Raw genomic sequence first — 57,671 nt, forward strand, 5'->3', positions numbered from 1 at the left:
ACATTGATCATAAACTTGTCGATCACCCAGTCGCGACTCATGTTCTGAACCGCACCAAGAGACCCGAACGGCACGGTGAAGACCGGACCGCGATGATGCCGCAGCTTCACCGAGCGTATGCTGAAGGATTCCACCGTCCCCTTGTAGCTGCCGCTTTGAATGTACTCGCCAATGCGGAAAGCGTCATCCATCATGTAGAAGATCCCGCTGATCACATCCTTGACCAGGGTTTGAGAACCAAAGCCGATGGCGACGCCAAAAACGCCGGCGCCGGCAATCAGCGGGCCGATCTGAACGCCAAGGCCGGAAAGCACCATCAGCAGCGCCACCACGAGGATGAAGGCCGCAAGGAAATTGCGCAGGATCGGCATCAGCGTCAGCAAGCGGGTGTTGCGTGCGCGTTCGGAGGGGTCAGTCGTTTCGACGGTAGCGTGCTTGACGCGCAGGCTGATCAGGCTCTTCGTCAACTGCCATATCAAGTCAGCCGCGAGCAGAATGACGACACCGGCAAGCGCACCACGGAAAATCCGATTGAAAACGTCGTCCTGGACCATCATCGCTGCGTTGACGCGGAAGACAAGCGCGAGCCATCCGGCCGCCAAGGCAATGATCGCCAATCTGGCGCCGCGTTCGATCAGCACATTGCGCATGACGCGCATATCGTCGTCCGCCGATACATCCAGCATCGTGCGGGCAAAGGCACTGGTGAAGCGCAGGAGCGGCGGCAAGCCGATGAAGTAAAGGCCGATCCAGAACAGAACCCTCATGTCGGCCACCCACAGCACCCAAAGCAGCACCAGGAAGGAGACCAGCAGAATGTTGCCGACCACACGGCGCGATCCTGTGGTTGCGGCTGGTCTCCTCAGCACGGTGAGGATTGCAAGTGCAAGCACGATAAGACCGAGCGCGGCAGCCACAAGGTTGCGAACGTCGGGGGCGACAGAAAGGGCCTGCATGGCGTCGCCGATACCCCAGATGGCGGCGGCGGCACAAATGATTGCCACTGACGAGCGGTACCAAAAACGCGCATCCTCAGCCGTCAGCGAGAGATAGCCGGCTCGACCGGATGGATCGGTCGCATCGACCGCTCCACCAGACATTACTGCGGCCCCATTGGTGATCAGCAAGCGGGCTCCGATCCAGGCAACCAGGAGCGGCGCGATGGTTTCTTCAAGCCGCGATGGCCACTCAGCGACGGCGAGCACGGCGGTCGTGGCAATAGCGAACACCAGGAGCGGCAGCACCTTGACCAGAATCGTGCGCGCCGCCCCGGTCAAGGCCGCCGAACGCAACGTCCGCCTCAAAAGATAGCGTAGCGCGTATTCGGCGCCGTACCCGACCAGCAAAATCAAGAGGAATCCCTTGAGGATCGGGGCGGAGCCATGGTTTTCCATGTCTCCAGCGAGGCGGATGCGCGCCGCGTCGAACTCGGGGCCAATGCGCGGCACGGCGTTGGTGATGCCGGTCAGATGGTGGCGGATCTCAGCCGTCCAGCGGGCCGCAAATCCGGGCTCCGGCTTGGCATCGGCCGATGTCGTTGCCGCCGGCGCGGTCGCACCGGGCGCCGCCGGCTGCTTGGTGGCCAACCATTGCCGCACTTCCGGATCATCGAGCAGCTCGATCAGTTGCTGAACCTTGGCCGGCTCCGCAGCGGACGTGGAGCCTTGGCTCTGCGCGTGGCTTGCGGACGCAAGTCCTAGGAACACCATCAAGAAAGCGAGAACGCGGGCCATCGGCCCCCAGAATCCACGCAACGAACTGACACCGACCATGCTGACCATACCCCCAACGACCGGCGAGAGCCGATCGATTCCTGTTCTCATTTGCACAAACGCTAACACAGTCCCCGACGTTTATACCAACTTCCGTTTTCGGTGCACATTTCTGCGGTCAACGGCGCCGGAAACCACCACCACCGTGGAAGCCACCACCTCCGTGAAAACCACCGCCGCCGGAGAATCCGCCGCCGCCGCCGTGGAAGCCACCGCCACCAAATCCGCCGCCACCACCGCCAAATCCGCCGGGGCGATCGAACCCGCCCCCTCCGAAGCCGCCGCCGCTCGGGAAATTCAACGGCCGCTGGTCGAAGGACTGATGTTCGAATGAACGCTGATTGCCGATCTGGCGGCCCGCACGGTCGATTGCCAGATGGTCGGGTGCACGGTCACCAATCGCGCTGCCGTCGCCGATCTGACCGCGATTGTCTATGCGCTTGTTCAGGTTCTGCGCCGCATCCGGGTGCTGGGTCGCGAACTGCTGGCCGGCTTTCTTCGCATCCTGAATCGATGGCTTTTGAACCGGTTGCCATCCGTCGGGCGTATGCTTCTGCCATTGGCCATCGTCGCGGCGATAGACATTGCCGTCGCGTCCGGCATAGACGTCGCCGCCCTTGCCTCCTGCGACAAATCCGTGGTTGCCATCGGACGTGCGCCAATGCGCACCGGCGCCGCCAGCGGTCGACCCGCCGCTGATACGGGCGAAGTCCGAGCCATGCTTGACGGCGGCCGTCCCCCAGCTGCCGTAAACATTGTTCCCGCCGCGCGCGATTGCAGCGTTGCCGGTACGGGGATTATAGGCTGCGACAAAGCCGCGTTCACCCGCAGGTCCATAGCCTGCCGCACCGCGGATATAGGTGCCGGTGCGTGGATTGTAGGCAGCGCCGGCAGCGATGCCGCGATAGGGGCCATAGGCGTAGCCGTAACGACCGAATGTGCCTACCGCCGGATTGTAGAATGCGCCGACGCCATAGGTTACCGGGCGCGGATAATATGGCCAATAGCCGCCACCGGCCCAGCCGTAGTCCCAGTAGTCGTCATAGTACCAGCCGGTGCCGTAGACGAACGTGTCCCAGGCAAGATACGCGCCGAGATACCCCATGGTATATCCGAACCAGACTGCGTCCGGCTCGGTCTCGTAGATCCGGACATAGGTGGCATTGTAGACAGGCGACGACGGCGGGATCGTGTAGACTTCGTCCGGAACGGCCTTCGCAACGGTGAACGGCCCGGTCGGCGTATCGCCGACAAACCACACTCCATCCTTCAACACGAAATACTTGTCGGCAACCTTGATGACCGTCTCATTGGTGTTGACGGCGTAGGTGAGCGACGTTCCGTCGATTTTCTCGAATTTCGGGTCTCCGCTATAGGCGACGTCAACCTTGACCGAGCCGTCCAACGAAACGCGAGCCTTTTCGGGGATGCTCGCCTTCAGTCGCGCTTCCGCATTCTCCGAGGTGCCGGGAACCGAAGAGCGGACCGTATAATAGGAGGCATCCTCCGGAATATTCTGGAAATCCTGTGGAAGGTTAGGCGTGGCGAAGGTCCAGGGACCATCAAGCGACGCGGCAGAGAACCAGCGGCCGGAGACAAGAACGTACCAGTTCGAATCCGCGGGCAGATAGAAGACATCGCTCTCGGTGTTCGTCGCGATCTTCAGGCCGGTCCCGGGCACCGCCTCGAGCTTCGGTTCACCGTTGAAGACGAGCAATTCTGACGGCTTGTCGGAATAGATGACCTTTGGCGTCACGCCCTCACCGGTGGCAAGCGGGATTGCCGCCCTGGCGTCCTTCCAGTTGTCATCATCCGGCAACTTGCCGAAGATATTCGGCAGCGACGTTGCGGCCTGCCAGCCGCTCGACAGGTCTTTCGACTGCAACCACGCCTTTTCGTTGCGAAGGTAGTAGGTGCTGTCGGCGTCGAGCTTGAACAAGTCCCAATTGGTATTGACGGCGAAGGAAAGACCCTCGACGCCCTTGACCGGCGCAAACACCGCCTTGCCGTCGGTCTGGACAAGCACCGCCGGCTCCTTGCTGACATAGATCGGCGGTGGATCTGCTTTCAGCCCTTCGACATTGCCGAGCCGCTCATAGTCGGCAAGGCTCGCGGTCAGCTTGTCCTCCGACAGCGTTATCGTGCCTACAGGCATCAACTTGCCGACTTCCAGTGCCAGGTCGGCGAGTTCCGGACGATCGAGAACCGAGAAGTTGATCTCGTTGACCTTGATATCGGAGACGACGACCTCGTCCGAGCCGCTGTCCGTCACGGTCTTGCCGGTGACGCCGATGACGCCGAAAATCGGCTTGGCATCGTCGGACTGCTTGTATTCGGCGGCGATCAGGGCGTCGAGATCGACGAAATTCTTCCAGGCGTTCACCTGTGGCTGGTAGAGTGTGATCGTCGCTCCCTTGTCGGTCTTGTAGGCGCGTGGCCAGCCAAGGGCTTTCGGATCGGCAGCGTTCAGATACTTGCCGCTGACGAAACCGTCCTTCCCCTCAAAGCTGACGGCGCACCAGGTGCCGGAATCGTCACATTCCTTGACGTCGACCTGTCCGCCCTCATCTATCTTCCCCATGCTGTCGAAGCCGGTGCCGGGGCCTGCCCGAAAATTGACCGATGCAGTCGTCGTGGCCGGACCAGCCAACGCCGGCGCAGCGGCTATGGAAAGTAGCGTCAAGGTCAAGGTTATTCCGCGCATCTCGCATCTCCGACGTTGCCGAAATGGACTTCGTTGCAGGCGGGCATGGCCCACATTGCTCAACAGCAACCCGCTGCCCCGGCCGGGCGCAAGTACGTAACAGTAACAACGGCCGTAACGCCTGCCATCCAATGGGGAATGAGTCGTGCCATACAGCGCAATTATCCGTGTTTTGGCGCGTAGTGATTGCATCGAGTCATTTATTCGAGCAAACTCATATGTATGATTTGGTCACGCCTACATGCGGAGGAAACACACGTGAACACAAAAGCACCCAGCCAGATTGATGTCTTTGTCGGTTCCCGCGTCAGGATGCGTCGGTTGATGGCCGGGTTGAGCCAGGAAAAGCTCGCAGACGGCCTCGGAATTACGTTCCAGCAGGTCCAGAAGTACGAAAAGGGCACGAATCGCATCGGTGCCAGCCGGCTGCAAGCCATCGCCGACGTTCTCGGCGTTAATCCGAGCTTCTTCTTCCAGGAAGGCGAAGAGGGTGCATCCCCGAGGGCAGGCCTCGGCGATGTCCGCGAGCCGAACGAGATCTCGTCCTTCGTCTCGTCAAAGGAGGGCATTGCGCTCAATCGGGCCTTCCTGAAGATTACCGATCCGGTCCTGCGCAAGAAAATCATCTCGCTGGTGGCTGCCGTCGCACAGACACCCGAGGCGGAAACAGTCGCAGCCCACGGCAGCACTGCGCCCGCCCCAGACCTGCATGGATAGCCGCCACCGGTTGCCGATGAGATAGCCAGATGAAATTTAGATTGCAGACCCTCGGGCGATTACGTCTCGTTGACGAAGACGACTGCGATGTCGCTTTCCCTGAGAAGGGTCTGCTGATTCTCGCTCAGGCGATCGCCGGCGGCCATCGCGAGCAATCCCGAAACGATGTCGCCAAGCTCTTGTGGAACGAAGTCGTTCCGAGCCAGGCCTTGGTCAATCTGCGCAAGACAATCTCCCGCATCACGTCGCGTCAGGAAGAACTCGGCCACACGTTCCTCAGTTTTTCGCCATCGACTGTTCGGATGCAGCCGGATTCGATTGCGAGCGACCTCGACGACATCGGCCGGAACGCCGAGCAGGACGCGCTATCGCGCTTCCAATGGGCCGGGGAGAAATTCCGTGACGATTTTCTCAAGGATTTGAAGTCGCAGGGCCGAGCGCTTCACGAATGGATCGAGCAACGGCGCGCCGATCACGCAGCCCTGCTGCGCGAGTGCCTGATCAATGCGGCCGAGATTGCGACCGGCCCGGATCGAAAGCTCGTCAGGTCCGCTGCCGTCAAGCTTCTGGAGAAGAACCCCGACGACGACGAGGTTCGCAAAATCCTCAAGACCGTCCTGACGCTGGAGGGCCGGCACTATGACACGCGCCTTCTTTCGGGCGGCGGACTGGTGGCCGCAACCGCCAAGGCGGCACCACCGTCTAGCTTGACCAACATCCAGCTGCTGGAGACCACGGGCGAAACCCGTCCGCCGCGTGTGGTACTGCTGCCGCCGGGTGCCGGCAATGCCGACGCTGCTGCCACGCTGTTTGCTCACTCCCTGATCGAGGACGTGACCATCGGCCTTTGCGCGCTCCGCTCGGTTTCGGTGATAGCGCCCTACACGGCAGCGCAGATCAGCCTGCAGGCGGACAAGGCCAGCACCTACGAACAACACGCCATCAGCTATATCCTCGATACGCGCCTGACGAACGAAGGCAGCCGACAGACACTGTTTACGCAGCTGATCTTCTTCGCCAACGACGAAGTGATCTGGGCCGATCGTTTCACGCTCGATGACGATGGCTTGATGAGGTCACGCCAGGAGATTGCGCGACAGATCGCGTTTGCCATTGCCAGCCAGGTCGAGCGCAACGAGACCATGCGCAAGACCTATGAAAGCAACGGGAGTTCCTATCGCAGTTACCTGCTCGGCCAGCGCTATCTCAAGCAACTCAACCTGCCCGAGGTCCGTCGCGCCCGGAAGAGCTTCCGCGAGGCGCTCAGCCAGAATGCCGATCTGGCTCCGGCGATGAGTGGACTTGCGCGAAGCTATTTCGTCGAGTGGCTTTTGACCGCCCGCGGCGACAGCGAACTTCTGGCGCTTGCCGAACAGCACGCCCGTGATGCGATCGCCATCGACGATACGCTTGCGGCGGGCTACCGCGAGCTCGGTGTCGTCAAACTCTACAGCCGGCAATTCGACGAAAGCATCGAATTCCATGAGAGGGCCGAAGCGCTCAGCCCGCAGCATGCCAATGTGATTGCCAGCTACGCCGATACGCTTGTACAGGCCTCGCGCCCGGATGGCGGCCTGCGCAAGATCGAAGCGGCAATCAATCTCAACCCGATGGCTCCGGACGAATATTTCTGGACCGCCGCCGGCGCCTGCTACTCACTTTCGCAATATGATCAAGCACTTGACTATATCGAGCGGATGCGCGATCCCACCCCGGCCGATCGTCTCGCCGCGGCGAGCTGGGGTATGCTCGGCAATCGCAAGAAGGCTGGCCAATACGTGCGCAAGACGTTTGAGGTCCACCCGGACTTCAACCTGGACAAATGGATTGCGATCGTTCCGTTCCGCGAGGAATGGCAGCGAACCCATTACTGCGAAGGCCTGCGCAAGGCCGGATTCTAAGTATCATCACCACATGAGGGACAAGGGGAAAGATGATGACGACGACTCAGGTAGTTGTATTTGGCGTTGAGGGCGACGATGGCCTGTGGCTGGCCGATCTCGGGACGGGAACTGTCACACGCATTGTAGATCCGCTCACGGGCGCCCTGGCTTCGGCCAATGAGCACAGGAACGCAGGCGCAACGGTGGTCAAGGGTGTCAACTTGGCCGTGCGTGCAAACTCCGCGGGCTCCGTGTCCGGCGGGTTCATGGACGGCTAAGTCTCGGCGCGCTTGCGCATGGCTTCGGACACACATTCAGATCGGGCGAGCGAAAGCCGCCCGATTTCGGACAATCCTTACATTGCAGATCATTACTCCGACCGTGTCTGCGCGCCCGAAGAGACCTTCGCGCGCGTCGCTCCTCTGTTGCCCTCACTCGGCATCAGCAGGCTTGCCCGTCTGACCGGGCTCGATAGCATCGGCATACCCGTCTGGAACGCGGTTTCGCCGAATGCGAAGTCGATCGTCATCAACCAGGGTAAAGGGATCACCGATATCGACGCGAAGGTATCGGCGGCGATGGAAGCGCTGGAGCGCGCGGTCGCCTGCAACCCGTCAGCACCAACAACGCACGCGACGCGGCGTGCATTGCTGGAAAAGGGCGAAAGGGCGCTCACCCTTCCGGGCCTTGTAGCGGCCGGCGAAGCCGATCTTGACGATGACGAAGCAACGGCGTGGCTGCGCGGCTTCGACCTTCTCGATCAACAGGCGACCTTCGTTCCACTTCAGGCGGTACTGCTCGATCGCACGCTCGAGCGCTGCCGCTACTGGCAGTCGTCGGACGGGCTTGCCTCCGGCAACACCGAAAGCGAGGCAGTTCTGCACGGCCTGCTGGAGCGGATCGAACGCGATGCCGAGACCCTGTGGCGGCTGCTGTCCCTGACGGCGCGACTGCGCACCTGCATCGACGCCGATCTGCTCGACGATCCCATCATTAACGACATGACGCGCCGCATTGCTGCAGCGGGCCTGACGTTCCGCCTGTTCGACATGACCAGTGACATCGGCATCCCCTGCCTCACCGCCGTTATCGCGGATGCGGGCATTCTGGCGGCGAAAGAGCCGCGTTACCATGACGTCACCATCGGCCATGGCGCCCATCCCGATCCGCGACGCGCCGCAATCCGCGCCATCACCGAGGCGGCGCAATCGCGTCTCACCTATATTAGTGGCGCACGCGACGATGTTTTTCCGGAAACCTTCACACGCAGGCTGCCGCGCGAGACGCAGCAACTGTTCGAGGCAGCGCCGGGCGCACGCAACCCCCTCGCCTCGGTCGCTGGCAACGGAGCCAACTCGCTGCTCAAGCACGTGCTCGAAGCGTTGAAGCACGCCGGTATCGGGACTGTCGTTGCGGTTCCACTACTCGCCGCGCCGCTACCGTTCTCCGTGATAAAAATCTTCGTACCGGAACTCGAAAATCCCGATGGAGCACGCAAGCGCCGTTTTGGCGCAAGGGCACTGTCGCGCGCGCTGGAGGTCGCATGAAGATCCTCTTTGCCGGCCCGACCTTACCGGACGCGCAAGCGCTCATCGGCACCGACATCGTGTTGCGCCCGCCAGCCGTACAGGGCGACATCCTGCGCGCCACGCAGGACGGCGCCACTGTCATCGGGCTCGTCGACGGTCACTTCGAACAGGTCGCACCCGTGTGGCACAAGGAGATCCTGTTCGCGTTATCCGAAGGTGTGCGCATCTACGGCGCCGCCAGTATGGGCGCGCTTCGCGCCGCCGAATGCGCGACCTTCGGCATGATCGGCGTCGGCAGGATCTATCAGCAATATGCGACGGGCGAGCTTGAAGACGATGCCGATGTCGCCCTTCTCCATGGCCCGGCGGAACTGGGCTATCTGCCCTTGACCCTGCCGCTGGTCAATGTCGTGGCGACGCTTGAGGATTTGCGCGCGCGCCAACAGATCGACGCAGCGTCTGCGGAGCAACTGCGGATGGCGTCCGCCGAGATCTTTTACAAGCACCGCAACTGGTCGGCGATCGTGGCGCGTGCCAACCTTCCATCCACCACGGATGTGAAACGGATAGAGGCGCTTCTCACAACCGGCTCGGTAGACCGGAAGCGCCTCGATGCCCTCGATCTGCTCGACATCATGCGCTCCGCCCCCGCCCAAAAGACGAAGGTCCCGGGAGGCTGGGCATTCAATTCTACAAGCCTTTGGAAGCGGTTGCTCAATCAACTTGTCGCTTCATCCTAAGAATGCAGATTTCCCATGCAACGTGTGTCACGCTGATGTCACGCGCATCAATAAAAAGTCACGCTATGATTTGCCATGTTGAAGCGGATCGGGCCGATCCGTAGGGAACTGGGGAAAATCATGCAATCTTCGATCGCCATGTCCTTTGAACCTGAAGACAAGGAGAAGGAGCTGCTCGCGCTGGCCCGCCTTGTCACCTACGCGCGCGATTCTTCGCGCACACTGAATGTCGAAGGCGTTCAATATTGCCTCGAGCTGGCGCTCGCCGCGCTGCTTAAGGAAGTCGAGGAATGCGGCGACAAGACCGCACTGCTGACCAACGAACTCATGAGCCGCGCCAGCCTGGGAAACTGCTGAGCAGACGAGGTCGACTTCAATTTCGCTGGTGGCACAGAAAAAGGCCCTGCTTCGCGCTCCCGCAAAGCAGGGCTTTTCATTTTAATCGGCCTGGCAATCCCACCAGAAACGCGAGAAGTTCAGGTCCCAGCTCTGCATCGGGATATAGGCGTAACCTTGCAGGCATTTGCTTGCTGCATAACGCTGAGACTCCACCGTCAGGAATACATCGGCCTGTGCATCGGCGACCTTGCGCTGAATCTCCTTATAAAGATCGTTTTGCGCGGCGGGATCCAGCGTCTCGCGTGACTTGTCAATCAGGGCGTCGACCTCAGGATCCTGCAGCCATTCCATCGAGGCCCAGGTGCCTTTCGCCTTGGAGTGGTACTGCACATAGAAGACGCTGTCGGGTGACGGATAGGTCGGGCCATAGAAGACCTGCGTGGTCGCTGGCGTCGTCTCGACCTTGGCCGCCAGTTCGGTGATGCGGTTCCACGGTTCCGGCTTGATGTCGAGTTCGATGCCGATCTGCTCCAGATTGGCCTGCATCAAGAGCGCCATATCTTCTTCGAAGGCCAAGCCCGTGACATAGGTATGGCTGAGCTTGATCGGCCCCTTGCCGGCATATTTCGACTTGGCGAGTTCTTCCTTCGCCTTCTCCAGGTTGTACTCCGGGGCAGGAAGGTCGTTGAGATAGGCGTCCTTGAACACGGATGCCAGCGGTCCGTTCATCGGTTCGCCGGGATGAATGACGTTGCGCACCGTTTCATAGTCGGTTGCGAGCGCAATCGCACGCCTGACGTGAATATCATCCGTCGGCGGCACCTTGGTGTTCATCTTGATGTAGAAGCCGGTTGCCGTCGTGCCGCGCAGGATCTTGTAGCCCGGCATCTTCTCGATCGCCTCGAAGGTCTCGTTTGCCTGGGCGCGCGCCGACATCCCGAGTTCGCCCTTGGCCGCGAGCGCCTTCACCGTTGCTTCGTCATGGGTGATGACGAAACGGATCTCGTCGATCGGCTTACCCTTGCTCCAGCCGCCGTGATAGCCCTCGTAGCGATTGACGACCATCTGCGACGAACGCTGCCAGGATGAGAGCATGTAAGGCCCGGCGCCGGCCGGGTGATCGGCCAGATAACCCGTCCCCCACTCTTCCTTGCTGTTTTCCCTGATCAGCTTTTCGTTGAGAACAAGGATCAGCGGCGTGTTGCTGATGAACGGCGCGTAGACTTTCTTCAGCCCGATCTCGACGGTCCGGTCGTCGACGACCTTCAGCTTGGCCGGGTCGACGATATCGGTGAAAAGGTAGGACGGGCCTTCGTTGATCGCCAGCAGGCGCTTGACGGTGTAGACGACATCGGAGGCCTTGACCGGCGTGCCATCCTGGAATGTCGCACCTTCCTTCAGCTTGAAGGTATAGGTCTTGTCGTCGTCTGAAACGCTCCAGCTTTCGGCAAGCTCCGGCACCACGGAGCCATCAGGGTTGACTGTCGTCAGGCCCGAATAGAGGTTCACGGCGGCCATGTATTCCGTGTAGTCGTTGATCTTGCCGGGATCGATGGTGCCGAATTCCTGCGTCGCATTGACGACGATCGACACCTTCTCCTGAGCCGCGGCCGGGGCGGTGAGTGCCGTTGTCTGCACCAGCCCCAGAAGCAGCCCTGTGATCAGTGTTCTCTTCATGTCTCAGTTCCCTTTTCGTTGATTGTCGTTGTTTTTCGGATCGGCCGCCTTCAGGCGGCCGGATTGAGCGCCTCGACCGGCTCGTAGGCATGGTCGTAGCCAAAGTAGCCGGGGCCGGCGAGTTCGAGCCCCTTGGCCGTCCGCCACTGGCGATCGCAGGGAAGTCCGGTGAACTCGACCGTCAGGCCGTAGCGCAACTGCTCGGTGGTGACCGGCAGCCCGCCATCGGCGTCGAGCGCGCAGATGAGGTCCGGCGTCGAGGCGATGACCTGTCCCCCATCGCCGCGGGCAACCAGGAACTCGTTCTGGAACGCGACTTCGAAGATGCGGCCGACAAAACCGTCGATGCCCTTGAGCACGGCCCTCCCCCGCGCAAATCCGCCGGTCGTCGCCCGGTCGACATCGACGACGCGGCCGGTAAACAGATGCCGACCGTCGAACTGCTCACGAAGCGCGATGCCGGGATGGCGCTTGGCGGCACGCTCGGCGGCGATCGTCTCGCCAATACCCTTGATGAGACTGAGCGTGCCGCGCAGGATCCCGGCCTTCATCTGCGCGCCGGTCATCGGATAGGCGGCGACAAGGCTGGCGCCGCCCATCTGGATCGCCTGGACGCGGGCCAGCCGTTCGGTCCACAGGTTCGAGACCGCATTGATGATCGAGCTGTTGCCCTTGTCATCGGCATGAACCAGCGGCGTGGCGCTGATGTCATGCATGGTAAAACTCACCATCTGCAGCTCGGGAAAGGCGCGACCCATGCCGTCCCCGTCGATCAGCGGCAAGCCGGTTGCAGCGGCCACGGCAAACGGGATGGTCGAGTTCAACCCGCCGGCTTCCACGCAGATCAGGGCATCGGCCTTGCGTCCGAGAAACCTTTCGAGCTGGCGCAGCGCCTCCAGCGCCTCGTCGCCGCGTGGCAGTTTTTCCACCATTACCGTCGGCGCGCCCATCATGAAGACGGGGACGCAGAGCGCATCATCGGCGATGGCATCGGGCTGAACCACGCGGACCGGACCGTTCGCCTCGATTGCAGTTCGGGCCATCAGCTTGCCGATATAGGGATCGCCGCCGCCGCCGGTGCCGAGATAGGCACCGCCGATGGCGATCGCTTCCATGTCGGCAGCGGTAATGAGCCGCTCGCTCATGGCTGCATCTCCTCGATCGGCTTGAAGGTGATGTCGTCGAAGCCGAAGGCTTTCGGGCCGACCACCTCAAGCGCTGCAGCCGACCGCAGCAGCGAATGGCAGGGCAATGCCACGATCGCGACGCGCTGGCCGTAGCGCAGCATTTCGGTGGTGATCGCGTTGCCGCTGTCGACATCCAGAACGATGATCAGATCCGGCACCGACACTTCGACTTCGCCGTTGCGGCTGAAAACGAGGTTTTCATTCTGGATCATCACCGAGGCGGTGTCGCCGTTGAAGGCATCGATGCCGGCAAGCTTGGCTTCACCGATGACGAAACCGCCACGCAGGTGGCGTTCGAGATCGACGATCTTGCCGGAGAAAACCTGTCGGCCGTTTTCCTGGGCGCAGATGGCCGCCACCGGATCGGCGTGCTCGCGCCGCGCCTTCAGCACTGCCCGCCCGAGCGAGACCGCCTGGGTGTAGGAATGCGGGATCGAGTACTTCTTAAGGAAGGAACCCGTCATCGGTGCCGAGGCGAGTGTCGATGCGCCCCCTTGCGAAACGACGCAGGCGCGCGCCATTCGCTCGTGCCAGAGTTCGGATGCCGCGTGCTGGAACAGGACGACATTGCCGTGCAGGTCGCACATGACGCTCGGGGTCGAGCGATGACCGTAGATCGAGAAGGTGGTCATCTGCATTTCCGGGAAGGCGCGCCCCATGCCGTCGCAATCAACGACCGGCAGGCCGGCAAAGGCGGCCGCGATCAGCGGCTCCATCGAATTGGCTCCGCCGATCTCTTCGCAGACGATCGCGTCGATGGCGATACCGAGATGCTCTTCGAGTGCGCGAACACACCGCAGGCCTTCGCGTCCTTCCTTCAGGCGCTCATAGGCAACGACCGGTGCACCGATCCCGCCGAGCGAGATGCAGCGCGCATCGTCCGCCAGCCGGTCGAGCGGCAGGATCGACAGGTTGTAGCCGCTGCGCATCGCAAGCCGCGCTCGCAGCTTGCCGATATAGGGGTTGCCGCCGCCGCCGGTGCCGAGAATGCCGGCACCGATTTCCAGCGCCTCCAGGTCCTCTTCGTCGAGCACCCAGAGATCGGACGGATCGTAGTTCAGGGCCTTCAGTGCACGCTCAGCCATGGAAGCCTCCCATTTCGCCGACAACCTTGACGTGGATGCGGGTGGCATTGCCCGGCAGATAGGCGAGCGGCACGTCCTCCCGCTCGATGACCTGGATCGTTTCGGCGATGGCGCCGGCCGAAAGCGCACGTTCCGTCGCTTCCTGCTCCGCCTGCTTCAGGCAGATTTCGCGCGTCAAACCCTTTTCGAGCGCAAAGACGCGATCGACTTCGCCGCTGATCTGGGCGATGGCCGCACCGACCGCATTGGCGACGGCGAAATTCTCAGGTCGGATGACCTCCAGATCCCCAAGCCTGTCCGGCATCAGGATCGAACCGCCGCCAACCGCGATGACCGGGATCGGATCGGACGAGACGCGGCTGCGCTCCACCGAGTTTTCCAGCATCGACACGATCCGGGCATGAGCCTTTTCGGCGAGTGCCCGGTCGAGATGCGCGACCTTGGACGCATCACCGATATCGGCCTTGCCGAGGGCGACGGCGATATCCGTCGTCGTCAGGGTCTGGCCGCCGAAGACCAGCGCCTCCTTGGCGATGCGATAACCGACCGATTGCGGGCCGACCGTAACCTCGCCATTGGCAAGTTCGCGCACCAGCGAGCCGCCGCCAAGCCCGATCGAGAACACATCGGGCATGCGGAAGTTGGTGCGCACGCCGCCGACGTCGACAATTGTCGCCGCCTGGCGCGGGAAGCCGTGGTGCAACGCGCCGACGTCGGAGGTCGTGCCGCCAATGTCGACGACGATCGCCTCCTTGCGGCCGGTCAGGAAGGCTGCGCCGCGCATCGAATTGGTCGGGCCGGAGGCGAAGGTCAGAACCGGGAAGCTTCTGACCGTGGCAGCCGCCATCAGCGTGCCGTCGTTCTGGGTGATGAAGAACGGGCAGGAAAGCCCGGCATCCTTCAGCGCCTTGGCGAAGGCGTCCACCGTCTTGGCCGCAAGCGACAACAGACTCGCGTTCATGATGGCGGCGCTTTCACGCTCGAGGAGCCCGATGCGGCCGATGTCGCCGGAGACGACGATCGGAAGGCCAGGGCAATGTTTTTCGATGACAGCCTTGGCCCGCTGCTCCATCTCGGCGTTGATGGGGCTGAAGACGCAGGTGATGGCAGCGGCCTTGACGTTCTTGAGGCGAATGTCGGCGGCGATGCGGATCAGTTCTTCTTCGTCGAGCGGCGCGATGGCACGGCCGTCGAATTCATAGCCGCCGCGCACGAGATAGGTGTGATGGCCAACGGCCTCGGCGAGATCGTTCGGCCAGTCGACCATCGGCGGCAGGCAGGCGGTTGCCGGGAGGCCGAGCCGGATGGCGGCGACATGGTTGATGTGCTTGCGCTCGATCACCGCATTGGTGAAATGCGTCGTGCCGATCATCACGGTGCTGATCTTCGACCGATCGATGCCGGCCTTGGCGATCGCACCTTCCAGCGCTTCGATGACGCCTGTCGTCACGTCTTCCGTCGTCGACGCCTTGACGCCCGACAGCACACTCCGTCCTTCCATGATGACGGCGTCGGTGTTCGTACCCCCGACATCTATTCCCAATCGATACACGGACAGTCTCCTTGTTGGCGGGCCTTCGGCCCTGTTTCCTCGTTCGGCCTCATGCCGTTGATCTCACCAGGAAGCGCGCTCTCTCCTCGACGCTTACCGTTGGTTTCAATGCTTCCTCCTCGTCGCTCATCACCGGGATCGCCGAGATGAGCGCGCGGGTGTAGGGATGCTTGGGGTCGGCAAAGACATCCGCCGTGCGCCCCTCCTCGACGATCTCGCCCTTCAGCATGATGGCGATGCGGCTGCAGAAATTGCGCATCAGCGAAAGGTCATGGGAGATGAAGAAATACGTCAGCCCAAGCTCGTCCCTGAGGCGTTGCAGCAGCGCGATGACCTGCTTCTGCACCGAGACGTCGAGCGCCGACGTCGGTTCGTCGAGAACGATGATCTTCGGCTCGGCCGCAAGCGCCCGGGCGATCGCCACGCGCTGCTTCTGCCCGCCCGAAAGCTCGTGCGGATACTTCGAGAGGTAGGCGGACGGCAGATTGACCAGCGCCATCAGTTCCTCCATCCGCACTGTCGCTGCCTTGCCGCGAAGACCGACATGGCTGAGCGGTACGGCCAAGGTCTGCGTCACCGTTCGTTTGGGGTTTAAGGACGTGCCGGGATTCTGATAGACGATCTGGGTCAGCCGTTGCGACGCGCTTGCCTGCGCAGGCAAGCCAACGCTGATCGTGCCGGAACTCGGCGCAATCAGCCCCATCACCATGCGGGCAATGGTGGTCTTGCCGGAACCGGATTCGCCGGCGAGGCCAAAGATCTCGCCCTCGGGCACCGACAGCGTCACCGGCTTGACCGCCTCGTGGCGCTTCATGCGGCCAAGGAAGGGCTTTTCGACATAGATCTTCCCGGCCCCTTCGAGCGTGATGATCGGCGCATTCGATGAAACCGGCTGATCGACCACTTTCGGCCCGTAAAGCGGCGGGATCGCATCGATCAGATCGATCGTGTAGCGCTGCCGCGGCGCCTGGAAGATCTGGCGCAGATTGCCGCTTTCGACGATCTCGCCATGGCGCATGACGAAGACGCGATCCGCCGTTTGCCGGACCACGCCGAGATTGTGCGTGATCATCAGCAGGGAAAGGCCCTCGCTGTCGACCAGCCGGTTGATCAGCTTCAGGATTTCGTCCTGGGTGGTCACATCAAGTGCCGTGCCGGGTTCATCGGCAATCAGCAGTTGCGGTTGATGCAGGAGCGCAAGGCCGATCAGCACGCGCTGGCGCATGCCGCCGGAAAGCTGCGAGGGATAGGCGTCGAAGACCCGTTCCGGATCCTGGAGCTGCACGCGACGAAGGACCTCGAAAATGCGCTGCTTGCGGTCCTTCGCCGAGCTTCGGACGCCATCGCGCCGATCGGCGTAATACATGACGTCGTCGAGGTGCCGGCCGATCCGGAACACCGGATTGAACGAAGACAACGGGTCCTGCATGATGATCGAGAACGCCGTGCCCTTCAACGCTTCGCGCTCGCGGCCGGACATATCGAGCACCCGTCTGCCGTCATATTCGATGTTGCCGCTTTCGATGCGGGCATTGTCCGGAAGCGTACCGAGGATCGCCTTTGAGGTGACCGACTTGCCCGAACCGGTCTCGCCGATCAGCGCCACGCGCTCGCCCCGGCCGATCTCGAAGGAAACATCCTTCAGGATATGCTGGCGGCGGCCATAGGTGGTGAAGGCGATATTGAGGTCTTCGACCTTGAGGAGAGGAGTGCTCATCGTCTCAGGCCTCCACATCGAACATGTCGCGCAGCCCGTCGCCGAGCAGGTTGAAGCCGAGCGTGGCGTAGAAGATCGCAAAGCCCGGGGCCAGAACCTCCCACCACTTCTCCGGCAGGAACTGCCGGCCGTCGGCAACCATCGAGCCGAGGTCCGGTGTCGGCGGTTTCACGCCGAGGCCGAGGAAGGAGAGCGTCGCGCCGAAGAGGATGACGAAGGCAGCATCAAGCGTCGTCTTCACCGAGATGACCGAGATGCAGTTCGGCAGGATCTCCTTGGCGAGGATGTGCAGGTGGCTGGCGCCGGCGAGCCGCGCTGCCTCGATATAGTCTTCCGCCGCGATCGACTTCGTGACGCGATAGACAAGGCGGGCATGCCAGGTCCACCAGAGCAGGGTGATCGCCAGCATGGCATTGACCAGATTGGGCTCAAGCACGTTGCCGATCGCCAGGGCCATCACCAGCGGAGGGATCGCCAGCATGATATCGGTAAAGCCGGTTAAGAGCCGCTCCGTCAGGCCGCCGGCATAACCGGCGATCATGCCCAGCGCCGAGCCGATCGGCACTGCCACGCCAAGCACGCCGATGACGAGCAGCAGCGACACCCGGAAGCCGAAGACCGTGCGCGAGAAGATGTCGCGACCGGCCTTGTCGGTGCCGAACCAGTTGTCGACATCCGGCGGCATATGACGGTTGCGGAAGTCGACGACGGCGCCGACATGTTCGGGAAAGCGCGCAATCAGCGGCGCGAATATGGCCATGGCGATGACCGAGAGCACGATCAGCGCGCCGATCACGGCGGCCGGATTTCGGCTGAACCGGTACCAGGTCATGTAGCCGGCGGACAGGCGGGTTGTATCCTGCATCAGCGGGCCTCCTTGAAGCGAAGCCGCGGATCAAGGATGCTGATGATCAGGTCGATGACGAGATTGGCGGCGATGAAGAAAATACCCGAGACGAGGACCACCGCCATGACGGCGTTGAGGTCTTTCTGCAGGATGGCGTCGAGACCGTAGGAGGCAAAGCCGCCCCAGGAGAAGACCATTTCGACGACGAAGGCGTTGCCGATCAGCGAGGCAAATTCGAGCCCCATGATCGTCAATGGCGCGATCGACGAAAGCTTCAGCAGATAGCGAAACACGATGACGCGGTCCGGCACGCCGAAGGACTTCAGCGTCAGCACATGATCGCGACGCTGATGATCGATCATGGCCGAGCGGGTGATGCGGGTGATCTGCCCGATACCGGCCATTGCCAGAGCCAGCGCTGGGAAGACCAGATGCTGAAGCGCGCTCAGAAACACATCCGGGCGTCCGGCAAGCAGGCTGTCGACCAACAGGAAGCCTGTCGGGCCACCGGGCGCGCCGAGCTGGAAATCGACCCGGCCGAGTGTGGGCCAGGAAGGGAAATGATCCGCGGCAATGATCTGCAGGGTAACCGCGAAGAGAAAGCTCGGAATGGTGACGCCGATGAGCGAGAAGAAGCGGCCGCTATTGTCGATCCAGCTGTTTCTGTAGCGCGCCGTCAATACGCCAAGTGGCACGGCCACTGCGAAGATGATGACGATGGTGGCGATCACAAGCTCCAGCGTCGCCGGCAGGAAGGTGGCGATATCGGCGCTGACTTCCCGATCGGATACGATCGAGCGTCCGAGATCGCCGGTCACCGCATGGCTGACATAGCTCACATACTGGGTGACCAGTGGCTCATCGAGCCCCATGCGCTGCCGGAGCTGGTCGACCTGCTCCTGGGTTGCGCTCGGACCGAGCGCCATGCGCGCCGGATCGCCCGGCACGATGCGGGCGAGGACGAAAATCATCAGCGACAACACGAACAGCACCATGAGGAAGCCGACCGCGCGCCGCGCAAACAATGCGACGTAATAATTGCCCATTGGCAACCCTTTCCCCTCGGCCGGTTATCGCCCGGCCTGTCTGCCGCTTTTTGCGGTCGAGGGCAGTTTCAAGCCGAAAGGGTCGTTTGCACAACGGCTTGAAAGGATAGGTTTTGACAAGAAAGGTATAGGTTTTGATCTGGCCCACACGAAGGAGTGGCGCATATCATGCCGGCTGCAACCTGGTCAGGAAATGACGCCGAGTGCCTTTGCCGCGGTAATCGCTTCGCGCCGACGACCGCAGCCAAGCTTGCGATAGAGATTGCCGAGATGGAATTTCACCGTCGCTTCGCTCAAGCCCAAAGCATGGGCGATGAACTTGTTCGACGCTCCCTCCGCAATCATCAGCAGCAGACGCGTCTCGCGTCGAGTCAGGCCATTCTTTTCGCCGAGCGTCGTGTTGGGCAGGCCGGTATCGCGCAGGCGCCGCATGATCTGCTGCGCGGTGGGCGTCGTCTGCAGGAAATCGCTGATGCGCCGGTCGCCCGTCAGCTCGCGCAGGAATTGGCGCTCCTCCGAGAGTGGCGCGATGGTGCCGAGCCGGGCTGCATTCTCGAAGGTCTTCTGCAGGATGGAGCGCGCACTTGTCAGATTGCGCCGGCGGCGGGCGACATAGGCCTGCCAGACTTCGATGCACAATCGCTGACGGCCGGTCAGGTTGAGATTGCTGGCCATAGCGGAGAGCTGTCGGTCGAGATGGACGCGACCCGGCATTTCGAAGACGATGTGGCGCAGCCAGACGACGGCCAGCGCGATCTCGTCGCGGTCCTGCAGGCGGGTCAGTTCGTCGACGGCCGCCTCCACCCAGGTTCTGTTGATGCGAGCCTGCACGGAAGCGAGCTTTTCCGCAGCCTCCTGCCAGCGGTTGCCGTTTTGAAGAATGACGGCGTCCCGGACCTCGATCATCAGGCGGAACTGCCTGTTGTAGACCTGATAGGCACGCCAGCGATCGAGGAAGCCTCGTGCCGCAATCATCGAAAAATGCTCGCTCAGCGCCTGGCTGCCGTATTGAAGCGCGAATTCGATCAGGCTCGGCCAGATCTCCCCATGGGAGAAATCATCCATCTCGGAGGTCAGGAAGCGCGCCAGCGGCTCGGGCTTGCCGTCCTCATATTCCACACAGGCCTCCAGCAGTGCCAGCAGTCGTTTGTCCATGGGGCTGTCGAACGGTACGCGCGACATCTGTTCAGCGGCATCGACAGCATTCTTGCGCGCCCGCACCGCGTCACCGCTCATCAGATGCATCATCGCCTGGTGCAGGTTGATGTAGAAACACAGGAGCGGCACGCCAGCACGCTCATAGTGGAAGAGCGCACGGTCGGCGATGTCCTGCGCGACAGCGAACCGCCGTCGCCGGATGTAGAACTCCAGGATCGAATTGTAGATGCTGCCGCGCTCCAGATCGGCGTCGAGCGGAAATTCCGACAGAAGCGTGGTCGATTGCTCCAGCAGGTCGTCGCCAAGCACGACATCCTCGTAAATGAGCATCACCAGGCGGAAGGAGCGGAAGGCCGCCGAGAACGCTGCACGGTCGCTCAGCACCTTCAGCACATTGTTGGCGCGCGATCCGTAACAATCGGCAAGCAGCCGCTGCGCGCGCAGGACCTCGCCGCGCTTCAGCGCCTGCATGGCAAGCGCCGTCACGATGCCTTCGTTCTGCGCCGCCAGCTCGGCCGGAAACCCGGCGAGAACCCGGTCGAACGCCTCGGAACCGTGGAAAAAGATGTAATACCGCCCGAAGGCCGCAACGAAGGCGCGAACTGCCAGTTCGTGAAGCCCGGCGCGCTGCAAGACAAGGATCGCTTCCGTCTGCATGCCGTGCGCGGAATAGGCCGCCGAGATCACTGGTACGCGGGCGCTATCCTTGAGCCGTTCGGCCAGCACCATGTCAAGGGCTGCGGCAAGCACACCGCCGATGCCGGTTGCCTGCAGATAGGCAGGCACCGCTTCTTCCGCGCTGGCCAACGGCTTTGGCGCCTGCTGGGCAAGGCTGAGCTGGACGAGCTCGGAATCTGCCATTTCGCGCAGGACATCGTCTGCCAGAAAGCGAATGACCGCCGCCTCGTCTCGCGATTGCCGGCCCAGCAGCCCAACCAGAAACGGCCATCCTCCCGTTTCGGCCAGCAGCCGGGCCGCCTCGGTCTTACCATAAGACGTCTCGAGTTCGTCGAGCGAGAAGCAGAGGTCGTCAGTACCGAGGCAGAGCGCCTTGCCATAGGCAATCGCCCGATCGAGGCCGAGAAGCCGGGTTCGCGGTCGTTTGGCAATCACGACACGTCGGCCCCCGTCCTGCCAGCCGGCAGCAACTTCGGCCTCATGGACGTCCGACGGCACGTCCCAGAGCAGCACCTCGCCGAAGGTGTCTTCGCCAGGCGGAAGCACCGATCGCCATATGGGACATTGAAGCTTCGACGCCAGCTGAGACAACAGCGTCGATTTCCCCATGCCCGCAACGGCGTCCAGAACAACGATCGGCTCCGCTGCCGTTGCGATGCGCCGCAGGAGGTCATCTCGCTGGATGTCGATCGCTTCGTGGGACGTATCAGCCATTCATTATCTGCCCGTCGGGATCTGGGCCCGGTTATCGCCGAAACCTAGTCAATGATGCTCGGGTTAGAAAGACCGAATGGACCGGGCGACTTGCGTCGCGCCCGCTTTATCCGCCACGCCGTTTCAGAAATCGCGAAAACAATCGACCAATGCGTCGACCGCGATGCGCAAGCGCGGGGTCGTGCCGAGCCGGTGCGGCCAGAGCGCGTAGACGGGAAGAGGTGTCGGCGCATAGGCTTCGAGGACGGGAGCCAGACGACCATCTGAGATCGCGTCGGCAACGATCCAGCCCGGCAATTGCACCAACCCGTGTCCACGGCAGGCGGCGTCCGCCATCAATGCGTGATCAGCGATGCTGAGGGTGCTGCGCACGTTGATGTGCCTCGTCTGCCCGGACTCAGTAAACCGCCAGCTCTCGGCTACAGGCCCTCGGGATTGTGTTACGCAGAGATGCGCAGCGAGCTCCGAGGGGCGCGACGGCGTCCCGTGCCTTGCCAGATAGTCCGGCGCGCCGCAAACCGTCAGACGTTGCTGGCCGAGCTTCCTGACCATCAGGTCACCCCCACCAGCGAGCTCGCCGACGCGCACGCATAGATCGATATTCTCCTCGACCAGATCCACAAGCCGGTTGGTAAAGGCAATATCGAGTTCCAGCTTCGGATAGTCGACTGCCAACGCGATCAGACTAGGCGCGGCAATGCGCCGACCGAGCAGCTCCGGCAAGCTCACTTTGAGCCGGCCGGCCGGCTCCTCCATGCGCGAGGCGAGCGCCGCCTCGACGGCGGCCAGTTCCGCCGCGGCGCGTTCGCAACCCTCCAGGAACACCCGGCCCTCTTCGGTCAGCGCAAGGTGACGTGTGCTGCGCTGGAAGAGCCGCACGCCCAACCGCCCCTCGAGCCGCGAAACCGCCTTGCCCACCGTAGAGGTGGAAAGGCCGAGCCGCTCCGCAGCTTCTGAAAAGCTCGAGGACCGCGAGGCCTGCATGAAGGCCCTGACAGCACTGAGATGATCGCCGGGAAGCATGGCACACTCCAGAATTTAAATCTCAGGTACTGCGAGAAGTGTTCTCATAAGCGATTTTTGATCGCGGATATAGTGCCACCCAGTCATTCACATCTCAGGGATCCGACAGAATGAGAAAGCAGAGAGTATCAATCATCGGCGGCAGTTCCGGTATCGGCCTGCGTGTTGCCGAGCGCGCCATCGACCTTGGCGCAGAGGTGGTCATTGGCGGGCGCGATCCGGAAAGGTTGCAGCGCGCAACGATCAAGCTCGGTCCGAAGAGCCGCGCCGTCGTTGTCGACAATATCGATCAGGACTCCTTGCGCCGTTTCTTCGAACAATCCGGCCCGATCAATCATCTCTTCACACCCGGCGCATCCTATTCGCGCGGCCGAATCGACAAGGCGTCCGACGACGTCGCCGAAAGCTCCTTCCGATCGAAGTTCTGGGGCCAGTATTACGCGGTGAAGCACGCCCTGCCCTATCTCGACAAGAACGGGTCCGTCACCTTGATGGCGGGCGCCTATAGCGTCAGGCCGGCGGCAGAAGGTTCCGCCTATGGCGCCTGCAATGCCGCGATCGAAGGTCTCGGGCGGGCGCTCGCCGTCGAGTTGGCGCCGATCCGGGTGAACGTCATTTCACCAGGGACGATCGATAGCGACCTATGGCGCCGCCAGCCCGACGCCATCAGGGAGGCCTCGTTCTCGAGCTACGCCGAGGCCGCGCTGCTGAAACGGGTCGGCACCACCGACGAGGTGGCGCATACCGTCATCTACCTCATGGAGAATGGTTTCATGAACGGCTCGACGCTCTATCCCGACGGTGGCTTTGCGTTGCGTTGACGAAGCCACCAGGAGCAGCCGCTGATTGGCTGCTCCCAGCACGCCAACACCATTCCCACAATGATGCGACTGAAGAGAACTGCCGCCCTCTCCACACTCCACCACGGCCGAGGGCGCATTTTTCGCTTGTCCACCGCGCCCGGCGCATGGCGATCGCAGTGATCAATGCCGGTCATGAGGCATCAATGCGACGGCCGGCGATCCCCCAGCAATCCGGAGCAGAATAGAAATTCTCGCAAATGGGATTGTTGCCCAAATGCTTCTGCGCCTGCGGCTCCGTATTTAGTCTAGATTTTCAATAGACAATATTGAATAACCGGCGCCGACAGGTAAGCTTCCCTCAGCATCTGCGGCCTGCCATTTCAGCGCCGTGTCGGCTTCACACAGGAGAAGACGGCATCGCCACCCGTCGCAGCCTAGAAAATGAAGGGAGCCACCATTGACCGACGCCAACTCATCCTTGCCCATTCTCGATTTGCAACGCTTTGCGGCGGGCCATCCCGAGCGGGCGACGGCGCTTGAAGAATTGCGCAGCGTCGCCCGCTCGGTGGGCTTTTTCTACCTCGAGGGACACGGCATCCCGCAGGAGCAGATCGATGGCGTCCTCGATCTCTCGCGCCGTTTCTTCACCCTGCCGGAACAGGACAAGCTGGCGATCGAGATGCGCAAGTCGCCGCACTTTCGCGGCTACAATCGCGCCGGCCTGGAATATACCCGCGGGACGCAGGATTGGCGCGAGCAGGTGGATTTCGGACCACAGCGCGCGCCCCTCGCGATCCACGCAAACGATGCACCGTGGAAGCGCCTGGTCGGCCCCAACCAGTTTCCGGACGCCTTGCCCGAACTGAAGCCGGCGATCCTCGCCTGGATCGAGGCTGTGACCCGACTTGGCATCCGCCTGATCGAGGTTTTCGCCGAGGCGCTCGGACAGCGCGCCGACGTGTTCGAGCCGATCTATCGCGACGGCCCCAACCAGCTGTTGAAGATCATCCGCTATCCCGGCCGCGACAAGACCGAAAGCGACCAGGGCGTCGGCGCACACAAGGACGGCGGTTTCGTAACCATCCTGCTTCAGGATGAAGTCGGCGGCCTTCAGGTCGATGACGGCAAGGGTGGCTGGATCGATGCGCCGCCGAAGCGCGGCACCTTCGTCATCAATGTCGGCGAACTGCTGGAACTGGCATCGAACGGCTACCTGCTCGCCAACATCCACCGCGTCATCACGCCGCCCGCCGGCGGCGATCGCCGCTCGGTCGCCTTCTTCCTTGGCGCCAACCTCGCCTCGACCATCCCGGTGCTCGATCTGCCGCCCGAACTTGCGGCCGAGGTTCGCGGCGTGACGCAGGACCCGCTCAACCCGCTGTTCCACGAGGTCGGGCGCAATGTCCTGAAATCACGCCTCAGGTCGCACCCCGACGTCGCCGCTGCCCACCATGCCGATCTTGTCGAGCAGCTGAAGGCGCCGGTGCCGGCCTGATCCATCCCATTGCAACCACTCGAACGCTGAAGGAAGCAATCCATGACGATCCATCAAAAGCCTGAGGAGCCTGCAGTCGAAATTAAGGCTCCGAGCGGCCTGCGCGATACGTCGCGACCGCTTCAGCCCGAAACACTGGCGCTGCATGGCGGCAGCTACCGTTTCGATCCAGTCAGCGGCGCCGTTGCCGTGCCGATCTACCAGACGACGTCCTATCAGCTGCCGGGCACCGATGGCGCCGACAAGCTGTTTGCGCTTGAGGCGGCCGGCCATCTCTACACCCGCGTGTCCAATCCGACGCAGGACGCATTCGAACAGCGCCTCGCCGAAATCGAGGGTGGTGCCGCCGCCCTCGCGCTTGGCTCCGGCCAGGCGGCGTCGGCCTTCGCCGTGCTCAACCTTGCCCGATCCGGCGACAATATCGTCAGTGCCGCCGGGCTCTACGGCGGCACCTGGGCGCTCTTTGCCTCAACGCTGAAGAGTTTCGGCATCGAGGTGCGTTTCGTCGATGCGTCCGATCCGGAGGCATTTGCGAAGGCGACCGACGAGAGGACACGGGCCTATTACGCGGAGTCGCTTCCCAATCCGAGCCTCGAAGTCTTCCCGATCGGCGAAGTCGCCGAGATCGGCCGTCGGTTCGGCATTCCGCTGATTATCGACAACACGGCGGCGCCCCTGACCATCCGCCCCTTCGATCACGGGGCCGCTATCGTCGTCTATTCCACCACGAAATATATCGGCGGACACGGCACCTCCATCGGCGGCGCCATCATCGATGGCGGCACTTTTCCGTGGCACGAACACGCCGAGCGCCATCCCAATCTGCACGAGCCGGATGCGAGCTATCAGGGCAAGACCTGGCTGGAAAAAGCCGCCGCCATCGACTTTCACCCCTATATCTTGCGTGCCCGCGCCGTTCTCCTGCGCGACCTCGGCGCTGCCATCAGCCCGCAGAATGTGTTCCAGTTCATTCAGGGGCTGGAAACCTTGCCGCTGCGCATCCGCCAGCACAGCGAAAACGCCATCAAGGTCGCGGATTTCCTCCGTGCGCACCCAAAAGTGGCGCGTGTGATCTTTCCGAAGTTTCAGGACGGCGACGCCAAGGCACGCGGCGAGAAATACCTGCGCAACGGCCACTATGGTGCACTGGTCGGCTTCGAGCTGAAGGAGGGACGCGAGGCCGGACGCCGCTTCATCGACGGACTACAATTGCTCTACCACGTCGCCAACATCGGTGACGCGCGGTCGCTGGCGATCCACCCGGCAACGACCACCCACTCGCAGCTCTCCGAGGTGGACCAGCTCAGAACCGGTGTCACCCCCGGCTATGTCAGACTGTCTGTTGGCATCGAGCATCCTGACGACATTATCGCAGACCTGAAGCAGGCGATCGACGCGGCGTAACCCGGCGAAATCAACAATGGGCTCAATGGCCCAACCGTCGGCAACGGTTGGACCATTGTCATATTCGATTATCGGCTAAAGCTTCGAAAGTTCGGGAGCGAGCCCAGGGCCAGAAGTCGCGGCTTGCCGTCTTGCGTGACGCCCGCGAAGGTAGCCAGCCAGAAACATCTTACCCGCTACGCTGCCACAGAGCGCATGCGCCAGCGGCGGAAGGAAATGCCATGACCTCCGAAAACACCCAGATCCTTCTTGCCTCCCGCCCGGACGGCAAGCCGACACAAGACAATTTCAGGATCGGTCATTCCGCGATCCCGGAACCTGCCGATGGCCAGGTCCTGCTGAAGATCGTCTACCTGTCGCTCGATCCCTATATGCGCGGTCGCATGAATGCCGGGAAATCCTATGCCAGGCCCGTCGAGATCGGCGATGTGATGGAGGGTGGGACGGTAGCCCGCGTCGTGCGCTCGCGTCACCCGGATTTCGCCGAGGGCGATTTCGTGCTTTCTCATTCCGGCTGGCAGGCTTACGCCGTTTCCGATGGCGCAGCCCTGCGCAGGCTCGACCCATCGACGGCCCCGCTGTCAACCGCTCTCGGGGTCCTGGGCATGCCCGGCTTTACCGCCTATTCCGGCCTGCTGACGATCGGCAAGCCGAAGGCGGGCGAAACAGTCGTGGTTGCGGCGGCAAGCGGCGCTGTCGGTTCGGCGGTCGGGCAGATCGCCCGCATCAAAGGCGCGCGAGCCGTCGGGATCGCAGGGGGTGCCGCAAAATGCGCTTTCGTTCGCGACGAACTCGGCTTTGACGCGGTGATCGATCACCACGCAGCCGATTTTCCCGAACAACTGGCAGCCGCCTGCCCTGGCGGGATCGACGTCTATTTCGAGAATGTCGGCGGGCATGTTTGGGATGCGGTATTTCCGCTGCTGAATGATTTCGCCCGCATTCCCGTCTGCGGATTGATCGCACAATACAACAGCCGCCCCGGCGAACAGACGGGCGGCGACCGCCTGCCCCTCGTCATGCGTGACGTCTTGAGCAAGAGCCTGCAAATTCGCGGCTTCATCCAAAGGGAATTTGTCGACCAGCGCCCCGACTTCTATCGGGAAATGGCCGGTTGGATTACATCGGGCCAGATCCGCTACCGGGAAGACATCGTCGACGGCCTCGATAATGCGCCGACAGCCTTCATCGGGCTGCTGGAGGGCCACAACTTCGGCAAGCTCGTCATTCGCGTCGCCGACGAGAACTAACGCCTGGCGCGGCGGCCAGGCTTTGTCGCCGCCTACAGCGCCGCGCGTCTTTTCAGACGCGCAAAGGTCGCTGTAGCGCTTTGAATTGCTTCATGTTTTTGTCCATAAATCGGGTACGATTTAAGGAAACATGCAGTGGAGCATGTCGCGCAAAAGTGTGCCCCGGTTTTGCGTAGACACAAGAACTTAAAGCGCAGCAAGCGAATCTGAAAGATCGCGACGCGCTTTAGGGATTTTCGGCCGGTCGGACACCGGCCTTGCCGAGGCCGTCTTCGATCATCGCCGCCAGTTCCGGCGCATAGCTCCTTGTCACCGGTTTCGCCAAAAGCGAAATATCCGCAGGTCCCGTCGGCGCGCGCACCTCGTCAAGAGCGCTGGCCGCCTCCTGCGTCAATCCGAGCTGGCCGGCGACGGCCAGGCGCAGCAGGTTGACGGCCAGGTCCGATGTGTTTGCAAGCTGGCGCACACGAAGCAGGGCCTCCTCGTAACGGCGCCCGCGATAGGCGTCGAGCGCCAGCGTCAGCGCTGCATCGTGATGCACATACTCCCCATTCGCCTCCGCCAGCCGCGCCAATCTTACACCTTCGGACCAGTGGCCGGAGATGTACTGCAACAGCCCCAACCTCGCCGGAATGGCCTCGTCCAGCGGATTGAGCGCGCTGGCGCGCTGCCCTGAAAGAAAGGCCGCCTCCGTATCCCCCGCCGCAAAGCGCGCCATCATCTGCGCCACATAGCTCTGGCTTGCCTGGGGGGCGAGCGCGACTGCCTTGTCTGCCAGCTTCAACGCCCTGTTGCCAGCGATCGGCGAAGTATCCGCTTCGCCCGTCACCACCAGGATCATTGCCAGGCTTGCCGATACATCCGCGTCGTTTGCATTGTAGGCAAGCGACCGCTCGAGGCAGGCAAGCGCGCTTGCGAGATTTTCGGGGTCGGTTCGTGCCAAAGCCATATCGGCCTGCAACACGCAGCCATAACCGAGGGATGGCGCACTGACCTGGCGTGCAGCCTCCAGGCTGGTGATGACGCCGTCTTCGCCCGCAAGTGCGCGCGCAAGTCTCACCAGAAGCGTTTGTTGAATCTGGTGGGCATCACCGCTCTCTAGTGGCAGCTTCGAGACACCGGAGCGCAAAGCCTCGCTACTCTGTGGGTCCACCACCTGCCAGGCGAGCTCGTGAGCATCGTTCGCCATGCTGTAGCTGATCGACAGTCTATATTCCTTGCTGCCGGCAAGGCGGACAGCCGGTCTGGGTGCAACCCAACCTGTCACCGATGCGACGTCGATGCCGGCAGGCTGCTCCTGCGCCAGCGTCCGTACCGACGAGAACTGCGACAGGGCATGCACCAGATAGTCGCCAATCTTCCTCTGCTCTTCGCCGTCTTTCACCCGTTGCGGCTGCACGTCGACAACGACGGTCGGCTTTTCGGACAGGATCGGTTTCCACGGGAAATGGTCGGCCATCGAAACGTAGAACGCTGCAGCCATCGCCAAAACCCCGGCGCTCGCAATGGCAACATTCGCCATGGAGATGCGGCGCCCGACGGCGACGGCCGAAGGCGATGGCGGCGGTGGCTCGGCGGCATCAGGCGCTATCGTCGGTGGAGCGAGGACGGCTTGTGACGGTTTTCCGTCAGCCCTGACGAAGAGCGGGACGTAGTTGCCCTTGGGGAGTTCGATGCGCAGGGCGGCTTCATCGCCAAGCGCCTCGTAATATTGTGCCAGGGCCGCTCGAAGCCGCGACGCCTCGACGCGCACGATCGGATCGGTCGCCGGGTCGAAGGAACTCGGCCGGGCGAAGACATCGATCGCGATTGTATAGGCCTTCACCGAGGCTGAACGACCGGCGAAGAACTCGTCAACCAGGTATCGCAAGAGCTTGCGGTGTCGCTCTGTCCCATGAAAGCGCGGGTCGCCCAACATACGGTCGAGTTCGGCTCGCGCCGGGCGCTCGGCAACTGGGTAGTAAGCCGCTCGGTCCGCGTCTTCTCTTGTGTTCATAGCGCGCCCCCATTTACCTACAACCCGAGAGAGAGTGCAAATGCGAGGTGAACTCTAGATCACAGAGCCGGGAGCGGAAAGAGAAATGTAGGGCAGTCACAAAACATTTTTCTAACAAATGCCGCAGCCCCAAAATGAAACGGCCAGTGAACTGGAAATCCAATAAGATTACAGGGGCTGAGTGATAGAAACCGAAAATTCCAGACCAACGAACAACTGATCACTATGGATTAGATTCACTGCTTGCACTGGAGAGGCAGATGGAAATCACCTCCTCTTCGATCTCTAGACAGATCAGTTCGTACTCTGCCACCATCGATGCATCCTGCGGATCACACCGACGCTGCCGATCCAGCATGGAGGTCGCCTCGTCATATGCCTCGCAAAGGCTTGCGAGCGGCATGTTCTTGGCGCTCAGCAGTTGCAACTGGCCGCGCAACGCCGGAAGCTTGAGCATCAGCTTCAAAAGTCCCCGTTGTTTGGCTTCGTTGGGCATTGTGCTCTATCCGCTTGAACGACGATCGATGCTTCATGCCACGCCTGCGCGCGAAAATAGCGTTCGCGCGCCTCAGTACAGATCCGGAATGCCACCGGTACTCTGATTGCCAGCGTCTCGTTGAGATATGCCTACCTGACGGGTGCAGCCTCGGGTCAGCTAAACGACCAACTTCTACCTATCCCTCTCCTGCCCCCGCAAAATCGCAGGAACCGTCCGTTTCCGGAAGTACGTAACAGTAACATTGCCGCCGCTGGCTTGACGGCGAAGCGATCCCGTCCCCGAAAACGCACCGATGACACCTCGTCGGATCCGGCATTGATAGCCAGGCCAGGGCACGTTAATCGCAACCGCCACTCCACAGGCCAGCGACGTGCAGCTTACCGTGATCGCGACGGCTTGCTTGGCATGGGCATTGCGCTACAGTTGGCTTCCACGGGGTGACACAGCTGACATATTGCGCTTCTCCACAGCGGTTCATCGCCGATTGTAACTGTTACGTACTTCGATGCGGAATACTGCGATGCTTAGAATGCCCGCGATGACATTCGGCGACAGGCCGTATCGCGTGCTGAGTACAACGGAGAGATTTCCATGCGATCCTTGGACAAGACATCTCATTGCGGACGTTTGGTAGCGTTCCTTTCTGCAGGGATCGCCGTGACCGGTCTGACGCTGCTGAGCACCGAGCTTGCGGCAAGCGACGACAAATTGAGCGGCCTGCCCTCACTCGTCCTTGGTGGGCTGACGGCGACAGCGCAGACACTCCAGTTCGAGACGCCTTTCAACAATCTCATCAATGCCGGCTCGCTTGCGATCACGCTCGAGAAGACGACACTCGACGAGGTCAAGGCCACGTTCGGAGGCAATATCCGCAGCCGGACGGTGGAGGGCATGACGGTCGGCTGGCTGTGCTACGAGCTTGCGACCGGAGATCTGCCGCGGCGGATCTGGTTCGTCGCGAACGACAGATCTGACGCAGCCACGCCCGCCCAGAAACCGGTGACATTCATCTCCACCGAAGAAGTTGCCAACGAAGCCGATAAATGTGACACCCCAACCGTTGCGCTCGCGCCGCTGTTGCTGCCGGTTCCGACCTTGAAGGACGGCACGGAAGCCCTGGAGGAACGCTTCGGCGCAGCTCCGAAGCAAGGCATGGTGCGTTACACCCACCAGCAACAGGGCGAACAGAACACGACAGTCATGCAAATGCTTGTCTATCGGCTGAAAGGCGGCCACATCGATGGCATCGCCTTCACGCAGATTACGTCGAAATAGCGGGTATAATTGACATCACTCGCGGCCGTGCCGACGGCGAGTGATGTCCCCGCAACGCCTGTCTATTTCTCGAAGGCGTAGATCCTGTTCCAGTCGGCTTTCATGTCGATGAGAAGCCAGTTCCGCTGCTCCGCCTCGTTCATCGCCTTGTCGAGCTTGCCGACATGCGAGTGGCGGTCATAGGCCCATTCCCGCTCGCCGTCGGTGTGGTGCACGATCATCCCGAAGCTCGGCCCTGCGCCAGAGGTAACCCAGCGCAGCATCTCGTAGTCGCCGTCGGAATTGCCGGCGGCAAAGATCGGGCGGCGACCAATGAACTTGTTGATGCCGACCGGCTTGCCGGGGCCATCGTCGATGAAATCCACCTGCGGCTCGCGCATGAGCACCGGCGTGTCACCCTGAAGTTCATACTTGGTGGTTATGGTGCTGCCGACAACCTGTTCCGGCGGTATCCCGTACATCTGCTCGGTCATCGGCCGCATGAATTCGATGCCGCCGCCCGAAACGATATAGGTCTTGAAGCCGTTTTCCCGCAGATAATCCAATACCTCCCTCATCGGCAGGTAGGTAATCTCGTTATAGGGCCGGTCGAAACGCGGGTGTTTCGCGGTTGCGAACCAATCCTTGACGATCTTCGTGAATTCGTCCGTCGTCATCCCTGCATGTGTCGCCATCGCGAGCTCGACGAGACCTTTCTCGCCGGCCGCAGCCACGCCGGCCATATCGCCCTTCAGCAGCGATGCGAACGGCTCCTTGTCCTTCCATTCCGGGTGATCCGGGGCCATAGCCTTGATGCGATCGTTGATGAACATGCCCTGGAAATACATCGGCTGCTCGGTCCAGAGCGTACCGTCGTTGTCAAACACGGCGATACGGTCCACTTCAGCGACATAATCAGGGCCGCCTTCGGTCGTCACCCGCGTCACGAAGTCGATGATTGCCGATTTCGCCTCACCGTCGTTCCAGGAAGGAAGGCCAGCCGGAGGTGCATCAGCGGCCACCACAAGCGCCGGCGCGGCCAGCATCAATGCGAATGATGCCGCAACTCCCATAAAGGTCCGCCGCCGCCAGCCCTTCCGATGCGCATCCACATCAATCGACGCGACCTCTCCTGCCGCCAAAATCATCGGGTGTCCTCCTCAACTGAAACAAGACTGTCGGTGTTAGACGTCTACGGCCGGCGAATGCAGCGAAAGCCGATATGGGTCGTTGCCGCATTTTCCTCATGCGCGTGACGGGCCGCGGGGCGGTAGCGACGGCAATAGTTCGGCGCGCAGAGATGCGATCCGCCCTTCACCACCCGCCGCGCGATCAGGATCTCCGGCTGCCGCGGGTCGTAGCTTGCCTCAGCGCCGCCGCCGCGCGGATTGGAGGGGATGCAGCAGCTTTTTTGCGCAGGCTCCGGGTGGTTGCTTGACCAGTAGTCGCTTGTCCATTCCCAGACATTGCCGATCATGTCGTAAAGGCCATAGCCGCTGGGCGGGAAGCTGGCGACCGGCGACGTGCGCTCGAAGCCGTCAGGGCGCAGGTTCTCGGTCGGGAAGGCACCGTGCCAGGTGTTGGCCATGAAGCGGCCCTCCGGAACAAGTTCGGCGCCCCACGCATATTCCGCGTCATTCAGGCCGCCCTTGGCGGCGAACTCCCACTCGGCTTCCGTCGGCAGATCCTTGCCGGCCCATTTCGCATAGGCCATGGCATCGACATAGGAAATCTGCACGACGGGATGGTCGAGCTTGCCGCGAATGTTGCTCTGCCGGCCATATGGCCTTTTCCAGTCGGCACCGAACTTGAAGTTCCACCATTGCGAGGGGTCACGGCTGGTGACGCGCTTCGGCGGATCGAAAATCACCGACCCCGGCCGCATCATTTCCGGCAGTGCACCCGGGTATTCCTTCGGGTCAGGCGCCTTCTCGGCAACGGTGACGTAGCCGGTCGCCTCGACGAATGCACCAAACTGCCGGTTGGTGACAGGCGTGACGTCGATCCAGAATCCGTCGACCTTCACCGGGTGAGCCGGTTTCTCTTCGGGGTAATGATGGTCGGACCCCATCGTGAAGGTGCCGCCTTCGATCCAGATCGGCTCGCGCGCGCTGATCGCCATTGGCGTTTCGTCGAGGGTCGGCCTTGTGGATAGTGTTTGCATGCGGCTTCGATCTCCCGGGCGGATGTCGCGTCCATCCTGATAGCCCGAAGTCTAGACGCAAACTTTCCGACTCCAAAGTACGTAACTGTTACGACGGCGCACGAATCGAATTCGGGCGCCGTTTGCCCCGCCCGTGGATTGATCGAGAACCACAATCGCCCGCTTCGTTACTGTTACGTTCTTTCCAACGGGCCGCATGTAACCTTAATCTCCCCTCAGAGTTCACAAATGAGAGTTCACACAGGGTTGGCGCCGCCGGGCCGGCGGGAGGGGCTAAATCTCAATGGGTACACGCGACGACATCGAACAGCTCGGCAAGCGGATCGGCGAAGCCATCGTTGGTCAACAGGGCATGATCGAACGCCTGCTGCTCGGTCTCCTGAGCAACGGCCATCTGCTGGTCGAAGGCCTGCCCGGGCTTGCCAAGACGCGGGCCATCAAGAGCATGGCGAAGAACCTCGACGCAGAGCTGTCACGCATCCAGTTCACACCGGACCTTTTGCCCTCCGACATCACCGGCTCGGAGGTCTATTTCACCGAAGGCGGCAAGGGCGAGTTCCGCTTTCAGCAAGGCCCGATCTTCGCCAATCTCATCCTTGCCGACGAAGTCAACCGCGCGCCGGCGAAAGTGCAGTCCGCCCTGCTCGAGGCGATGGAGGAGCGGCAAGTCACTGTCGGCGGCGACAGCCACGAACTTCCCGACCTCTTCATGGTGATGGCAACGCAAAACCCGATCGAGCAGGAAGGCACCTACCCCTTGCCTGAGGCGCAGCTCGATCGTTTCCTCATGCACATCCAGGTCGATTATCCCGACGCCAAGTCGGAGGCCGAGATCATGCGGCTGGTGCGGTCGGAAGAAACGGCTGCCGCCTCGAAAGTGAAGTCCAACGAAAAGCTGGCTCAGGATGCGGTGTTTACGGCACGCAAGGAAATCTCGGCAGTGACCGTCTCGAGCGCGATCGAGGACTATATCGTCGCCCTGGTTATGGCGACACGTTACCCGGACAAGCTCGACAAGGACGTGGCCAAATGGATCCAGGTGGGCATCAGTCCGCGCGGCGTCATCGGTCTCGACAAGGTCTCGCGCGCCCATGCCTGGCTGAAGGGAAGAGACTTCGTGACGCCGGATGACGTGCAGGCGACTGTGCACGACGTCTTCCGCCACCGGCTCGTCCTCTCCTATGAAGCCCATGCCGGCGGCACGACGGCCAACCAGGTCATAGACCGGATCGTGCAGCAGGTCGCTGTCGCCTGAGAGATGGAGAGGCCCGATGGCAATATCCCTGTCCGCATTCGCCCGGTCGAAAGGCATTGCCCATCCTCCGAAGGTGGAGGCATCGGGCGCTTACACCTCCGTCGACGAACTGGTCGGCCTTGAGGCGACAGCCCGCGACCTGACCTTCCTGCGTAAGGCGCCGGTCCGGCGATTGCTAGCTGGGCGCCATGAATCGCGCATGCGTGGTCGTGGGCTTTCCTTCGAGGAGCTTCGCGAATACCTGCCTGGCGACGATATCCGCACCATCGATTGGAGGGTGACGGCGCGGACCGGCAAACCGGTCGTGCGGGTTTATGACGAGGAGAAGGATCGGCCGGCGCTTGTGATCGTCGACCAGCGCATAAACATGTTCTTCGGCAGCCGCCGCGCCATGAAGTCGGTTGCCGCGGCGGAAGTGGCCGCCCTTTGCGCCTGGCGCATCACGGCGCTTGGCGATCGGGTCGGCGGCTTTGTATTCGGAGATGAGACCGTCGACGAGATCAGGCCCTATCGCAGCCGCGAGGCCGTCATTCGTTTTGCCGACGTCATCGTTCGCCACAACACCGTACTCACCGCGACCTCCAAAGTTGCAAGAGGCGACGAGCAACTGGACCTCGTGCTTTCGACCGTCGCCAACATCGCCAAGCATGACCATCTGATCATCGTCATCAGCGATTTCGACGGCCACGGCCTGGAAACGCGCGACATGCTGCTCAAGCTGTCTGCGCACAATGACGTGATCGCCATCCTGATCTACGACCCGTTCATGCTGGAATTGCCGCGCAAGGGCGACATCGTCGTCAGCGGCGGCGCGCAACAGGCAGAGCTTCAATTCGGTCATGCAAACGTCCGCGAGGCGATCGACAGCTTCGCGCGCAAGCGCGGCCGCGCGCTTCAGGCATGGCAGGAGGACCTCGGCCTGCCAATGCTGCCCATCTCTTCTGCGGAAGAGATCGCACCGCAATTGCGCACCATGCTCGGCCAGTTGGCCTGGCGTCAGCGGAGACGGTAGCGATGGAAGGGACCACGCCAGCGGTCGATCCCGGCCTCGCTGCAGCGCTCCGCGGCCTTGCCGATATCGCCTTGCCACCGCCCGTCTCGATGCTGCCGCAGACCTGGGCCTGGGCGGTACTCGCCGGACTTGTTCTGCTGGCAATCGCCTTCGCGCTCCGGCGCTGGTATCGCCACCGCGAGCTCAATCGTTACCGCCGCGAGGCGCTTGGCGAGCTTCGCCAGATCGAACAGCGCATCCGCGCGGCTCAAACACGTGGCGATGCGCTCGCTGCCCTGCCCGCCCTTATCAAGCGCACCGCGCTTGCGGTCTGGCCACGCGAGACGATCGCCAATCTGAGTGGCAAGGGCTGGATCGGCTTCCTCGACGCCCATTCCGGTGGCCCTGTCTTTCCCACAACCGCGGCGCATTTCTTCGAAGAAGCGGAATATCGCGGACCGGCAGTTTTGGCATCTGTCACTGAAGCCGAAGCGAAGGCTCATGTTGCCGCGGCACGGCATTGGATCGAGGCGCACCATGTACGTTCTTGATCATTCCTGGCTGCTCTTCCTGCTGCCGCTTCCAGTCATCATCTGGTGGCTGCTTCCGGCCTATCGCGAGCAATCGGCGGCGGTCCGGATCCCATTCTTCAAGGACATCACCGCGGCGGCGGGCATCAGCGCGACCGAAGGATCGGTCGTGCCCAAGTCAAACCTCGGACAGAAGCTGATTGCGCCGATCTGCTGGGGCCTGATCGTTCTGGCACTGGCGCGGCCGCAATACATCGAACCCCCGATCGAAAAGACCGAACCGCAACGCGATCTCATGCTGGCAATCGACCTGTCGCAATCGATGGATACGCGCGACTTTCACGATCCGGCCGGCAATCTGCAGGCCCGGGTCGATGCCGTGCACACGGTCGTCGCCGATTTTATCGACAAGCGCCCCGAAGACCGTCTCGGCCTCATCGCCTTTGGCGATGCCCCCTACCCGCTCGTGCCGTTCACGCTCGACCACAAGACGGTCAAGGCGATGCTGGCCGACAGCCTGCCGGGAATGGCGGGTCCACGCACCGCGATCGGCGATGCGATCGGCCTTGCGATCAAGATGTTCGACCAAAGCACGGCACCGGACAAGGTGCTGATCCTACTGACCGATGGCAACGACACCGCGAGCAAGATGCCGCCCGACAAGGCCGCCGGCATTGCCGCCGAAAAACACATCGTCATCCACACGGTCGGCATCGGCGATCCCAATGCGCAAGGGGAACAGAAGCTCGACACGTCAGTCTTGCAACAGATCGCGACGGCGACGCATGGACGATATTTCTTCGGCCAGGACCAGGCCTCGCTGCAGAATATCTACGAGCTTCTCGATCAGTTGACGCCGGAAAACCAAAAGACCCTGTCCTGGCGGCCGCGCATCGAACTGTTCCACTATCCGCTGGGCGCGGCGTTGATCCTCGTCCTCGTCTATCACGCGATCATGTGGCTGCTGTCGGCCCGCGCAGACCGGCGTCGCGAAAGGGAGGCGGGAGCATGATCGCCGACTTCCATTTCCTCAGGCCGCTCTGGCTGCTGGCGCTGCTAGCCGCCCCCCTGCTTGTGATGTTGATCGGCCGGCGCACCGACGTGCGCTCGCAATGGCAGGGCATGATCGCGCCGCATCTTCTCGACCACCTGCTGATCGAGAAAGGCGGAAGGCGACGGCTGCAACCGGTTCACCTGACGGCCGTGCTGATCGTGATTGCCGCGATCGCGGCGGCCGGACCGACATGGCAGCGTGAAAAGCCGCCCTTCGTCGAGGATACGGCGCCGCTGGCGATCGCGATCGACCTGACCGAAACGATGAATGCCACTGATGTCTCGCCGACGCGGCTCGAGCGAGCCAAGTTGAAGGTGCAGGATATCCTTTCTCTGCGAAAGGGCGCGCGTACTGCCCTGTTTGCCTATGCCGGCACAGCACACATGGTGCTGCCGCTCACCGACGATGCAAACCTCATAAAGACCTATCTGGCCGCCCTCTCGCCGAGCATCATGCCGGTAACCGGCCGAGACACCGGCAGGGCGCTGCAGGTCGCCGAGGATGCGCTTGCCAGCGAGACCGTACCGGGCACGATCCTGTTCATGACCGATGGCGTCGAGCGCACGGCATTCGACGCCTTCGCGCGATATCAGGGCCGCAACGACCTGATGGTGCTCGGCATCGGCACCGCCGATGGCGGCCCGGTGAAGACGGCCGATGGCCAGTTCCTCACCGACGCGACGGGTGCGCGGGTCCGTGCCAAACTCGACGTCGATGCGCTGAAGGCATTGCAGGCGGCGTCGAAAGCGCAGGTCGCAACAGTCACGCCCGACGATAGCGACGTGCGCTGGATCATCAGGCGGATCCAGAGCAGCTTCGCGCAAAAGACCGCCGAAGGCCTGACGCGCTGGTACGATGCCGGCTGGTGGCTGACCATCCCGATCGCACTCCTTGCCGCGTTGTGGTTCCGCCGCGGCTGGACAGTCCGTTGGGCGGTCTATCTGATAGCCGTCGGCACGGTGCTGCCAGGGGTAAAGGCCGAGGCAGCCGATCGCAGCTTTGCCGATCTCTGGTTCACCCCGGACCAGCAGGGCCAGCGGGCCATCGATCGCGGCGATTTCCAGGGAGCGGCCGGCGATTTCCAGGACCCGGCCTGGCAGGGCGTCGCCCTCTTTCGTATCGGACGCTATCAGGATGCCATCGATGCCTTTGCGCAGGGCGATACGGCCGAAAGCTACTATAACCAGGGCAACGCCCTGATGCATCTCGACAAGGCTGAGGAGGCGATTGCCGCCTACCAGCAGGCGCTCAAACGCCGCCCGGACTGGCCCGAAGCCAGGCAGAACCTGGCAGTGGCCGAGAAACGCAAGGCAGACAAGGACAAGCAGGATCAGGATGCCCAGCAGGAGGCGGCCGGGCTCGATCCGGATCAGATCCAGTTCGACGACAAGGGCAAGAAGGGCACGGAGGGCACGGTGGCGGGAGCGCCGCAAACCGCCGAGATGTGGATGCGTAATATCCAGGTTTCCCCGGCCGATCTGCTGGCAAGGAAGTTCGCGATCGAAGCGAAGGATGCGAAACCATGAAGCTCCGCATCTACGCGATTCTCCTGGGGACTTTCGCGCTCTGGCTGTCGCTGGCGAACGTCGCGCTGGCAGCCGACCCATTCGCCCGCGCCACGCTCGCCACCAAGGGAACGATCTACGCCGGACAGCAGGTTGAGGTCGACGTCGACGTATTCGCGCCGAACTACTTTCTGTCGCCGCCACAGTTTCCGCTGTTCGACCTTCCCGGCACCGTTGTGACGATGCCAGACGATCGCGGCCTGAACCTCAACGAGACAATCGATGGCGTCGATTTCTCCGGTATCCGCAAGACCTATGTCATCACCCCGCAGGCGGCGGGAGACTACACTTTACCGCCTGTCGATATCCCGTTCGGTTATGCGGCCGTTCCCGGCGAAACCACGCAAGGGCGAGTGAAACTGCCGACGCTGCGACTGACAGTGACGGAGGTGCCCGGCGGCGCTGACGGCAAGGCCGGCGTCACCGCCGCGAAAGTGACGATCACGCAAGTCTTTGATCGTGATCCGGCAAGCCTGCGTGCCGGCGACGCTCTGGTTCGCACCGTTACCTTCGAAGCGGATGGACTGGCGGCGATGATGATCCCGGAGCCGTCCTTCGAAGCACCGGCGGGTGTCAAAGTCTATGTCCACGACCCCTTGCTCTCCGAGCATAGGTCGGATCGCGGCGTGTTCCTGGGCGGCGTCCGCAAGGACACGGCCACCTATGTCTTCGCGAAAGCCGGGACCTACACGATCCCCGCAATCAGCCTACAGTGGTTCAATCCGTCGCTCGGCAAGACGCAAACGGCCGAAGCGCCGTTGGCCAAGGTTTCGGTTGCGGCAGCACCTGCAGATGCGACCGCCCTTGCCCCGCCGCACCCGCCGCCTGAGAAAGCGCCATTTGACTGGCAGTGGTGGGTCGGCGCAGGCCTGGTGGTGGCGGCACTGGCGCTCCTGATCCACTTTGCCGCCGTTATAGCCGGCCGTATCCAGGCATGGTTTGACGAAATACGGACGCGCAAGGCGCAGTCCGAGGCAACGGCTTTCCATCGCGTCGACGAGGGATGCCGCAGCGGCGATGCAGAGCGGTTCGAGGCGGCGATCGACGCATGGTCGCGCAAGACGGGGAATGTTCCAATGACCCAGTGGCTCGATCGCTTCGCCGACCCGGAGACAAGGGCCGCCTTCGCCAACCACCAGCAGTCGCTTTATCGAGACCAGCAGGACGCGGCGCAGAAGCCGAATCTCCTGCCGCTTAGGGCCGGCCTTGGCAAAGCCAGAAGCCGCTGGCTCGAGCAAATCTTCGACGACGAGCCGGTGCCGGCCAATGAACTCCCCGATCTCAATCCGGCGTTCGACGCCGATTTACCAACCAGTCGCTAGCGCTGCCGGACCGGGCGTTACGATCCTTCGTAACTGTTACGTACTTGCCCGTAACACCCGCTTCAACCCAAAGTTCAACGGTACGTTCCGAGACTTTGCCTACCTGACCAAAAGCAATCCATCGTGCCTCGAGGAGACATGAGATGCCCATTGATATGAAGAATGCCATCGGACTGCTGGCTGCTTCAGCAGTTCGAAGGTCCATCAAGCCGAAAGCGCTTGCGCTTGCGGGCACCGTGCTGATGTCGACGCTATCGGCATCGGTCATGCCAGCAATGGCCCAGGATGCGGCCAAGCCCAATATCCTCGTCATCTTCGGCGACGATATCGGCCAGACCAATATCAGCGCCTATTCCATGGGTGTCATGGGCTACAAGACGCCCAATATCGACCGGCTTGCCTCTGAAGGCATGATGTTTACGGACTACTACGCCGAGAACAGCTGCACCGCCGGCCGCTCCACTTTCATCACCGGCCAGTCGGTGCTTCGTACCGGCATGTCGAAGGTCGGCGTTCCCGGAGCGCCCGTCGGCATCCAGGACCGAGACGTAACGATCGCCCAGGCGCTGAAGCCGCTCGGCTATGCGACGGGCCAGTTCGGCAAGAACCACCTGGGCGACCAAGATCGTTTCCTCCCGACAGCGCACGGTTTCGACGAATTCTTCGGCAACCTCTATCACCTCAATGCCGAGGAAGAGCCGGAGCGCCCCTACTGGCCGAAGGATCCCAATGATCCTTTCGTCAAGGCGGCCACGCCCCGCGGCGTGCTGCATTCGTTCGCCGACGGCAAGATTGAGGATACCGGCGCACTCAACACCAAGCGCATGGAAACGATCGACGACGAGACCACGGCAGCAGCCATCGGCTTCATGGAAAAGCAGGTCAAGGAAGGCAAGCCCTTCTTCACCTGGATGAACACGACGCGCATGCATCTGTTCACCCATATCCGGCCGGAATATAAGGGACAGAGCGGCATGCCGGGCAACGACTATGCCGACGGCATGATCGAGCACGACAACGATGTCGGCAAGCTGTTGAAGGCACTCGACGACCTGAAGATCGCCGAGAACACCATCGTCGTTTACGCCACCGACAACGGGCCCAATCAGTTCTCCTGGCCGGACGCGGCGACAACCCCGTTCCGCAGCGAGAAGGACACCAACTGGGAAGGCGCCTTCCGCGTGCCGGCGATGGTGCGCTGGCCGGGCAAGATCAAGCCCGGTGTTTCCAACGAGATGGTTTCCGGTCTCGACTGGTTCCCGACCTTGCTTGCCGCTGCCGGTGACAAGGACGTCAAGGAGCGGCTGTTGACGGGCACCAAGCTCGGCGACAAGGACTTCAAGGTTCACCTCGACGGCTACAACCAGCTTCCCTACCTTCTAGGCGAGCAGCCGAAGGGCGCGCGCAACGAGTTCTTCTACTTCAACGACGACGCCAAGCTCGTGGCCATTCGCTGGGACAACTGGAAAGCGGTCTTCTGCGAAATGCGCAAGCCCGGTGGCTTCGACGTCTGGCAGGATCCGTTCACCTGCCTGCGTGTGCCGAAGATCTTCAACCTGCGCATGGACCCCTATGAGCGGGCCGACATCGTCTCCGACCAGTACGACGACTGGAGGACCAAGAACGTCTATCTTGCAGGGATAGCCACCATGAAGGCCGCAAGCTTCCTGGAAACCTTCATCGAGTATCCGCCGAGCCAGAAGCCAGCGAGCTTCTCGGTCGACCAGGTCGAGGAAGGCGTGCATGCCAAGATCGACGAAATCATGAAAAAGGCCCCGGCCGCCCAATAAGCTGACGAAGGCGGCGCTCACCCGAGCGCCGCCTTTTCTTTCTTTGCATTTAGAATCTATGGTGAGCCGGATTGACCGCAAAGAGTTCCGCGCCCGTACGCTCGGTCGATGTCGACGGGGCTAACGAGAGACAGGGCATGCAGCAACGGGCCTTTGCCATCAGCCCCGCAATGGCCGGGTTCATGCTTTTCCTTTCCGGCGCGGCCGCGCTGATCTTTCAGGTTCTCTGGATCAAGCAACTCTCGCTCGTCACCGGTGTCGATGTGCATGCGGTCAGCGCCGGCGTCAGCGCCTTCTTTCTCGGCCTTGCCCTCGGCAGCTTCGCCATTGGTCGCTTCGGTGATCGTGCCCGCCGTCCCTTGCGCCTCTATGCGCTGCTTGAGACCGGCGTCGCCCTGCTCGGCGTTGTCGCCACATTTGCACTGGCGCGGATCGCGCCTCTCTTCGTCTCGATCGAGTCGAGCTTGCCTGTTGTCGCGTGGGGGATGCTGATCCTGCTCGTCGCCACACCAGCCTTTCTGATGGGCGGCACGCTGCCTGTTCTTCTGCGCGGCCTGCAGTCGGCTCCCGGCGGGATCGGGACCAAAGGCGGACGCCTCTACGCTGCCAATACACTTGGCGCGATCGTCGGCTGCCTCGCCGTCTCCTTCGTCATCATTCCAGCGCTTGGGGTCCAGGCCACCGGCCTTGCCGCCGCCGCTCTCGGGCTAACCGCCGCTGCTATCGGCTTCTTGCGCAGTTCGGCTTTCGCCGTCTCCGCGCCGGACGCATCGCCGGCATCGTCCACTGGCGAAGGTGGGTCTCGCCTGGCGCTTGTTCTCTACGCGCTCGCCGGCGGCGTCGCGCTCGGCTACGAGGTCGCCTGGTCGCAGGCGATCGTGCAATTTATCTCCACCCGCTCCTTTGCCTTCTCCGTTGTGCTTGCCACCTACCTTGCCGGCCTTGCGCTGGGCGCAGCACTCTTTGCGCGGCGGACCGATCGGCTTGCCGATCCCTGGACCGCGTTCGGCCTGCTGATTACCGCCGCCGGCCTCGTCGCCCTTTTCGAACTGGCTGTGCTCGGCACCTGGCTCACCGCCTGGCAGACGAATGCCGAAGCTACGGTCGCAGCCATGACGGGCAGCATCTTTGCCGGCATGAGCGCGCGGTTTGTCGTGGCGGCGCTGAGCATCGTTTTCGTTCCGACGCTGATCCTCGGTGCTGCCTTTCCAGTCGCGTTGCGCCTTGCGGTCAACCCCGCCCATGTCGGGCGCGATACCGGCCGTGTGCTGGCGTTCAACACGCTCGGCGGCATCGCAGGAACCCTGGTCACGGGCTTTCTGCTGATCCCGGCACTCGGCATCATCCGCAGCTTTGCCATATTGGCGGTCGTCGCCGCCGTGATCGGCCTTGTCGCAATCTTCAGGGGCAAAGGCAGCGTGCTTGCCGGCTCTCGCCTGGTCGTGCCCGTGCTCGGCGCCCTCACGCTTTTGCTTGCGGTCCTCGTGCCATCGGACCGGCTCGCCACTCTGCTGACGAAGTCGCGCAGCGACGGTAGAATCATTTCCTACGAAGAGGGCCTCGGCGCCACGGTCGCGGTTATCGAGCAGGGGCAAGCCGACCGCCGCTTCCGCCGGCTCTATATCCAGGGTGTTTCCAACACCGGCGATGCCATGCCGTCGCTGCGCTACATGCGGCTGCAGGCTTTGTTGCCGCTCCTCATCCACAAGGGCGAACCGAAGTCGGCGCTGGTGATCGGGCTTGGAACCGGCATTACCGCCGGCTCGCTGCTCGCCTATCCCGGGCTGGAACGCCGCGTGGCAGCGGAGCTATTGCCCTCCGTTGCGCGTGCAACAAGCCTGTTCAAGGGCAATTATGACGCAGCCAAGGATCCCCGACTTGAGGTCCGGCTGCGCGACGGGCGCCGCGAACTGCTGCGCAGCCAGGAACGCTACGACCTCATCACCCTGGAGCCGCCGCCGCCATCGGCGGCCGGCGTCGTCAATCTCTACTCGTCGGACTTCTACCGCCTCGCGCGCGACCGCCTGGCTGAGAATGGCATGGTCGCGCAATGGCTGCCGATCGCAACCCAGAACGACGAAGACACCCGCTCCCTCGTCAGGAGCTTCCTCGACACCTTCCCCGAAGCTACGCTCTGGTCGACGGAACTGCACGAGATGCTGCTCATCGGCTCGCTCGAACCGCAACAGCTCGACGCGACACGAATTGCCGACCGGATGAAAGAGCGCTCGATTGCCGCAGCCCTCGGCGAGGTCGGCATTTCCAGCCCCGCGGATCTGCTGGCGACCTGGATGATGGACCGCACGGGGCTGGAACGTTACGCGGGTTCTGCACTTCCGGTGACCGACGACCAGCCTCGGATCGAATATGCAAGCTGGGTGCGCCCCGACGAGTTGCAGCGCACCCTTCCGGCGCTGATCGCCCTGCGGACGGAACTCCCGCTCCTTGCCGCCGACCCCGCAGCGAAAGCATCGATTGCCGAGGCGCACAACCGGCTGCTGCTCTTCTACCAGGCCTCGCTCAATGCCTATGCCGGCTACCGCGCCGAATGGGCTCGCGACATGGAGCTGCTGATGCAGGTCGAGCCGGCCAATCCCTATTACAAATGGTTCTTTTCAAGCAGTCAGCGATGACCGATTGGCTGAGGTGATCGATGCGGCTCCAAGCCCTGCGTCGGCACCTGCAAGCCGCGCTGCCAACCGCAACCGACCAAGAATAATTCCGCGAGAAATGCAGCTGGGCGCGAAATATTTGCGCAACAGCCCTTGTGAATGGGACGGATTTGCAACCCTGTCTCCGCGGTCACGGTATACTCTGTCGCTCAATCGAACCAACCATCTGTTGGACAGGGAGGCAGGGTATCTTCATGACAAACGAGGACAAGACCGGGGACGCGGCGACATCACGCGCCGCGATGGAAGGCGAGTTGGGCATTCTCGCACGGCGACGCATAGAGGCGGGCATTATCGCGCCGATCTATGAGGCAATGCGCGAAGAGATCGGCGAGGAGCGCGCCCAGGCTATTCTCGACAAGGCCGTCAGCCGCGCCGCGATCGAGGCCGGCAAGGCGTTTGCGGCGAAAACGCCTGGCGGTACCAACCTGCGGACATTCCAGGAGTTGCAGGATCTCTGGACGCAGGACGATGCCCTGACGATCGAGGTGACGAAGGCGACCGACGACGAATTCCACTACAACGTCAAGCGCTGTCGCTACGCCGAGACCTATCGCGAGATGGGGCTCGGCCATATCGGCCACCTGCTTTCCTGCAACCGCGACGGCGTGTTCTGCACCGGCTACGATCCGCGCATCACGCTCGAGCGCACGCAAACGGTGATGCAGGGCGCGTCCCATTGCGATTTCCGCTACCGCCTGAATGCTGAAGCAACCGGAGAGCAGAAATGACCACGGCGGGACAGCCAAGCAAAACCCCGGCCGCCGGCACCAACATGCCCGTTATCAACGGCGACCGGCTATGGGCTGATATCGTCACGACCGCTCGCTTCGGTGGCACCGACAAGGGCGGCGTCACCCGGCTGACACTGACGGAAGAGGACCGGCAGGTCCGCGACTGGTTCGTCGGCGAATGCCGCTCGCTTGGTTGCACGATCGACGTCGACGGGATCGGCAATATCTTCGCCACCTACCCCGGCGAAGATCCATCACTGCCGCCTATCGCCGTCGGCAGCCACCTTGATACCCAGCCGCAGGGCGGCAGGTTCGATGGCGTCCTCGGCGTTCTTGCCGGGGTTGAACTGATCCGCACGCTGAAGGAGACCGGCACAGTGCTGCGGCATGGCCTGACCGTCGTCAACTGGACGAACGAGGAAGGCTCGCGCTTCTCGCCGGCGATGATGGGGTCCGGCGTCTTTTCCGGCGCATCCTGCCTGGAAGCGATCGAGGCCCTGACTGACCGGGACGGGACGACCGTGAAGACGGCGCTCGAAACGATCGGCTATCGCGGCGAAATCCCTGTCGGACATGTGGGGTTTGCAGCCTATGTCGAACTCCACATCGAGCAGGGTCCACTCTTGGAAGCGGCCGCGACTGAAATCGGCATCGTCACAGGCGTGCAGGGTGTGCGCTGGTTCGACGTGTCCATTACCGGGACGGAAGCGCATGCGGGCAGCACCCCGATGGCTCAGCGCGACGACGCGCTGGTCGCCGCATCCCAGATCGTGCTCGCCGTGCGCGACATCGCGCGCCGTCATTCACCCGGTGTCGGGACAACAGGCTTTGCCACGGTCGGCCCCAATTCCCGCAATGTCGTGCCGGGCACAGTGCAATTGCAGATCGATATGCGTCACCCTTCGGAAGCAGGCCTGAACCAAATGCAGGCCGCGCTGGAGCAGGCTGTCGCAGCGATCGATGCCGAGATCGGGCTCAAACACATCTGGTCGAAGCAGCCGCTTGTCTTCGATCCCGATATCGTCGATGCAGTGCGTGCCAGCGCCGAGGCACTCGGCTATTCCGCAACCGAAGTGGTCTCCGGTGCCGGCCACGATGCAGCCCATATCGCCGGCATCTGCCCGACGGCCATGATCTTCGTGCCTTCCAAGGACGGGCTGTCGCACAACGAGGCGGAATGTTCCTCGCCTGAGGAATGCGCGCGCGGTACAGACGTCCTGCTGCAGACGGTACTGCAGATCGACCTGAAATAACGACAGATGTCGCCGGCAGGGTTTCCCACCGGCGACGTTTTCTCAGTGCGTGCTGGTTCAGCCGCGGGCTGAATCCAATTTCTCGTGCTCTTTTTCGACCTGCTGTGCCTTCAGGTAGCTTTCGATCAGCAACTGATATTCCGGGAAGATCTTGGTGTAGATCTCGGCCCATTGCTGCGCATCGTCACGATGCCAGGTGCGCTGAAGCTCGGAAGCGACGGCCGCCGTGTCCATCGGGACAACGCCCGCCTGGACGACGCGGGCAAGCGTGATCTCCTGCGCCATCTTCGAGTAGGTACCCGATGCGTCGACGACGGCGAAGACCTTGTAGCCTTCATGGACGGCGCTGATCGCCGGGAATGCCATGCAGACGCTGGTGATGGTGCCGGCAATGATCAGCGTCTTGCGGCCCGTCGCCTTGACGGCCGCCACGAAGTCCGGATTGTCCCAAGCGTTGATCTCGCCGCGACGCGCAATGTACGTGGCATGCGGCGCATTCGCATGGATTTCCGGGATCAGCGGACCATTCGGCCCCTGCGGCACCGATGCCGTGGTGATGACAGGCATCTTCGTCAGCGTCGCCATGCTTGCAAGGGCCGCCGCATGGGCGCGCAGCTTCGGCATCGGCATGTCGTTGACGGTCTGGAACAGCCCGCTCTGGTGATCGATCAGAAGCATGACCGCATCATCGGGATCGATGACCGGGCGAGCGCCGTTGAAGTTGGCGACATTGTTGACGTTCGTCATGGGTATTCTCCTGTTGCCAGACCGCAATTAGCGGGAAGCCTTGGTGGTGGTGTAGCTGCTGATCAGGTTGCGGTAGTCGGGGATATGGTTGGAGAACAGCGTTCCCAGCCCCTCGACGTCGTTGCGCCAATCGCGATGCAGTTCGCAGGCGAGACCAAACCAGGTCATCAGTTGGGCGCCGGCTTGCGACATGCGATCCCAGGCCGAATGGCGGGTGATTTCGTTGAACGTGCCTGACGCGTCAGTGACGACGAAGACGTCAAAACCTTCCTCGAGGGCGGACAGGGCTGGGAAGGCAACGCAGACCTCGGTGACGACGCCGGCAATGATCAGCTGCTTCTTGCCGGTGGCCTTGACCGCCTTGACGAAGTCTTCATTGTCCCAAGCATTGATCTGTCCGGGGCGGGGGATGAATGGTGCATCCGGGAACATTTCCTTCAGTTCCGGCACGATCGGGCCGTTCGGGCCATCCTCGAAGCTGGTCGTCAGAACAGTCGGCAGCTTGAAATATTTCGCGAGGTCCGCGAGCGCCAGAACGTTGTTCTTGAACTTGTCGGGATCGATATCCCTGACCAGCGAGAGCAGACCCGCCTGGTGGTCGACGAGCAGAACCGCAGCCTGATCCTTGTCGAGACGCTTGTAGGTTTTTGCCATAGTGAAGACTCCTTCATCTTTCGTCTTGTCCGCGTGCTCGGGCCGTTGGTCGGCCGTCATGGGCTCGGCGCGGAGTTCCGAGCCCACGAGAACTCAAAGTGCCGGTGCGGCAACGGCCCCGAAGCTGCCGTTCTGGAAGTCGGCGAAGGCCTGACGGATTTCGTCGGCCGTGTTCATCACGAAGGGGCCGTGCATGACCACGGGTTCATCGATCGGCTCGCCGCTCAAGACGAGAACGGTCGCATCGGAGCTGGCGTCGAGCGTAATGGCGCCGCCTTCGCGGCCGAGGAGGCCGAACTGGGCTTCGCCGATCAGATCGCTGCCGTTCACCAGCACGGTGCCGTGTAGCACCGCCAGGCCGACCGAATGGCTCTCAGGCAGGTCGAGTGCAAGAGAGCCACCCCGTTTCAGGCGGAGGTCCCAAAGATTGATCGGGGTAAATGTCTTCGCAGGTCCATTGCGACCGTCGAACGCGCCGGCGATCACCCGCAACGTCCCGGCATCCTCCGGCAGCGTCACCGTCGGAATGTCGCCGTTGACCAGCGTCTGGTAACCAGGCTTTGCGGATTTGGCGCGCGCCGGCAGGTTGACCCAGAGCTGGACCATCTCCAGCGTCCCGCCCTGTTTGGTGAAGGCGTCGGAATGGTATTCTTCGTGCAGGATGCCGCCGGCGGCCGTCATCCATTGCACGTCGCCGGGACCGATATGGCCGCCATTGCCTGCCGAGTCGCGATGATCCACTTCGCCGCGATAGACGATGGTCACCGTCTCGAAGCCGCGATGCGGATGCACGCCGACGCCACGCGGCCGGCTGTCCGGTGCAAATTCTGTCGGGCCTGCATAGTCGAGCAGCAGGAACGGGCTTGCATGCTCGCCGACGCTGTCGTGAGACAGCAGGGAGCGGACCGGAAAGCCGTCACCGACCCAGTGCTGTCGGGCGTTTCCAAAGATGCCGAGTATCTTGCGCATGTCTGTTTCTCCTTGTGCATCGCCTTGCAAGCGATGACGTTGGGAGGAACATATTCTCGCGACAAATCTGGCGGTAGACAGCCAAATCGGACTATAGTGTCCTATCAATAGGACAATCATCCGCCATGCAGGACCTGAACGATCTTAAGCTTTTCGTCGATGTCGTCGAGCAGAACGGTTTTGCCGCAGCCGCGCGCAAGCTCAATATGCCGCGTTCGCGGCTGAGCCGCCGCATCGGCTTGCTGGAAGAACAGCTTGGCGTCCGCCTTGTTCAGCGTTCGACGCGCCACTTCGTCGTGACGGATATCGGCAGGGAGTACTATCGCCATTGTGTGGCGATGCTGGTCGAGGCGGAAGCCGCGCAGGAGGTGATCGACCGTATGCGCTCCGAGCCGCAGGGCGTCGTGCATGTCAGTTGTCCCTCCTCGGTCCTCTATTTCCAGGTCGGCGAGATGATTGCCCGCTTCATGGCCGGCTGCCCGAAGGTCGAGGTGGTGCTCGAAAGCACCAACAGGCAAGTGGATGTGCTGCGCGAAGGCATAGACGTGGCCATCCGCGTTCGTTTTCCACCGCTCGAGGAGAGCGATCTCGTGATCAAGAGACTGGCCGAAAGCGGGCAGCGCCTGGTCGCCAGCCCCGGACTGCTCGGTCTGGATGCACGGCCGCTGAAGCCCGCCGATCTCACGGCCCTTCCGAGCCTGGCATGGAATTCCAACCGGCAGGAGCATGAGTGGTGCCTGGACGGGCCTGATGGTGCCAATGCCATTGTCCGCCATCACCCGCGGCTTGTCACCGAAGATATGGTGGCCCTGCGCCTCGCCGCCCTGAAAGGCGTCGGCGTCACCCAGCTGCCGACCATGGTCGTCAGGCAGGACCTGAAGGACGGAACGCTGGTCGACGTGCTGCCCGACTGGGCGCCCCGATCAGGCATCATTCACGCAGCCTTTCCATCGCGGCGCGGCCTGCTTCCCTCGGTCAGGGCTCTGCTCGACTTTCTCGCGGCCGAATATGCCGAACTTGCACGCCTTGACGAGCCGGGGACCTGATCGGCGCCGATGACGCGCCGCAAGCCGCAGCCTCAGGAATGGTCGGCGGCGCGGGTCTTCAGGATTGCCGAAAAGCGCGGGTCAAATGTGCGGCTGATCGGCTCGGCGGCAGCGCCGATCGCGACCGCCCAAGGATCGGTGAAGCCGACCTGCAGGCGCGGCAGACTGCGATCACGGCGATCGGCGAGTGACGGAAGCAGCGGTTGCATCGCATCCGTGACCAGCCGCGCCAGGCCGGGCGGAAGCCCGCCGCACAGGATCACCGTCTGCGGGTCGAAGATGGTTTCGAGTGCCTGGACAGCCGCGCGCAGTTCGTAGACGGCCGCATCCAGCCAACCGGGCAACCTGATATCTTCACTCTCCACGGCCGCATCAATGTGGGCATAGAGGTCCGGATCGGCAGGATCGAGCGCGAGTAGCTTGCACAGAGAGGCGATCGACGCGCGGTATTCAAGCGGGGTGCGCTCATGCTCGGCAGCACCGCGCGGCAGGCTGAGAATCATGCCGATCTCGCCGGCATTGCCATTGGCACCGCGATAAAGCTCGCCGTTGAGGATCAGCCCCGCGCCAAGGCCGTAGCCGAGATAGATGCAGATCGCGTGATCGACGCCATGGGCGGCGCCGACCAGGCGCTCGGCCGTCGCTGCAGCGGCCGAGTCGTTCTGCAGGCCGACATCGAGACCTGTGCCTGCAGCAAGCGTTTCGAGCAGCGGGAAATTCTGCCACGCCGCCATCATCCAGGGATCGTCAGCGTCGGCGTCGATACCGAAGGGACCGGGCATCGCCGCACCGAGCCCGACGAGGCGATCCTCCGATTGCGGCGCGATCGACGCCAGGTCGCTTCGGGTCTTTTCGATCAGGTCGAGAATGGTTTTCACGCCGGTCGCCGGCCCGCCCGCCGGAAGGTTGGCCTCCCGGCGCGCCAGGACCGTCCCCACCAGGTCGACGGCGATGGTGCGTGTGACGTGCCTGTCGATCTGCAGGCCGATCGCGAAGGCGCCCTCGGCAACCAGACGATAGGGCGTTGACGGCTGTCCCCGGCCGCTGCGAACGACTGCCAGCGACTGAACCAGCCCGTCACGCTCAAGCTCTTCGATGATGTTTGAAACCGTCTGCTTCGTCAGCGCCGTCGCACGGGCAAGATCGGCGCGGGACAGCTGCCCGTTCAACCGCAACGCGTCGATCATGACACGACGGTTGTGGGCGCTCGCCCCTTCCTGGTTGGTGCCGCTCTTTGCCCGGATCGGGCGTAAATCATTCATCCTCAAAACCCTCTTGACACTGTTAGAATATTGAACAAGAAATAAGTCAAGACAATTGACTTAATTGAGAGCCGCAAAGAGCTCCAGGGGAACGAAGGTCATGGCCAAAGGTCGTCACCAGCGCTCCGATAGATATGTCGACGGCCGTCCGCAAGCGGGCGGATTTCTTATATTCGGTGCACCGGGGAGGTGTATCGGCAAAACTGAACCGCTCAGTTATTGGAGGCAGGAATGTTGAAATCCATTAAAACCACGTTGCTCAGCGCAACCTTGCTCGGCTTGTCCTTTGCCGGCCACGCCTATGCTGAAACCACACTCAATGCGCTGTTCATGGCGCAGGCGGCCTATAGCGAAGCCGACGTGCGTGCGATGACCGAGGCCTTCACCAAGGCCAACCCGGATGTGAAGGTGAACCTCGAATTCGTTCCTTACGAAGGCTTGCATGACAAGACCGTGCTGGCCCAAGGCTCCGGCGGCGGTTACGACGTCGTGCTCTTCGACGTGATCTGGCCGGCCGAATACGCCGCCAACAAGGTGCTGGTCGATGTCTCCGACCGGATCACCGACGAGATGAAATCCGGCGTGCTGCCGGGCGCCTGGACCACGGTCGAATATGACGCCAAGCGCTACGGCATGCCGTGGATCCTCGATACCAAATACCTGTTCTACAACAAGGAAATCCTCGAGAAGGCCGGCATCAAGGCGCCGCCGAAAACCTGGGACGAACTGACGGAACAGGCCAAGATCATCAAGGACAAGGGGTTGCTCGCAACGCCTATCGCCTGGAGCTGGTCGCAGGCCGAAGCCGCTATCTGCGACTACACCACGCTTGTTAGCGCCTATGGCGGCAAGTTCATCGACGGCGGCAAGCCTGCCTTCACGTCCGGCGGCGGTCTCGACGCGCTCAACTACATGGTCACGAGCTATTCTTCGGGCCTGACAAATCCGAACTCGAAGGAATTCCTCGAGGAAGACGTTCGCAAGGTCTTCCAGAACGGTGAAGCAGCCTTCGCGCTCAACTGGACCTACATGTACAACCTCGCAAACGACCCGAAGGAAAGCAAGGTTGCCGGCAAGGTCGGCGTCGTGCCGGCACCGGGTGTTGCGGGCAAGAGCGAGGTGTCGGCCGTCAACGGGTCGATGGGCCTCGGCATCACCTCGACCAGCAAGCACCCGGACGAAGCGTGGAAGTACATCGTCCACATGACATCGCAGCCGACGCAGAATGCCTATGCCAAGCTGAGCCTGCCGATCTGGGCCTCGTCCTATGAAGACGCCAATGTCACCAAGGGCCAGGAAGAGCTGATCGCCGCCGCCAAGCTCGGCCTTGCCGCCATGTATCCGCGCCCGACGACGCCGAAGTACCAGGAGCTTTCGACAGCCCTGCAGCAGGCGATCCAGGAAGCGTTGCTTGGACAGGCCTCCGCCGAGGATGCACTCAAGACCGCCGCCGAAAACAGCGGTCTCTGATCCCACGGCTTCGACCTCCCGGGTGGCCCTGCCGCCCGGGACTTGCCGGAACGGTTTCACCGGCAATAGCATGAGCCCACGGCATAATTCCTTAAATCGGAATCGACTTAAGGAATTATGCGGCAGGTTTAAAGCGCTACAGCGTGCTTTGCGCGTCATATCTGATGCGCGGCGCTGTAGATGGCCTAAAAGGTTTCCATCCCATGTCCGGTACCTGGATAACAACACGCGCGTGGCTGCTGATGCTGCCGCTGCTCGCAGTCATGATCGCTGTCATCGGTTGGCCGTTGGTCGACACCGTCAGGCTTTCGTTCACTGACGCAAAGCTCGTCGGCACCGAAGGCAGCTTCGTCGGCCTCGACAACTATGCCAAGGTGCTCGGCGGTTCGAACTTCCTGCGGGCCTTGGTCACGACCACATGGTTTGCGGTTGTCTCGGTGACCGCCGAAATGGTGATCGGCGTGCTGGCGGCCCTGCTGCTCAATCAGCAATTCCGCGGCCGCACGGCATTGCGCGCCTTGATGATCCTGCCCTGGGCGCTGCCGACGGTCGTCAACGCGACGCTGTGGCGGCTGATCTACAATCCGGAATATGGTGCACTGAACGCGGCCCTGACGCAGATCGGCCTGATCGACAGCTATCGCTCCTGGCTCGGCGAGCCTGGCTCGGCGCTGACAGCCCTGATCGTCGCCGACTGCTGGAAGAACTTTCCGCTCGTTGCCCTGATCGCGCTTGCAGCTCTCCAGGCGGTGCCGCGCGACATCACGGCCGCCTCGCTCGTCGATGGCGCAGGCCCGTTCAACCGCTTCCGCTATGTCATCATGCCCTATCTCGCCGGCCCGTTGCTCGTGGCGCTGGTGCTGCGCACGATCGAAGCCTTCAAGGTCTTCGACCTCATCTGGGTCATGACACGCGGCGGCCCGGCCAACAGCACGCGCACGCTGTCGATCCTCGTCTATCAGGAAGCTTTCTCGTTTCAGCGGGCAGGGTCCGGCGCCTCGCTGGCGCTGATCGTCACACTGCTGGTGACCGTACTTGCGGTCGCCTATGCCGCACTTGTGCGCAAAGCCGCGGGAGCCACCTGATGGAACGCCAGAGCCCACTGTTCACTGCCTTCATCTACGCCTGCGCCCTGTTGCTGACGGCCGTCATCCTGGCGCCTGTTGTGTGGCTCTTCGTCATGAGCATCTCGTCTGCGGCCGACCTTTCGGCAAAGCCGCTCAACTGGTGGCCTGATGAGATCGATCTGTCGCGCTATGGGCTGCTGCTGACCACGCTCGAAAACACCGCCGGCGCGGCCTTCGTCGCTTCGCTCTTCAACAGCCTGAAGGTCGCCGGCATGGCGACGCTTGCCGCCATCGCCGTTGCCATTCCCTCGGCCTGGGCCGTGTCGCGCACGCCCACCGTCTCCTGGTCGCTTTACGCGGTGATCGCCACCTACATGCTGCCGCCGGTGGCGCTTGCGGTGCCGCTCTATATGGGCCTTGCCACTCTCGGCCTGTTGAATTCGGTCTTCGGCCTTGCACTCGTCTATCTCACCATCCTTGCGCCCTTCACCACCTGGCTGCTGAAGTCCGGCTTCGATTCCATTCCCAAGGAGATCGAGAGCGCTGCCATGATCGACGGCGCCAGGCTGGATCAGATCCTCAGGCTGATCACCCTGCCGCTCGCCGCCCCCGTGATGGCGACCTCGGCACTCTTTGCCTTTCTGCTTGCCTGGGACGAATTCTTCTATGCGCTGCTGTTCACCTCGGACCTGCGCGCAAAAACCCTGACGGTCGCCATCGCCGATCTCGCCGGCGGCCGCGTTTCCGACTACGGACTGATTGCGACCGCCGGCGTGCTAGCCGCCCTGCCTCCGGTGCTGATCGGCCTCATCATGCAAAAAGCCCTGATCTCCGGGCTCACCAGTGGCGGCGTCAAGGGATGACCATGAGCGATACCAGAAACCGCCCGGCCGGGCTCATTGCAATCGACCGTGAAATGGCCCGTCAGGCTTCAGACGCCGTCGCCTCGTTCCACGCCGCACAGGCGCTCACCGGCAGGATCGCTGCATCGCTCAGATCGACCGGCAAGCTGCTACTGCTCGGAATGGGCGGCTCGCATGCGGTTGGTCGCGCGCTCGAACCGCTCTACCGGGCCCACGGCATCGATGCTATCGCGCTGCCGCTGTCCGAACAGCTGGGCCAGCCGCTGGCGATCGAAGGCAAGACGATCCTCGTCACATCGCAGTCCGGTGAAAGTGCGGAAGTTCTGCGCTGGTTCGCCGAGACCAATGGGGCGACCGGCGACACCTTCGGCCTGACCCTCGAAGAGGGTTCCTTCTTGGCCCGCAGCGCCCCATCGCTGGTCGGGGTCGGTGGCACCGAAAAGGCATTTGCCGCGACACGCAGCCTGACGATCAGCTTCGCGCTGCACCTCTCGATCCTTGCCGCCCTCGGAGACGACGCATCCGCGGCACTGCAGGCGATCGAAGCACCGCAGACGCCCGACACAACGTCGGCGCTCGCAGCGCTTGCGGATGTCCGCGCCGTGGTAACGTCCGGCCGCCAACTTCAGGGACTTGCCGAAGCGATCGGGCTCGGTCTGACCGAGTTGTCCCGGCTGCCCTGCTTCTCGCTCGAAGGCGGGCAGCTGCGGCACGGGCCAATGGAAATGCTCGGCCCGTCGGTCGGCGTCGTCTTGTTTCGCGCCGCCGATGCAACTGCCGGCCTCGTCAGCGTCATGGCGGTTTCCGCAGCCGAAGCCGGTTCTCCGGTTGTCGTCTTTGATGCCTCCGGCGAGGCACCAATCGCTGGCGTGACCACGCTTTCCTTCAAACCGGCCGCCGGCATGGCCGCGATCTTTGCGATGCTGCCGGTGGCGCAGTTGTTCATGATCGCCTTTGCCGAGGCGCGTGTCGTCGATGCCGGAACGCCGGTCCGATCGACCAAGATTACCCGGAGCGAATGAAGCATGCGTCCTCTTGTCGTCATCGGCAACGTCAACGTCGATCTGATCCTCGGGCCGGCCGCACCCTGGCCAAAGGCCGGCACCGAAGTCATCGTCGATCACGATGAGCTGCGCGTCGGCGGCTGCGCCGGCAACAGCGCGCTTGCCTGGGATTCGCTCGGTGTCGATTATGCGATCGCCGCCAACATCGGTAACGACCAGTTCGGCACCTGGCTGAAAGACGCCTTTGCCGAGCGGGCCAGTGGCTGGCCGGTCGAAAACGTCGGCACGACGCTGTCGGTCGGCATTACCCATCCGGACGGCGAGCGCACCTTCTTCACCACCCGTGGACACCTACCGCTCTTAAATTTCGACGAAATCCGGACAATGCTCGACGGCGAGCACCTGCGTGGCGGTCTGGCGCTGCTTGCCGGCTCCTTCCTCACCGACGCGCTGACCGCCGCCTATGACGATGTCTTCGACTGGGCCGAGGCGCATGACATCGCCGTGGCACTCGACACCGGCTGGCCGCTCGACGGCTGGACGGATGCCAACTGCGCGGCGACGATCGGCTGGCTGAAACGCTGTCGGCTCGCGCTCTTCAACGAGGTCGAGACGACGACGCTGACGGGCCTTGTCGATGCGGCAGAGGCAGCGCGCGCGCTCAAGTCCCACATGCCGGCCGACGCGATCGTCGTCGTCAAGCGCGGGCCGAACGGCGCCCTTGCCCTCGGCCCGACCGGAGACATCGTCTCCATCGTCGCGCCCACGGTCAAAGTGATCGACACGATCGGCGCGGGCGACGTGTTCAACGCCGGGTTCCTTGCAGCCCTTGCCGCCGGAATGCCGCTGGAAAACTGCCTTCGCACCGGCGTCACCATCGCCTCTGAGGCAATCTCGACGCTGCCGCGCAGCTATGGAAAACCCTTGTCCGCCTTTCTTCAGGAGACGATCGCATGAGCGCGCTTGAGATCCACAACATCCACAAGCGCTACGGCGAAGTCGAAACGCTGAAGGGCATCGACATCGCGCTGGAAAGCGGCGAGTTTCTCGTGCTGCTCGGCTCTTCGGGCTGCGGCAAGTCGACCCTGCTCAATATCATCGCCGGCCTTGCCGAGCCGAGCGGTGGCGATATCCGCATCGGGCCTCGGTCGATCATCGGGATGCACCCAAAGGATCGCGACATCGCCATGGTGTTCCAATCCTATGCGCTCTACCCAAACATGAGCGTTGCCCGCAACATCGGTTTCGGCCTCGAAATGCGTAAAGTTCCGGCGCCGGAACGGGAAAAGGCGGTCATTGAGACAGCGAAGCTGCTGCAGATCGAAAACCTGCTTGAGCGCAAGCCGAGCCAGCTCTCTGGCGGCCAGCGACAGCGCGTCGCCATCGGCCGGGCGCTCGTGCGAAACCCGCAGGTTTTCCTCTTCGACGAGCCGCTGTCGAACCTCGATGCCAAGCTGCGGATGGAGATGCGCACCGAGCTGAAGCGCCTGCACCAATTGCTGAAGACGACGGTTGTTTATGTCACCCATGACCAGATCGAGGCGATGACGCTTGCTACGCGCATCGCCGTCATGCGCGACGGCCGCATCGAACAGCTCGGCACGCCGGAAGAGATCTACGATCGCCCGGCCACGCTTTATGTCGCGGGCTTCGTCGGCTCGCCGCCGATGAACATTTTTGAGGCTGAAGTATCAGACAGCAGTTTGCGCGTGGAAGGCGGCGACCAGCCGATCGCCCTGCCGGCGCGTTTTCATGGCAAGGTGCAGAATGGCCAACGCGTCAAGGTCGGCATCCGCCCGGAGGCGCTGCGGCTGGCAACAGCCGAGTCCAATGCACTGCGGCTGACGGCGCGCGTCGAGGTTGTCGAGCTGACCGGCCCGGAACTGGTGGTGACGGCGCGCATCGGCGACCAGCGCATCACCGCCTGCCTGCCGCCGCGCACGCAGCTGGCCATCGATGCGGAGCGAACATTCGCTTTCGACGAGGGCGCCTTGCATCTGTTCGACCCGGAAACCGGTCGGTCCTTGCTTTCCGGTTGATGCGGAAAGGGGCTCGCTCGGTCCCGGCGCCTATCGCGTACCCAAAGCGAGTGGCGAAGTGACGTTCGATATGTCGACCTGCGGCGGAGGCGCCGCAAGCACTGTTCCGCGGCCCTCATGCCCGGATGCCACGACCGCCCCTGCCAACGGT

47 protein-coding genes (1 of these 47 cut by a window edge) are annotated in these 57,671 nt (G+C 62.4%); 28 read left to right on the forward strand and 19 right to left on the reverse strand.

Annotation, left to right across the window (positions count from 1 at the left end; translation table 11 throughout):
* Window positions 1-1,709 carry the 5' portion of a mechanosensitive ion channel family protein gene (locus ASD52_RS35995; protein ID WP_234907897.1) on the reverse strand. Its footprint begins 370 nt before the window's first position, so 1,709 of the gene's 2,079 nt are visible here — the first part of the coding sequence; it begins with the start codon at window positions 1,707-1,709; the stop codon falls past the left edge of the window.
* 181 nt (window positions 1,710-1,890) lie between these two features.
* Window positions 1,891-4,476 (reverse strand): SH3 domain-containing protein, encoded by a 2,586-nt coding sequence (locus ASD52_RS36000; protein ID WP_057226736.1) that lies wholly within the window; start codon window positions 4,474-4,476, stop codon window positions 1,891-1,893.
* 258 nt (window positions 4,477-4,734) lie between these two features.
* Here ASD52_RS36000 and ASD52_RS36005 point away from each other — a divergent pair, with 258 nt between their 5' ends.
* The 6 genes from ASD52_RS36005 (at window position 4,735) to ASD52_RS36030 (ending at window position 9,702) form a co-directional block, all read left to right on the forward strand.
* On the forward strand, window positions 4,735-5,193 hold the full coding sequence (locus tag ASD52_RS36005) for a helix-turn-helix transcriptional regulator (protein ID WP_025428516.1): 459 nt from the start codon (window positions 4,735-4,737) through the stop codon (window positions 5,191-5,193).
* A gap of 29 nt (window positions 5,194-5,222) precedes the next feature.
* Window positions 5,223-7,094 (forward strand): hypothetical protein, encoded by a 1,872-nt coding sequence (locus ASD52_RS36010; RefSeq protein ID WP_063991882.1) that lies wholly within the window; start codon window positions 5,223-5,225, stop codon window positions 7,092-7,094.
* 35 nt (window positions 7,095-7,129) lie between these two features.
* Window positions 7,130-7,354: a hypothetical protein gene (locus tag ASD52_RS36015; protein ID WP_025428514.1), complete on the forward strand. Its 225-nt coding sequence runs from the start codon at window positions 7,130-7,132 to the stop codon at window positions 7,352-7,354.
* Between the two features lie 18 nt (window positions 7,355-7,372).
* A complete protein-coding gene (locus ASD52_RS36020; protein ID WP_082571922.1) occupies window positions 7,373-8,623 on the forward strand; it encodes a YcaO-like family protein in 1,251 nt (416 codons plus the stop codon).
* A complete protein-coding gene (locus ASD52_RS36025) occupies window positions 8,620-9,345 on the forward strand; it encodes a TfuA-like protein (RefSeq protein WP_057226742.1) in 726 nt (241 codons plus the stop codon). Before ASD52_RS36020 ends, ASD52_RS36025 begins: the two co-directional genes overlap by 4 nt.
* A gap of 75 nt (window positions 9,346-9,420) precedes the next feature.
* Entirely contained in the window at window positions 9,421-9,702 is a 282-nt protein-coding gene (locus ASD52_RS36030; RefSeq protein WP_128090383.1) for a hypothetical protein, read from the forward strand.
* 81 nt (window positions 9,703-9,783) lie between these two features.
* On the opposite strand, the gene ASD52_RS36035 is transcribed toward ASD52_RS36030, so the two are convergent.
* The 9 genes from ASD52_RS36035 to ASD52_RS36075 form a co-directional block, all read right to left on the reverse strand.
* Window positions 9,784-11,361 carry an ABC transporter substrate-binding protein gene (locus ASD52_RS36035; RefSeq protein WP_025428510.1) on the reverse strand — a complete coding sequence of 526 codons (1,578 nt, stop codon included), beginning with the start codon at window positions 11,359-11,361 and terminating at the stop codon, window positions 9,784-9,786.
* 50 nt (window positions 11,362-11,411) lie between these two features.
* Window positions 11,412-12,506 carry a DUF917 domain-containing protein gene (locus tag ASD52_RS36040; protein WP_057226745.1) on the reverse strand — a complete coding sequence of 365 codons (1,095 nt, stop codon included), beginning with the start codon at window positions 12,504-12,506 and terminating at the stop codon, window positions 11,412-11,414.
* Entirely contained in the window at window positions 12,503-13,633 is a 1,131-nt protein-coding gene (locus ASD52_RS36045) for a DUF917 domain-containing protein (RefSeq protein ID WP_057226748.1), read from the reverse strand. Before ASD52_RS36045 ends, ASD52_RS36040 begins: the two co-directional genes overlap by 4 nt.
* Complete coding sequence (locus ASD52_RS36050; protein WP_057226751.1) at window positions 13,626-15,185, reverse strand: hydantoinase/oxoprolinase family protein; 1,560 nt, start codon at window positions 15,183-15,185, stop codon at window positions 13,626-13,628. The genes ASD52_RS36045 and ASD52_RS36050 overlap by 8 nt, the downstream gene beginning before the upstream one ends.
* Before the next feature lie 49 nt (window positions 15,186-15,234).
* Window positions 15,235-16,902: an ABC transporter ATP-binding protein gene (locus tag ASD52_RS36055; protein ID WP_057226753.1), complete on the reverse strand. Its 1,668-nt coding sequence runs from the start codon at window positions 16,900-16,902 to the stop codon at window positions 15,235-15,237.
* Between the two features lie 4 nt (window positions 16,903-16,906).
* The gene (locus ASD52_RS36060) at window positions 16,907-17,767 is read right to left on the reverse strand and encodes an ABC transporter permease (protein WP_025428505.1); all 861 of its coding nucleotides are present in this window, start codon (window positions 17,765-17,767) and stop codon (window positions 16,907-16,909) included.
* A complete protein-coding gene (locus tag ASD52_RS36065) occupies window positions 17,767-18,795 on the reverse strand; it encodes an ABC transporter permease (protein WP_057226756.1) in 1,029 nt (342 codons plus the stop codon). Before ASD52_RS36065 ends, ASD52_RS36060 begins: the two co-directional genes overlap by 1 nt.
* Window positions 18,796-18,981: 186 nt before the next feature.
* Window positions 18,982-21,345 carry a LuxR family transcriptional regulator gene (locus ASD52_RS36070; RefSeq protein ID WP_082571923.1) on the reverse strand — a complete coding sequence of 788 codons (2,364 nt, stop codon included), beginning with the start codon at window positions 21,343-21,345 and terminating at the stop codon, window positions 18,982-18,984.
* Between the two features lie 123 nt (window positions 21,346-21,468).
* Entirely contained in the window at window positions 21,469-22,368 is a 900-nt protein-coding gene (locus tag ASD52_RS36075; protein WP_057226758.1) for a LysR family transcriptional regulator, read from the reverse strand.
* Between the two features lie 110 nt (window positions 22,369-22,478).
* Here ASD52_RS36075 and ASD52_RS36080 point away from each other — a divergent pair, with 110 nt between their 5' ends.
* From ASD52_RS36080 to ASD52_RS36095, 4 genes are all read left to right on the forward strand, one after another.
* Window positions 22,479-23,189 carry an SDR family oxidoreductase gene (locus ASD52_RS36080; protein WP_057226761.1) on the forward strand — a complete coding sequence of 237 codons (711 nt, stop codon included), beginning with the start codon at window positions 22,479-22,481 and terminating at the stop codon, window positions 23,187-23,189.
* 439 nt (window positions 23,190-23,628) lie between these two features.
* Complete coding sequence (locus ASD52_RS36085) at window positions 23,629-24,666, forward strand: 2-oxoglutarate and iron-dependent oxygenase domain-containing protein (RefSeq protein ID WP_057226764.1); 1,038 nt, start codon at window positions 23,629-23,631, stop codon at window positions 24,664-24,666.
* Between the two features lie 42 nt (window positions 24,667-24,708).
* Window positions 24,709-26,070: an O-acetylhomoserine aminocarboxypropyltransferase/cysteine synthase family protein gene (locus ASD52_RS36090; RefSeq protein ID WP_081788924.1), complete on the forward strand. Its 1,362-nt coding sequence runs from the start codon at window positions 24,709-24,711 to the stop codon at window positions 26,068-26,070.
* A gap of 221 nt (window positions 26,071-26,291) precedes the next feature.
* Window positions 26,292-27,320: an NADP-dependent oxidoreductase gene (locus ASD52_RS36095; RefSeq protein WP_057226767.1), complete on the forward strand. Its 1,029-nt coding sequence runs from the start codon at window positions 26,292-26,294 to the stop codon at window positions 27,318-27,320.
* Window positions 27,321-27,546: 226 nt separating this feature from the next.
* Here ASD52_RS36095 and ASD52_RS36100 read toward each other — a convergent pair whose 3' ends face one another.
* Window positions 27,547-29,316 carry a hypothetical protein gene (locus tag ASD52_RS36100; protein WP_156613074.1) on the reverse strand — a complete coding sequence of 590 codons (1,770 nt, stop codon included), beginning with the start codon at window positions 29,314-29,316 and terminating at the stop codon, window positions 27,547-27,549.
* Between the two features lie 223 nt (window positions 29,317-29,539).
* A complete protein-coding gene (locus tag ASD52_RS36105; RefSeq protein ID WP_038577818.1) occupies window positions 29,540-29,812 on the reverse strand; it encodes a hypothetical protein in 273 nt (90 codons plus the stop codon).
* A 660-nt stretch (window positions 29,813-30,472) separates the two neighbouring features.
* On the opposite strand from ASD52_RS36105, the gene ASD52_RS36110 reads away from it, so the two are divergent.
* Window positions 30,473-31,090 (forward strand): hypothetical protein, encoded by a 618-nt coding sequence (locus ASD52_RS36110; RefSeq protein ID WP_057226771.1) that lies wholly within the window; start codon window positions 30,473-30,475, stop codon window positions 31,088-31,090.
* A 62-nt stretch (window positions 31,091-31,152) separates the two neighbouring features.
* On the opposite strand, the gene ASD52_RS36115 is transcribed toward ASD52_RS36110, so the two are convergent.
* Entirely contained in the window at window positions 31,153-32,115 is a 963-nt protein-coding gene (locus ASD52_RS36115) for an HAD family hydrolase (protein WP_057226861.1), read from the reverse strand.
* A gap of 146 nt (window positions 32,116-32,261) precedes the next feature.
* Window positions 32,262-33,191 (reverse strand): formylglycine-generating enzyme family protein, encoded by a 930-nt coding sequence (locus ASD52_RS36120; RefSeq protein WP_025428494.1) that lies wholly within the window; start codon window positions 33,189-33,191, stop codon window positions 32,262-32,264.
* 325 nt (window positions 33,192-33,516) lie between these two features.
* Here ASD52_RS36120 and ASD52_RS36125 point away from each other — a divergent pair, with 325 nt between their 5' ends.
* The 10 genes from ASD52_RS36125 to ASD52_RS36170 all read left to right on the forward strand — a co-directional run bounded on the left by ASD52_RS36125 (window position 33,517) and on the right by ASD52_RS36170 (window position 46,399).
* The gene (locus tag ASD52_RS36125; RefSeq protein WP_057211349.1) at window positions 33,517-34,488 is read left to right on the forward strand and encodes a MoxR family ATPase; all 972 of its coding nucleotides are present in this window, start codon (window positions 33,517-33,519) and stop codon (window positions 34,486-34,488) included.
* Window positions 34,489-34,504: 16 nt separating this feature from the next.
* Window positions 34,505-35,500 carry a DUF58 domain-containing protein gene (locus tag ASD52_RS36130; RefSeq protein WP_057211351.1) on the forward strand — a complete coding sequence of 332 codons (996 nt, stop codon included), beginning with the start codon at window positions 34,505-34,507 and terminating at the stop codon, window positions 35,498-35,500.
* A gap of 2 nt (window positions 35,501-35,502) precedes the next feature.
* Entirely contained in the window at window positions 35,503-36,030 is a 528-nt protein-coding gene (locus ASD52_RS36135) for a DUF4381 domain-containing protein (RefSeq protein ID WP_057226775.1), read from the forward strand.
* On the forward strand, window positions 36,017-37,021 hold the full coding sequence (locus ASD52_RS36140) for a VWA domain-containing protein (protein WP_025428490.1): 1,005 nt from the start codon (window positions 36,017-36,019) through the stop codon (window positions 37,019-37,021). The genes ASD52_RS36135 and ASD52_RS36140 overlap by 14 nt, the downstream gene beginning before the upstream one ends.
* Complete coding sequence (locus tag ASD52_RS36145; RefSeq protein WP_057226778.1) at window positions 37,018-38,589, forward strand: VWA domain-containing protein; 1,572 nt, start codon at window positions 37,018-37,020, stop codon at window positions 38,587-38,589. The genes ASD52_RS36140 and ASD52_RS36145 overlap by 4 nt, the downstream gene beginning before the upstream one ends.
* Window positions 38,586-39,950, forward strand: coding sequence for a BatD family protein (locus ASD52_RS36150; RefSeq protein ID WP_063991883.1), 1,365 nt, complete (start codon window positions 38,586-38,588; stop codon window positions 39,948-39,950). Before ASD52_RS36145 ends, ASD52_RS36150 begins: the two co-directional genes overlap by 4 nt.
* 242 nt (window positions 39,951-40,192) lie before the next feature.
* On the forward strand, window positions 40,193-41,740 hold the full coding sequence (locus tag ASD52_RS36155) for an arylsulfatase (protein ID WP_057218327.1): 1,548 nt from the start codon (window positions 40,193-40,195) through the stop codon (window positions 41,738-41,740).
* A 71-nt stretch (window positions 41,741-41,811) separates the two neighbouring features.
* The gene (locus ASD52_RS36160) at window positions 41,812-44,373 is read left to right on the forward strand and encodes a fused MFS/spermidine synthase (protein ID WP_244497546.1); all 2,562 of its coding nucleotides are present in this window, start codon (window positions 41,812-41,814) and stop codon (window positions 44,371-44,373) included.
* A 233-nt stretch (window positions 44,374-44,606) separates the two neighbouring features.
* A complete protein-coding gene (locus ASD52_RS36165) occupies window positions 44,607-45,143 on the forward strand; it encodes an L-2-amino-thiazoline-4-carboxylic acid hydrolase (RefSeq protein ID WP_025428485.1) in 537 nt (178 codons plus the stop codon).
* Entirely contained in the window at window positions 45,140-46,399 is a 1,260-nt protein-coding gene (locus ASD52_RS36170; RefSeq protein WP_057226784.1) for a Zn-dependent hydrolase, read from the forward strand. Before ASD52_RS36165 ends, ASD52_RS36170 begins: the two co-directional genes overlap by 4 nt.
* Window positions 46,400-46,456: 57 nt before the next feature.
* Here ASD52_RS36170 and ASD52_RS36175 read toward each other — a convergent pair whose 3' ends face one another.
* From ASD52_RS36175 to ASD52_RS36185, 3 genes are all read right to left on the reverse strand, one after another.
* Window positions 46,457-47,146 carry an isochorismatase family protein gene (locus ASD52_RS36175; RefSeq protein ID WP_057226787.1) on the reverse strand — a complete coding sequence of 230 codons (690 nt, stop codon included), beginning with the start codon at window positions 47,144-47,146 and terminating at the stop codon, window positions 46,457-46,459.
* A gap of 27 nt (window positions 47,147-47,173) precedes the next feature.
* Window positions 47,174-47,800: an isochorismate family cysteine hydrolase YcaC gene (gene ycaC / locus ASD52_RS36180; protein ID WP_057226865.1), complete on the reverse strand. Its 627-nt coding sequence runs from the start codon at window positions 47,798-47,800 to the stop codon at window positions 47,174-47,176.
* A gap of 93 nt (window positions 47,801-47,893) precedes the next feature.
* Window positions 47,894-48,769 (reverse strand): pirin family protein, encoded by an 876-nt coding sequence (locus tag ASD52_RS36185; protein WP_057226790.1) that lies wholly within the window; start codon window positions 48,767-48,769, stop codon window positions 47,894-47,896.
* A 125-nt stretch (window positions 48,770-48,894) separates the two neighbouring features.
* On the opposite strand from ASD52_RS36185, the gene ASD52_RS36190 reads away from it, so the two are divergent.
* Window positions 48,895-49,815, forward strand: coding sequence for a LysR family transcriptional regulator (locus ASD52_RS36190; protein ID WP_057226793.1), 921 nt, complete (start codon window positions 48,895-48,897; stop codon window positions 49,813-49,815).
* A 32-nt stretch (window positions 49,816-49,847) separates the two neighbouring features.
* On the opposite strand, the gene ASD52_RS36195 is transcribed toward ASD52_RS36190, so the two are convergent.
* Complete coding sequence (locus ASD52_RS36195; RefSeq protein WP_025428480.1) at window positions 49,848-51,077, reverse strand: ROK family transcriptional regulator; 1,230 nt, start codon at window positions 51,075-51,077, stop codon at window positions 49,848-49,850.
* Between the two features lie 231 nt (window positions 51,078-51,308).
* Here ASD52_RS36195 and ASD52_RS36200 point away from each other — a divergent pair, with 231 nt between their 5' ends.
* The 6 genes from ASD52_RS36200 (at window position 51,309) to ugpC (ending at window position 57,520) form a co-directional block, all read left to right on the forward strand.
* Complete coding sequence (locus ASD52_RS36200) at window positions 51,309-52,547, forward strand: extracellular solute-binding protein (protein WP_025428479.1); 1,239 nt, start codon at window positions 51,309-51,311, stop codon at window positions 52,545-52,547.
* A gap of 203 nt (window positions 52,548-52,750) precedes the next feature.
* Window positions 52,751-53,632 carry a sugar ABC transporter permease gene (locus ASD52_RS36205; RefSeq protein WP_025428478.1) on the forward strand — a complete coding sequence of 294 codons (882 nt, stop codon included), beginning with the start codon at window positions 52,751-52,753 and terminating at the stop codon, window positions 53,630-53,632.
* Window positions 53,632-54,477: a carbohydrate ABC transporter permease gene (locus ASD52_RS36210; protein WP_025428477.1), complete on the forward strand. Its 846-nt coding sequence runs from the start codon at window positions 53,632-53,634 to the stop codon at window positions 54,475-54,477. Before ASD52_RS36205 ends, ASD52_RS36210 begins: the two co-directional genes overlap by 1 nt.
* Window positions 54,474-55,499, forward strand: a complete 1,026-nt coding sequence (locus tag ASD52_RS36215; protein WP_025428476.1) for an aminotransferase — start codon at window positions 54,474-54,476, stop codon at window positions 55,497-55,499. Before ASD52_RS36210 ends, ASD52_RS36215 begins: the two co-directional genes overlap by 4 nt.
* Before the next feature lie 3 nt (window positions 55,500-55,502).
* Window positions 55,503-56,438, forward strand: a complete 936-nt coding sequence (locus tag ASD52_RS36220; protein ID WP_025428475.1) for a carbohydrate kinase family protein — start codon at window positions 55,503-55,505, stop codon at window positions 56,436-56,438.
* Window positions 56,435-57,520 carry a sn-glycerol-3-phosphate ABC transporter ATP-binding protein UgpC gene (gene ugpC / locus ASD52_RS36225; RefSeq protein WP_025428474.1) on the forward strand — a complete coding sequence of 362 codons (1,086 nt, stop codon included), beginning with the start codon at window positions 56,435-56,437 and terminating at the stop codon, window positions 57,518-57,520. The genes ASD52_RS36220 and ugpC overlap by 4 nt, the downstream gene beginning before the upstream one ends.
* Window positions 57,521-57,671 lie beyond the last annotated feature (151 nt).

Origin of the sequence: Ensifer sp. Root142 (assembly GCF_001426785.1) — a bacterium.
GTDB classification, from domain to species: Bacteria; Pseudomonadota; Alphaproteobacteria; order Rhizobiales; family Rhizobiaceae; genus Ensifer; species Ensifer canadensis.

Coding starts and splice junctions, on each gene's coding strand:
- ASD52_RS36105 (WP_038577818.1), bottom strand. CDS start 29,812: ATGCCCAACGAAGCCAAACAACGGGGACTTTTGAAGCTGATGCTCAAG.
- ASD52_RS36030 (WP_128090383.1), top strand. CDS start 9,421: ATGTTGAAGCGGATCGGGCCGATCCGTAGGGAACTGGGGAAAATCATG.
- ASD52_RS36065 (WP_057226756.1), bottom strand. CDS start 18,795: ATGGGCAATTATTACGTCGCATTGTTTGCGCGGCGCGCGGTCGGCTTC.
- ASD52_RS36130 (WP_057211351.1), top strand. CDS start 34,505: ATGGCAATATCCCTGTCCGCATTCGCCCGGTCGAAAGGCATTGCCCAT.
- ASD52_RS36080 (WP_057226761.1), top strand. CDS start 22,479: ATGAGAAAGCAGAGAGTATCAATCATCGGCGGCAGTTCCGGTATCGGC.
- ASD52_RS36075 (WP_057226758.1), bottom strand. CDS start 22,368: ATGCTTCCCGGCGATCATCTCAGTGCTGTCAGGGCCTTCATGCAGGCC.
- ASD52_RS36135 (WP_057226775.1), top strand. CDS start 35,503: ATGGAAGGGACCACGCCAGCGGTCGATCCCGGCCTCGCTGCAGCGCTC.
- ASD52_RS36070 (WP_082571923.1), bottom strand. CDS start 21,345: ATGGCTGATACGTCCCACGAAGCGATCGACATCCAGCGAGATGACCTC.
- ASD52_RS36145 (WP_057226778.1), top strand. CDS start 37,018: ATGATCGCCGACTTCCATTTCCTCAGGCCGCTCTGGCTGCTGGCGCTG.
- ASD52_RS36220 (WP_025428475.1), top strand. CDS start 55,503: ATGCGTCCTCTTGTCGTCATCGGCAACGTCAACGTCGATCTGATCCTC.
- ASD52_RS36195 (WP_025428480.1), bottom strand. CDS start 51,077: ATGAATGATTTACGCCCGATCCGGGCAAAGAGCGGCACCAACCAGGAA.
- ASD52_RS36120 (WP_025428494.1), bottom strand. CDS start 33,191: ATGGCGATCAGCGCGCGCGAGCCGATCTGGATCGAAGGCGGCACCTTC.
- ASD52_RS36140 (WP_025428490.1), top strand. CDS start 36,017: ATGTACGTTCTTGATCATTCCTGGCTGCTCTTCCTGCTGCCGCTTCCA.
- ASD52_RS36100 (WP_156613074.1), bottom strand. CDS start 29,316: ATGAACACAAGAGAAGACGCGGACCGAGCGGCTTACTACCCAGTTGCC.
- ASD52_RS36200 (WP_025428479.1), top strand. CDS start 51,309: ATGTTGAAATCCATTAAAACCACGTTGCTCAGCGCAACCTTGCTCGGC.
- ugpC (WP_025428474.1), top strand. CDS start 56,435: ATGAGCGCGCTTGAGATCCACAACATCCACAAGCGCTACGGCGAAGTC.
- ycaC (WP_057226865.1), bottom strand. CDS start 47,800: ATGGCAAAAACCTACAAGCGTCTCGACAAGGATCAGGCTGCGGTTCTG.
- ASD52_RS36060 (WP_025428505.1), bottom strand. CDS start 17,767: ATGCAGGATACAACCCGCCTGTCCGCCGGCTACATGACCTGGTACCGG.
- ASD52_RS36035 (WP_025428510.1), bottom strand. CDS start 11,361: ATGAAGAGAACACTGATCACAGGGCTGCTTCTGGGGCTGGTGCAGACA.
- ASD52_RS36055 (WP_057226753.1), bottom strand. CDS start 16,902: ATGAGCACTCCTCTCCTCAAGGTCGAAGACCTCAATATCGCCTTCACC.
- ASD52_RS36000 (WP_057226736.1), bottom strand. CDS start 4,476: ATGCGCGGAATAACCTTGACCTTGACGCTACTTTCCATAGCCGCTGCG.
- ASD52_RS36095 (WP_057226767.1), top strand. CDS start 26,292: ATGACCTCCGAAAACACCCAGATCCTTCTTGCCTCCCGCCCGGACGGC.
- ASD52_RS36185 (WP_057226790.1), bottom strand. CDS start 48,769: ATGCGCAAGATACTCGGCATCTTTGGAAACGCCCGACAGCACTGGGTC.
- ASD52_RS36040 (WP_057226745.1), bottom strand. CDS start 12,506: ATGAGCGAGCGGCTCATTACCGCTGCCGACATGGAAGCGATCGCCATC.
- ASD52_RS36020 (WP_082571922.1), top strand. CDS start 7,373: ATGGCTTCGGACACACATTCAGATCGGGCGAGCGAAAGCCGCCCGATT.
- ASD52_RS36205 (WP_025428478.1), top strand. CDS start 52,751: ATGTCCGGTACCTGGATAACAACACGCGCGTGGCTGCTGATGCTGCCG.
- ASD52_RS36090 (WP_081788924.1), top strand. CDS start 24,709: ATGACGATCCATCAAAAGCCTGAGGAGCCTGCAGTCGAAATTAAGGCT.
- ASD52_RS36010 (WP_063991882.1), top strand. CDS start 5,223: ATGAAATTTAGATTGCAGACCCTCGGGCGATTACGTCTCGTTGACGAA.
- ASD52_RS36015 (WP_025428514.1), top strand. CDS start 7,130: ATGACGACGACTCAGGTAGTTGTATTTGGCGTTGAGGGCGACGATGGC.
- ASD52_RS36115 (WP_057226861.1), bottom strand. CDS start 32,115: ATGCTGGCCGCGCCGGCGCTTGTGGTGGCCGCTGATGCACCTCCGGCT.
- ASD52_RS36175 (WP_057226787.1), bottom strand. CDS start 47,146: ATGACGAACGTCAACAATGTCGCCAACTTCAACGGCGCTCGCCCGGTC.
- ASD52_RS36150 (WP_063991883.1), top strand. CDS start 38,586: ATGAAGCTCCGCATCTACGCGATTCTCCTGGGGACTTTCGCGCTCTGG.
- ASD52_RS36155 (WP_057218327.1), top strand. CDS start 40,193: ATGTCGACGCTATCGGCATCGGTCATGCCAGCAATGGCCCAGGATGCG.
- ASD52_RS36190 (WP_057226793.1), top strand. CDS start 48,895: ATGCAGGACCTGAACGATCTTAAGCTTTTCGTCGATGTCGTCGAGCAG.
- ASD52_RS36045 (WP_057226748.1), bottom strand. CDS start 13,633: ATGGCTGAGCGTGCACTGAAGGCCCTGAACTACGATCCGTCCGATCTC.
- ASD52_RS36025 (WP_057226742.1), top strand. CDS start 8,620: ATGAAGATCCTCTTTGCCGGCCCGACCTTACCGGACGCGCAAGCGCTC.
- ASD52_RS36215 (WP_025428476.1), top strand. CDS start 54,474: ATGACCATGAGCGATACCAGAAACCGCCCGGCCGGGCTCATTGCAATC.
- ASD52_RS36125 (WP_057211349.1), top strand. CDS start 33,517: ATGGGTACACGCGACGACATCGAACAGCTCGGCAAGCGGATCGGCGAA.
- ASD52_RS36170 (WP_057226784.1), top strand. CDS start 45,140: ATGACCACGGCGGGACAGCCAAGCAAAACCCCGGCCGCCGGCACCAAC.
- ASD52_RS36210 (WP_025428477.1), top strand. CDS start 53,632: ATGGAACGCCAGAGCCCACTGTTCACTGCCTTCATCTACGCCTGCGCC.
- ASD52_RS36165 (WP_025428485.1), top strand. CDS start 44,607: ATGACAAACGAGGACAAGACCGGGGACGCGGCGACATCACGCGCCGCG.